The sequence below is a fragment of the Fimbriimonas sp. LA-C6 genome, assembly GCF_055398105.1.
In genome coordinates this window covers 3671133-3728803 of record NZ_AP038796.1, presented here as the reverse complement: position 1 = coordinate 3728803, position 57671 = coordinate 3671133, and the positions used below count along the sequence as shown (strand labels likewise).

The following is a 57671-nucleotide window of genomic DNA, read 5'->3' as shown; positions in this document are numbered from 1 at the left end:
GCCTCATTCGGCTGAAGATCCAAATACGTATGCCGATTCCAACAGTGAATCTGCCCATTCGTAAACCGGTTGTGCCCCATCTTCGTCCGAGAAACAATCCCATAAGGGTTCGTACTCAACAACACCCAACCCACCCAGCCTAAAAACAAAGGCTCAATCCCTTCACCCGGAATCACGTGAGGAAACCCAGTAATCACCTTGCTCCGCCGCCCAACCTCGTCAATCAAACTCCGCATAAACGGAATAAAATCCGCCTTCGGCCGAACATCCGCATCCAGAAACAGAAACCACTCGGCATCCGTATCCTCCAAAGCAATGTTCGCCAGCTGATAACAAGCATGGTTCTTCCCCGTCCACCCCTGAGGCAACTCACCTGAAGACCGAATCACCCGAGCCCCAGCCCTCGAAGCCACCGCCCCCGTCGCATCCGACGAGTCGTCGTCATAAACATAAACCCGCAAATCCGGATTCGGCCCCAACAAAGCAGGAACCAAATCCCCAAGGTTCGCTTCCTCATTTCGAGCAGGAATCAAAACACAAACCTTCGCCCCACCCTCCCCCTTCCTAGGCCGCCGCATCAAAAACGCATTCGTCCACGAGACAAACAAGAACACGCCGTAGAACACAAGAAGGAAAGCGGACACGTTAAGAAGTCTACTTCCTGTGAACAAAGCACCAAAATAAGACGTATCTTCCTAAAGAGGGACTGTGATTGTTACTGGCTGCACTGTGTCTGGGCATACTCCAAACTGAGCAACACGCACGAATCCGCGTGGTCGCATCAGAAACAAATATCCGCGCAGGTAAACCCTTCCTCGCCGCGGTCATCTTCACCATGGACCCGCACTGGCACATCTACTGGTCCAATCCAGGCGACACCGGCATCCCAACCCTCATCAAGTGGAACGTCCCCACAGGCTGGAAGGTAGAGCAACTCCCCTTCCCCAAACCCGTCGCCCTCGTCGCCGAAGGCCTCACCAGTTTCGTCTACGAAAAAGAAGCCGTCCTCCTAGCCCGAATCACCCCCAGCAAGTCGGTCATGCGTCCAGCCATCACCGCCACAGCCAAATGGCTCGTCTGCCAAGAAGCCTGCATCCCCGGCTCAGACACCCAAAAATTGACCATCGACCCCAAACTCGCTGCAAAACTCCAACAAGCCGAACAATCTCAACCAGCAAAGGCAAGTGACTGGAAATTCAGCGCCAGCAAAACGGCAAACGGCTTCAAACTAGAAGCGATCACCCCCACCCCAATCGCCCAATTGAAGTTCTTCCCGTTAGACCAGGCAGTCCTCGACAACAGCGCCCCGCAATCCCCAACACCCAACCCAACCGGCTTCACCCTCGAACTCAAACAGTCCGAGTACATGAACAAACCACCCACCCGACTCCGAGGCATCCTCACCGTCGGTTCCAAAACAATTTCAGTAGACGTCCCCATCAATAACTAGGAGAAAAACCATGCTCACATTGATCAAACCAACTCTATTCGCAGCGCTCGCAGTGGCCACCATCGCCGCCCAGGGCCCCGTCGCCAAAGTGGGCGAGGCAGCCCCAACAACCGTCGCCAAAGGCGCAGATGGCAAAACCTATAACCTCGAAAATTTCAAAGGCAAATACGTGGTTCTAGAGTGGACAAACAAAGACTGCCCCTTCGTGAAAAAGCACTACGGTAGCGGCAACATGCAAGCCACCCAGGCCAAAGCAAAACAGATGGGCGCCGTCTGGCTCAGCGTCTGCTCCTCCGCACCAGGCAAACAAGGCTACATCTCTGCCGAAGAGCAGCTAGCCAATATGAAAGCCGTCAAATCCAGCGCCGTCACAGTCCTCATGGACTCCGAAGGCAAGCTAGGCAAACTTTACGGTGCCAAAACCACCCCCCAAATCGTCATCATCAACCCCGAAGGAAAACTCATCTACAACGGCGCCATCGATGACAAAGCAAGCCCAGACCCAGAAGACGTAAAAACCGCCAAAAACTACGCCCTGACAACCCTCCAAGAGGCCATGTCCGGCAAACCCATCTCCACCCCAACCACCCGCCCCTACGGCTGTAGCGTCAAGTACTGACCTCTTTCACCCCCGCCTGTTGACGTAGCCCGTCAACAGGCGACATAATAAAAGTCCCTTCGCGGGCAGTTAGCTCAGTGGTAGAGCACTACAATGACACTGTAGGGGTCACAGGTTCAATCCCTGTACTGCCCACCATTCAAAATAACTTCACACGCTCGTGTAACCCTACGCTTTCCGCTCCTGGTCTTCATTGGTCCTTCCCTGGATCTTAACAACCAAAACTCCCTACAGTTTGCGCATCACCTGACAACGCCGTATTCATCCGGCAAACTGTTCGCCCAAGGTTCTGAACTACCAACAGTTCATAACCATCCCACAGAACACAATCTGACCAAACGGATGGTACAGATGCCGGTACTTCTGCAAGCACCACAGTGTATATTCCGTGACGGGGATTTTACATTTGATGAGGCTCACAGACCTTCGTCTTTCACTACACACCGAAAGTCAACGCGTCAGTGCGCGTCTGTACAACGAAACCAAACACCAGCTGCTGGCCCAGCAAGACTCTAAGCTGGTCGATGTAACAACCCTTCAAGATAAAGCTCTTAACGAACCCGAAAAGAACCCTGCATCCGCAAAGGCGCTACAAAACTTGGGACGCCAACTCGCCAAAATGGCAATGCCAGGGACAATCAGCCAAGCTCTCATTGCCCAATTAAGCCTCGGACACATCCGCCTTTGGATCGACGTATCCGAAAACCGACTTCTCCAAATTCCCTGGGAATACATCTGGCTCGACGAACTAGGAGCTCTTGCAAAACACCCCCTTGTCCTGCTCTTGCGTGGAACACCAAACAAAAAGCTCTTCCGGCTACATCAAGCAACAAATACAAAATTCCTCGTCGCCTTCGCCGACCCACAAACCCACCCGTTCGGTCCACTAACTTTTGCGCGGGCAGAGTTTGACAGCACCATCAACATCCTCACCAGAAGCGGATTTGAAGTTCGTCAAATCACACGGGCTCACAAAAAGGGCTTTCTAGAAGATGTTGAAACATTCCAGCCAGATGTGATCCACTTCATCGGACACGGTATCGAGACCCCCACGGGAGGAGGACTGGTCCTCGAAAGCGACAAAGAACCGGGATACTCAGTCCTTTACGGAGAAGACCTAGCAAAAACACTGAGCAAGACTCAGACACGACTAGTGGTGCTCAGTGGCTGCCTCACAAGCGGCTCAACCAGTCGAGTGAGTGCCCCACTTCGCGAACAAACATCCTGCGCCGTGGTGGCAATGCAACAGCCGATCCGGGACATCACCGCAGCGATCTTCATGCCCAACTTGTATCTAAACCTCACAGCGGGCGACCCACTCGATTTAGCAGTACACAAAGCCCGAGCATCCATCTGTGGCTGTCACCACGAGTGGGGAATCCCAGTGCTAACCACCGCCAAGTCAGAGGCTCCAACCACCCTGACAGAAGCTCCAACAACTGAAGTCGCCCAAACGAACTACGGAGCAGATCTACGAAACTTCGTAGGGCGCAAAAAGCAGCAACAAGATCTCTGGAACATGCTGCGAGATCCATCTGTGCGATTGGTGACCATCTTTGGAATGGGAGGAATGGGAAAAACCTCCCTCGCCAGACGAGTGGGCCTCGATCTCCAACTAGACTTCCAAGACGGCGTCCGACTCGTAGAATGCGACACCCTTGAAGGACCAGGAGAGATCATTTCGGCCATCGCAAGAGCAACGGCCATATACAGCTACCGAGACCTTCATGATCTGGCAACTCAACTCGAAAAAAAACGTCAGCTGCTAATTGTCGACTGCTTCGAAAAATGTGTCCAACACGCATCAATCCTACAAACAATTTTGCTCGCTGCACCGGGCATCAAAATCCTTGCGACAAGTCGAATCATCCTGGGCATAGATTCCGAATTCACCTATGAACTAGAGACCCTCGCAAAGAACAAAACCAAGGGCAGCAAATTCTCAGACAGAGTCGAACTCTTTTCAGACGCTGCTCGACAAAGCAACGCAAGCTTCGAAGTCACAACCAAAAATCGACCAATCGTCGAATCTCTCGTCGACCTCCTGCAAGGAGTACCCCTCGCACTCATCCTTGCCGCAAGTCGATTGCGCCACTTCAGCTTAGAAGACCTTCACGAACGGCTGCAAACGCGACTCCTAGACGATCTAAAACATTCATCCAAAACCAGGGACCGACACGCAAGCATACGAATCGTAATCCAGGACTCGTTCGACCTTCTAGCAGACTCAGAGAAGAAGTTGGCAATGCAGCTTTCAGTATTCTCAGGAGGCTTTACCCTCAAGGACGCAGCCGCAATCATAAGCGACAACCCCACGATCGAGGAGCAAATCGGGAGTCTCTACGATCAGAGCCTACTAGCCTCAACAATCCAAGGATCCGAAAAGCGATTTTTCAGTCTGGACACCGTACGTGAATATCTGGCCGAAGCCGCCCAAAGCACAGACCTAAACCCCGTCAAAATTCGTCACGCCATCCACTATGCAGACAAAGCAAAGCACCTAAAACACCTCTTTGATAAGGGAGAAGTAGCAGAGTCAAGCGCCAAACTCTGGCTAGAGATTGGCAATCTGCGCCTGGCTATTCGCACAGCCAAAGAGCTACAAAACCAAGAACTGATCTCCGATCTAGCCCGTTCACTCTCTCGGTCCTTTCTCGAAGCAGGCATGCAAACCGACTTCGCACTAATGATCAAAGTAGCAAACGAAACGGCATCACAAAACGACGATCTGCCCCTAAAAATCGAACTGAGAGGACTTGAAGGAACCCTCGCCAGAAGGAAGCAAGACTACTCGCAAGCCGAGATCCTATGGAAAGACCGCGCTGAGTTGTGTCTAAAACTTCAAGACACTCCCAAAGCAGCAGACACCTATTTAGACCTCGCAGATCTCTATTTGCAATGGGGAAGACTAGACCAAACAAGTGAAATGCTGAACTGCCTAGAAAGGCTAAATACTTCCCTCCTACCCATCCCCATTCTCGCCAGTGGGCTTCTCATAAAAGCCCGATTGGCCTTGCTCACAACGAACTACCCCCTCGCGATAACCAGTGCCGACCAAGCATGGGACCTCGTTTCCAACCTACCACGCCCCAATCCAGACCTACTTTTTGTCTGGATTGGACTAGGAAGAATCTATCGCACAGTGGGCCGGCACGAGGAGAGCGAGTTCTTCTTCCGCAGGATGCTAAAAGACTCCCTCGCCTGCCACTACTCACACTTCGTGGGCGTCACCCTCCTGGAACTCACCCGCCTATACGAAGCGAAATCCCTCCCTCTGGAAGCCAGTCAGTGCCTAGCACTTGTTTCAGCAGTTGCCCGCACCGAAAGCAAAGGACTACAGGACCGAGTTAGAGCCCGCTCGTTGGAGATGGAAGAGGTAGGACTCCTTATCGATCATCAGCTTGGACCAGAGAAAGACCTTACAAAGAAGTGGAAACAAAAAACCCTTGAGTATTTCGCTTCTGATATCTATTTAAGCACGAAGGAAGGAAGCAAAAGAGGAATCTAAATGTCAACACAAAGGCAAACCACAAACCCAAACCGACAAATCGACCACCTGGCCCGAATCAATCTTCAATACGAGCGGACACGAAACGAAACATCAATAATCTACCTTGCAGACGACTTCGACATACTCTATGAAATAGTAAAGGATCCGATCAAGTTCTTTGACGAAGGCAAGGAATGGGGCCACAACAATAAAATATTCTCTATACGGGAACCTGTTACCATATACATGAAGTGGGCAGGCGGGGCTCTATCCTCCTACCATAAATTCAGGAGCGCATTCTTAGCTCTTCCCAATGACTCAAAGTCAGAGAGCATTAATAAATTGGAAAAGTACAAACTTTACGATGCTGAGCAGATTGACTTTGGACTCAAAAAAGCGTTTCCTTACGGTGCAATCCTTGTCGAGTTTGCAGACTACACCGACATCATAAGTGTGCTTTACTCACCTCCCCAAGGCGCTGCTCCACAGTCCAGGTTTTCAGCGACTATCACGCCCATGACAAAGGCAATTCCTCAATTAAACCCTAACGTTCCAATAGAGATAAACGACTATGGACATCTCCATTTCGATATAGGTCAAGACCATGTACAGCGAGCTATTTTTGCTGTGGACTACATCAAAGACCGTTCAGGTTTACTGAATAGCCTCACACCAAATCAAGTCAACAATTTCAAATACTTCGAAACAACTTTCTCCTTAACTCTGCGAGGAAATACTGCACCTCTTGGACTACCGAATGGTAAACCTAGTTTCACTTTCTTTGCAACTAAAGACTGGTATCCAAGTGTCATCGTCGAGAATATTAGAGCCAATCCTGGAACCAATCCTACCGGATTGGTATGCGTTGACGTCAGCGTCGGAGTTGACAACTACCTCCATGACGTCATCATAAAAAAGTACTAAAAGCCTTACATCACAGCAAAATCGCTTCCATCTCAGGCCATAAGCAGGTGTCCCCACAAATATTGGGACACCTGTTAGATTTACGCAACCACGTCCGTTTCTCCAATCGGCTGAGTGAACAACCAGCCATTTGGAGATCATTTATATGAGTGAAAAAGCAGCGATTCTAGAGTTGAATAGTAACCCACAGCACTTAGAGCATACGGTTGTCTATTCATCGGACGACTGGTCGGATATGGTAATGATGCTATCCAGTCCGACTCAGTATTTCATCAACGTAAGAGGAAAGTGGTCTGGCACAGCACCAACTGCGCTTAAACTTCAAGACATCGTCACGGTCGTTCTACAAGGAGCCTCTGTGAGTCGACGAAGTGTCTCAATGTTCAGCAGAGTCTTTGACGTTGCTCTGCCAGAGAAAGGCAATCTTCTGGACGTGCAGAATTTCCAGGCTCTGTCGGCAGGACTCAGAAACGGTGCCTTCATCGCAGAATTCGCAATCGATACGCGAACACTATTTGTTCGATATGTTCCGCCTACACCACCTGCCAACCTCTTCGCAAACAACATTACGGGTCAAACGCTCTTGATGGCCACGCCAGAATATGGCAACTTACACTTCGATATCTACGGAGGGAATCTCTCAGTCGCTCAGTTCGCGAGTGATTACATGGTGGATAGAGCGGCACTCGTCAACAAATTGCTGAAAGGGACAACAAACTATGCACAGAATATTACGGGAACTGCCTTGGTCAATACGGGGCAACCTCTGGACATTATCAAAGGTACAAGTACTCCTATTGCACCTAACTTTGGTGGAAACGCAGATGACTGGCCTAATGTGATCATAGAACAAGTAACAGGCTCCGCCATAGCGCAAGCTCCTGGCTGCGTCTGTGTGGATACAAGTATCTTCAATGATGGCACTGGCTATCTACTTGGCACGGGAATCCTGAAAATCTACGACGGCCCATGCCCGCCACCCAACCCATAACCAGCAGCCCGAGGAACTCAATGACGAGCGATTCGGTACCGCAAACATAGCGGGACTCGTCCACTCATAAAGGGCGAGTCCGGCCAAACCATCTCAATCGTATAAACCTCTTGACCCTCCAACAACCTCACTTCGGCCAGTTTCTGGTGCTGCCCCGATTGAAGGCTAAGATAAATTTCTAACTCACAATCAACATAGGCACTTCGAAAAGAACTGGGCGCAATCATAGTTGCCTTCAGAGAACCATTCTCAAATATCGGAAAGTCAACGAGTCGAGGATGCTCAATCCCAGCCTCCTCATAGTCGATCGGCTGCATTACCAAATCGCCACTTCCTCCCCCAGACTCCGCAACCGTCAGCTCTGATGGATCGATGGGACCAATAGGTCTACCGAGAACTTGGCCCGCTTGCGGAACAACCAGTTCCAACCGCCCATTCTGCACCTTACCAACGCCCACCACCACCGGTACCTGAACCTTGAGAGAAACCTCCACCGTCCGATTCTCCCAGTCTTCCAGGCGTGCTGGACTCACCGTCAGATGAACAGCCAAGTCACCGTTCTGGTCCAAAAAAGCCTCGATATTCAGATCTGCAGGCTCCGGTCCACTTCGATAGATTGCCGGCGCTACCATCTGAGGAGGATGACAAGCCACAAACAGGTTCCGTAAATGATTCGTTAACTTAAAGTCGGCTTGAGCCAACTCTTGAAGATGTATCTTCGCCCCCGAAAGCTTGAGAGCCAAGTTCGCCCGAAACAGATCGAGCAAAACGCCCATCCAGGCTCTCGCAACCATTCCCTCAACACCCTCTTCCCTACTTCGCTGCACAACCTGAACCCAAGGAAGAGACTGTAGATGAGATAACAACCCCTGGACAGTAACCAATTCACGCCGCGACTCCGAATGACGAGTGATAGCAACCAAAAAGCCCTCCTCATCAGAAGGAGTCAGTGCATGACTCAAGTATCGAACGTGCTCCTCAACGCCAGGCACACTATCCACATAGGAACCATCAGCGATCACCGCTAAATCGAAAAAGCTCTCCGGAGAATCCGAATCAGGTTGTTTACTCATCTTCGAGTCCCATCCCCTCCAAACGCGACTGGAGTTCCATCAGAAGCCGCCTTCCAGACAGCCACATATTGAGAGAACCGACGGTCAAGTGAAACCCTGAAAATTCCGCTTGTGAAGACATCCGCTCAAAGATATCCTCAAGCTCAAGTTCGTCCTTATAACGATACTCAAACGCCAATCGACGCCATATCCCTTTATGAGACAGTACCTTTCGACAATGGGTTCCAAGAGACTCTTGAAGACATACCATGCATTCGTTAAACTCAAGTAAGGAACCACATCTAACAAAATGGGCCTCTAAAGCCTCTTCACTCATCGTGACGCCCAACCGTTGATATACCCTCTGACGCGGATAGCCAAAGCCAAACCTCCAGATAATCGCCAAGATCTCCCCCCAAGTCCAGGATCCCATTCCAGGTTCATCATGGTCCCTATCCCGTGCTTCCATAAACAGTTGAGCAAGGTCAGGCTCCTTAGCCAATTTCAAAAGGTGCTTCACCAAACGCGGACCACTCAAGTAAATCTCGTGATACGCCAAATCCTTAAGAGTTGCCTCGTCCTGCAACCATGAATCAAGCGTCTCACGGTCAATCTTCGGTTGAACGATGCTGCAAATAATCTCCCACGGCTGGTTCTCCAAATAGAAAAGCTGAGCAGCCAGAAGCCTCCGCTTCCGTTCCTTCAGAGGCATGTGTGCGGGATACCCCAGCCAAACTTCCCCAGCAGTCGCGTCAATAATGCTGTAGTTCGAGTTCAGTATCAACTCAAACGTAACGTCCTCTTCCTTCAGCTCCTGCTGGGCTTTATTCTGCCGAAACCAATCTACGCAGCAACTCAAAACAATCTTGGACACGTAAGAGATCCATTGGGGTTTGCCACGAAACCGAAACTTCCTCCGACCGTCAAGAATCTTGATCCAAACCTCTTGAATAATGTCGTCGCAGGTATCCAAACCCACCGACAGCGGGCTGCTTCTCACAATGCGCTCTACTTCCCGTTTCAGAGCATCAATGCTCCAATCACCCACAGGCTTCCCATCAACCCCGTAGAACTGGATCAGCGCGGAGTCGAGCATGAGTTCTACATCTTCTGACTTTAGATCGACGCTCACAACACCTCACAAATATCCCTTTCGCAAGCACACCAAACGAAGACTAACAGATTGGCATACTTTAAGTATTTTAGACAGGATCAGCCAAATCCATTAGGTCTCACCCCTAGAGATCACTTGATGCCACCTGGTGTTCGTCGCGATTACGCCCGGTCACTTCCCAATACGCCTTATCGCCGGAATTCAAAAATAGTCGCAACCGATAAATCGACTGTTAGTTCTGCACACCCACCACCGTTCCATCCTCGTGCGTACGGCTCTTCTTGTACGCCAAGGACTGTTGAAATGTGCAACGCAAGAAATCCAATTCACTGCATTCTCCCACCCTACGTCTTGGACCATATGGCAAATTCGGACGACGCCGAGATTCGCAAAATAGCCATCAAAAACATGAGTCCCGCAGCCACATTCCGGACCATGCGCTCAATGCTCCAGCCACAACAGAATCTGAGAAAGACGGTTCTGGGCGCTGCCCTATCCACAAAGCCACAACGAATGGTCTACACCCTACGAAATGCGCCCCTGAATCCCTACAACCTACCAGGCACCCTCGCTCGCGCAGAAGGACAAAAGCCTACGGGCGATCCCGCAGTCGATGAAGCCTACGATGGCTCGGGGAAGACTTTTGACTTCTTCAACAAGCTATTCGGACGAAATTCCCTGGACGGCAGAGGCATGCCCCTCATATCAACTGTACACGCGGATGAGAACTTCACGAACGCCTTCTGGAATGGTCAGCAAATGGTGTACGGTGACGGCGACGGCCAGGCCTTCATCCGCTTTACAGCGAGCTTAGATGTCATCGCACACGAGCTAACACATGGCGTGGTCAGCAACGAATGCGATCTCATCTACAACGGACAGCCAGGAGCCCTGAACGAGCATTTCGCAGATGCCTTCGGAACCATGGTTCGACAGTGGGTGCAAAACGAAACCTTCAACGATGCAGACTGGCTCATCGGCAAAGACATCCTCACCCAAGCACCAACCAGAAAGGCAATTCGAAGCATGGCCGCACCTGGCACGGCCTTCCAAGACGATCCGTTCCTGGGCACCGATCCACAACCAGCACACATGTCTAAACTCTATACGGAAGCAAGAGACAGAGGAGGAGTCCACATCAACTCCGGAATTCCAAACCACGCCTTCTATCTCGCCGCCAAGGAGATCGGAGGCTATTCCTGGAAAACGCTCGGCCCAATTTGGTACGCCACCATGAGAGCCCTTCACAACACAGCCGACTTCGCAGAAATGGCGTCAACCAGCCGGATGATCGCAAATTCGATGTCCCCCGGCCCGATAGCGAAGGCAGTCGATTCAGCCTGGACACAGGTAGGATTGTAACCACTGCATAGAGGCATCAAGTTGAAAATAATGTTCGAGGAAGAATTAGGATTCACTCCAGTTCTAAAACGCTCTGAAGTCGATGAAAGCGATCTGCCAACACCGCTTCAGAGCCTCCTTCCATTGGTAAAAACGACTGCAAATCGAGTCGCGCAAAACGTGCCGGATCCAACACGGGATGCCGGTACGTTCACCATAATCCTCGATGGAACTCCCTACTCATTCCAAACATGGGATACGCCCAGTGAAATCCAAGACCTCGTAACATGGCTACGCCAACGGGCAAAACCCGTTGGCTATATCTAAGACATCCCAGTTCTATCACTAGACCTGGGATCGGTAAGTCAAGCCTGAAACGCACAACCAATAAGACACGGCAGAATATCTCCAACGTGCTTGATCAACTCATCCTTCAAGCATTCCAAGAACGCCGCACCGTCTGGCAACTTCGGCACGCAGTTTGTAGCCACATCCACCAACGGCTTTGCGCAGCCCAAAATACACGAAGGAACGTTTCCTCCAACGAACGCATTCGCCCTTACTACCGATAAAGTCGAATGCCCCAACGGAATGCTCCAACTAAATGGACCGAGCTTAACAGGTTGACTAAGCTCCGCAACAATCTCAAGCATCTTCTTTTCGCTGTCATAGCTTGCGGTAATACTTCCGTCAACCTGAATCGCAGCGATGCGTCCGGCAAAGTGAATCGTAACCTTCCCATCATCAACGATCGATCTTGAGACAAATACATCCCCCGCACTAGACATGTGGAGCATCGCCTCACCCCCATTCGCAGAGGCTTTGGTATTGAGAGGAGTCTGAGCAAGCGACGAGAGCTCGCTCCAAGAGATCGAAGTGAGACTAGAGCTTCTCGATAGATTGTTAGTACAACACATAAATGGTTCCTTGGCGCCAATCGCCATCAACAGAACCCGCGGATACTTGCAGAACTAACAATTAAGGCAGTTAACTTTTTCCAAATTTCAAAAACTCATGTTAGTTTCTCCCACCGCCTCATGTTCTATATCCGACGGAGACAAAATAACATGAAGCCACGAAACTTCTATCTACTTCTTATTTTAAGTGCAGTGCTACAAGGCAACACCTACGCCCAAACAACTCAACGAGGCAATTCCCCAAAGGTAAGTCAAGATTCAAGCAACTCTAAATCTCAAGGCCTGACCGTTAGAGATATTGTGGTGGACGCAGACACCCGAGATACTTTCATCAAATCAAACGCAAGCTCCACGAATATGAGCATCGCACGAGGTTTGCCAGACGGCTCACAATTCCGCGTGGTAGTACAGAACGTGAACATCTTCTCTCTAAAAGTGGAAGTAAAAGCTGCCAGCCAAACCTACTTCGCGAACGTCCCAGCAGAATTCAAGGGATTCCAAATAGCAGCGGCCCCAACAGCAGAACCAGGGGGTGTAGGTGTGAGAAGCCTACACATAAACGAAACAAATATACCAAATATCGAATATCAACTAAAACTTCTGACTGATTATGACGATCAATTGAAGGCAATACTCTTAAGGCCAAAGAAATTTAAAGACATCGCAAAGGCTACTGAGCAAGTAGAAGCATTGCTAGATGACCTAGATAAAGACTCTTCAGGAAGACCTAACCCAGAGGACATACGCAAGAAGGCAGCATCTCTTTTCAGTAAACTTGCCACACTTGAACTTGTCACACTCAAAACTGAAACACAAACACCATTATCACCCGAGGAAAGAGCCCGCGCACTTCTACTAGATCAGGCTCATGACGCAATCATGAAGACCATCGATCACGCAGTCATGTTAGCTCGGCACGGACTAGACGGAGACTATCTAGTAGACAAGGTAGTCGGCCCCTTCACCGCATCAGGAGACGAAATGGATATCACCGTGACGTTCACAGAAGTCGACAGTGATGGCAAGACAGGAACTCCGGAAGTGCAGGTTCTCAACATACCAACCAACGGCGGTATCAAAATCGAGTTCAGCGCTGGACTAATGGTGTCCAGCCTCGTGGATTTCAAATACACCACACAGCTCAAACCAGGCACCGGCGGCAACACGAACACACCAGCAGTGTACATAGTGCAAAAGCCAACCTCAGAAGAATACAAAGTCGGACAAACAGCGTTCCTACATGTCCGAAACGTGATCGGTCGAGACCTCGGAATAACCTTCGGCATATCCGGCACTTCAGATACGGTATATGCCCTCGGCCTCAGCTACTTTGCAGGGCGAAAGCAGAGAATGGTGTTCACCGCCGGTCTCGCATTCGGCAAAGTGAGCCGGTTTGATTGGACGCCCAACGGTGAGATCGATTCAGCCACACCATCACTACGCTCCTTCTACATGGGACGCCCCTTTGTAGGAATCTCATTTAACTTCTAACACAACAACGGTCTGCAAAGCATGCTTTGCAGACCAGCATCAAGAATGTCAAACAGGCTGTATACATCACCATGGAAACAATTCAATTTCACTGGATACCAGCCAAAGACTATGCGCATGGAAGACAAGGCTATACAATCACATCCCTGATCCTTCACTCAACGGATGGACGCGTCGAAGGGGATATCGAACAACTAACGAAACACCACGGAGTTTCCGTTCACTGGTATGTCACCAGAACAGGTGAGATCTACCATTTCGTCGACGACGCCGACACAGCCTGGCACGTCGGAAAGTCGATCTCTCCAAACTTCTCAAACCCGTCCTCCATCGGTATCGAACAAGAACATTTCGATCCAGGCGATGAGCCAGGATATCACCACCCAGATGGAGAAGACTGGCCTGAAGTCCAAATCCAAGCAGTCGCAAACCTGGTAGCAGCTCTCTTCCAAAGACATGGCCCTCTACAAATCAAGGGACACAAAGATGTGGCAGTCAACGCCGCCGGAAAACTTGGCCGCAAACAAGATCCTGCCAACTACCCTTGGGAGGCATTCTATGAGAAACGCGATGCCGCACTTCGCCTCTCGTGGGAGTTCGAACAACTAAACTAATCCACATCCCCTGATGCCACTTCAGGGGACTCTGTCGAAGCCACTCCAAAGCGATGAGAGACTCTTACCGACAATAGCCGCACCCACTATTCAGTTCCCACCCCAACGCGCCGAACATTCCTAGTAGTTCTACAAGGAATCCCCGGCGCAACCATGTCACCCCAAGCCTTCACAATCACCAAATCACCCGTTCGGCTCAACCTAGGCTGCGGCTCAGACATCCGCGACGGCTACACCAACGTCGACAAATTCCCCGCGAACCCAAGCGTCATCCAAGCCGACTTCCCCCTCCTCCCCTTCGAGGACAACCATGCCGACCAAGTCGTCTTAAGCCACGTCCTCGAACACTTCGGCTACGCCGACGGAATGACCCTCTGCAAAGAAATGGTCCGCGTGCTCAAACCAGGTAGAGTCGCACTCATTGAAGTCCCCGATATCGCATGGTGCGCCGCCCAGTTCCTCGGAGCGCCAGAACCCAACTTCTACACCGACCCAACCGGCGACTACAACACCAGCCACAAATGGGGCCTCTTCGCCCAAGCCCTTTGGGGCGACCAACACAACGACGGCCTATTCCACAAGTGGGGCTATACCGGCCACCGCCTCCTCCACACCCTAAACCACGCCGGATTCGCCGTAGTCGATATCCAATTCGTCCACTCTCACGGCGTCCAATGCCTCTCCGCAACCGCGCAAAAAGCACTCGACTAAGAACGTCCAGCCCAACCAGCCAAGACTTTCCTTAACTCACCCATGGGGTGCAGTCCTAGCAAACCAAGTTAAAAGCTTCCCGCTCCAAACTCTCGCGGTGATCGGGATGAGCAATCTGAATCAAAGCATTCGTCCGCTGCCGAAGGTTCAGCCCATGCAAGTTCACAGCCCCATACTCCGTCACAATCCAGTGAACGTGCGCCCGAGTCGTCACAACCCCTGCACTCGGCTTCAAAGCAGTCACAATCCGCGACTCCCCACGCCGAGTCGTCGAAGGCAAAGCAATAATCGGCTTACCACCCTCCGAGTAAGAAGCACCCCGAATGAAGTCGACCTGACCACCCACACCTGAGTACAACTTCCGACCTATCGAGTCCGCACAAACCTGCCCCGATAGATCCACCTCAATGGCACTATTAATCGCCGTAACCCGAGGGTTCCGCCGAATCACAGCCGTATCGTTCACATAAGCTATGTCCAACATCGCCACCAGCGGGTTGTCATCCACAAAGTCATACAACCGCCGAGTCCCCAAAACAAACCCGGAAACCAGCTTGCCAGGATGCGTCCGCTTGTACTTGCCCGTAATCACACCCTTCTCAACAAGGTCAACCACCCCATCCGAGAACATCTCCGAATGAACGCCCAAATCTCGATGCCCACTCAGCGCCGCAAGAACCGCGTTAGGAATGGCACCAATCCCCACCTGAATCGTCGCCCGATCCTCCACAAGTGCCGCCACGTTCTGCCCAATCAAAGTCTCAATCTCACTAGGCGCCCGAGCCTCCATCTCAGGAATCGGCTCGTCATACTCCACCATCGAATCAATGTCCTCAATGTGAACCAGACCATCGCCATGAGTTCTCGGCATCTTAGGATTCACCTGAGCAATCACGTGCTTAGCCACCGTAATCGCAGCTTTCGTAGCCTCCACCGAAACGCCCAATGAACAGAAACCATGGCGATCAGGAGGTGATACCTGAATCAAAGCCACATCAATCGGCATCGACCCACCCCGGATCAAAGCCGGTACCTCACTCAGAAAAGTAGGTGTGTAATCAGCCCGCCCCTCCTGAACCGCCTGCCGAACATTCGCCCCAATAAACAGAGCATTCACCCGGAAGCTATCCTTCATCTCAGGAGCAGTGTAAGGAGCGGGCCCCTCCGTATGAAGCTGAACAATCTCGACATTCCGAAGCTCATCAGAACGAGCCGTCATCGCTCGAATCAGCGCCTGAGGAGCAGCAGCAATGCCATGAATATAAACCCGCTGCCCACTCTGAATCACCTTAACCGCGTTTTCGGGCGATAGAAACCTTTTCACGTTCATCATTTCACTCGATCACAGGAGCTCAGAACCAGTCACAAAATCCACGTCATGCAAAGGAACCACATGACTAGAAGTCCAGCCGCTTCATGAGTTGCCGCTTTACCAGGTCTACGAACACCAAGTACACACCAGTAGCCACCACCAAGAAAGCAAAGTAACTAGCAGGCAACGGCACAAAGCCAAACAACGCCCCAACGCTGGTAAACGGAAGCACCATCCCAGCAAGCACAATGCCAATACTCGTCGCAGCCAAAGCCCGGCTCGGCCGACTCTTCCAAGGCTGATTCCGAGTCCGGATCACAAAGATCACCAACGTCTGAGTAGCCAAAGACTCCACAAACCACCCCGTGTGAAACAGCTGCTCGTTCGCATGGAAAACCTTCAACATCACCCAAAAAGTCAGGAAGTCAAACACAGAACTGATCGGCCCAATCCAAATCATAAACTGGCTAATCAGCTTCATATCCCAGCGCTTCGGCTTATGAATAAACGAAGGATCAACAACGTCCGTCGGAATCGTCACCTGCGCCAAGTCATACATCAAGTTGTTCAGCAAAATCTGGATCGGCAGCATCGGCAAGAACGGCAAGAAAACAGCAGCCCCAGCCATGCTAAACATGTTCCCAAAGTTAGAGCTGGTCCCCATCAGCAGATACTTCATGACGTTCCCAAACGCCATCCGCCCCTCAAGCACGCCCTTGTAAATCAGGTGCAAACTCCGGTCAACCAAGATGATCTGAGCAGCGTCCTTCGCCACATCCGTCGCACTCGCAAACGAAATCCCAACATCCGCAGTGTGCAGAGAAGGCGCGTCATTAATCCCGTCGCCCATGTAACCCACCACATGGCCCCGATTCTTCAAAGCCAAAATAATCCGGTTCTTCTGAGCAGGATTCACTCGCGCAAAAACAATCGTGTCCTCCGCAGTCGCCCCAAGAGCAGAGTCGGTCATCCGCTCAATATCGCTCCCCAAAACAATCTTGCCAGGATCCAGCCCAACCGCAGTGCAAACATGGCGACTCACCACCTCACTGTCACCCGTAATAACCTTCACCCGGATCCCAGTCCCCTTCAAGTGCCGCAGAACATCCAAAGCATCCGGCAACGGAGGGTCCATAAAGATCAGGAACCCATCTAACTGCAGGTCCTTCTCATCCTCAGGACCGTAGTGAGTCTGAACCTCCACCGGGCGTGATGCAATTGCCAACACCCGAAACCCCTCCATCCCAAAGTTCTCAACCAACGTAAGATGGCTCTCATCCACGCCGTGGCAAGCAAGAAACACCCCCTCAGGAGCTCCCTTACAAATCAGACTCCGCTTCCCGCCCTGCTCCACAACAACCGAAACACGTCGCCGCTCAAAGTCAAACGGAACCTCATCAACCTTCGTAAAATCCCCAGACTCCGACCCCAGCTTAGCCAAAATCGCCGCATCCAAAGGAGTCGGAACTCCCGTTTGAAACAGCGCATTCAGCTTCGCCAACTGACGAGGCACATCAGAATCCACCCCAAGGGCATCCACCGCCCGCTCCAGGGTCATCTCCCCACTGGTAAGCGTCCCCGTCTTGTCCGAACACAAAATATCCATGCTGCCAAAGTTCTGGATAGAAGCCAGATTCTTGACAATCACCTTGTGCTGAGACATCCGCACCGCACCCTTAGAAAGAGTCAGCGTCGTAATCATCGGCAAGAACTCAGGTGTCAGCCCCACCGCCAAAGCCACACCAAACAGCAACGACTGAAACGGATCTCGGTGCAACAAGATCATGGAGGTCGTAGCGAACAACACAAGGAACACCACCAGCCGCATGATCAACATGCCAAACCGGCGAAGCCCATTCTCAAACTCCGTATGCGGAGCCTTCGTCCTCAACCGACTAACAATGTCCCCAAACCGAGTGTTAGCCCCCGTCTTCTCAACCAAAGCCACCGCAGTGCCACTCACCACCGCAGTCCCAAGAAACACCCGCTCCTCGTCCGTCCCCGTCCCAATCTCTTTCTCAACCGGAAGCGACTCCCCCGTAAGCGCCGCCTCCTGTACGTGCAAATCACGCTCCTCAATCAATCGACAGTCCGCCGGAACCAAATCCCCAGCCGCCAACTGGACAACATCCCCAGGCACCACCTCGTGCCGTAAAACCGTCTTCCACTCCCCATCCCGCAAAACCCGAGTCTTCAGCGAAATCACAGCCTGAAGCCGCTTCACCGCAGCCTGAGACCGAATGTTCTGAAGCGAGTCCAAAGCCACGCTAAAGAACACCAAAAACAAAATAATCCCCCCATTAACCCGATCCCCAAGGGCAATGGAAGCCACCGCCGCAATGATCAGAATCACCACCAACGGATTAGAAACAAAATTCAAAATCTGAAGCAACTGATGCCGATGCTCAGCCGGAGCCGGATCATTAGCCCCAAACCGCTCCAAAAGCTCCGCCGCCTCAACCGAGGTAAGCCCCCTCAATTCCTTCTCACTCATCACATCCACCGCCCACCCAGTAACCCCACCCTACCACTCACCACCCCGTTCGAAACCGTCCCCAGCCCACATCCATCAAGTTTCTCATAACACCTAAATCAACGAAAACCACCAAGAAGCCCCCAACAACGATGCCCCTAATCAGCAAAAGCAACACCAAGACCCGACAAGCCACAGCCTCATTCCGAACCAACCACCAACCTCAACATCAACGTCCGGTAGCTCTGAAGGAGCGCCCCATAAGCGAAGCACAGGCCAGGGAAAGCGCAGCTTAACACCAGGGGGCTGCGGAGAAAGAAGCACCAGGACGGGAACGAAACTGTCCCGACCTCAAAAAAATCAACCAGCCGTCTAACCGCATACTCAACAAATCACGTCCGGATAGCTCTGAAGGAGCGACCTATATAAGCCCAGGTCGGAGCAAAGCGCAGGCCTGGGAAAGCGCAGCTAAAAGCCAGGGGTGGGGTGCTGCGAATGCAGCACCAGGGCGGGAACGAAACTGTCCCTTCCTTTAAAAAGAACAACCCCCAAATCTAGGTAAACAAACAGATGAACTAACCTCCGGCCCCTTTCCTTTCGTCCCCGAGAGGAGATGAATACAGGTAGAAATACGGTTACACAGATTCCGGGTGGTTTCGCTGAGTACCGTTATATATCGCCGCATAACGGGGACAAAACGGGGACCATATTGGGGACCAATGCAGCATAAAAACTGCTTGGTCCCTTTCTTTTTGCGCGGATGGTCGAACCAACACTCACGTTAAACCGTTTAGAATGCAACCAGTAAATTTGCGTTGCATGGTGTACATCGGAAGTTACTGGATGGTACGGAGTTTCAGCATGTGTAAACCGAGGTTCAGTGTGAATCGACTGTTTGAGGCGACGCTTGGGCCTTTTGGCAGCGTGTTTCTACTAGAAATACGTAGACAAACACGCAATATTGCGGTGTCGTGCGCAATTATATATGCACTGGACTTAAATTCATGAAATCTGTTTGATACTCGAAAAACTTAAGAACTAAGTGAAACGTCAGTACAAGTGACTACGTGTTAGTTATAAGTAAGTGTCTGAATTCAAGAAGATGAGGCACAAGGAGAAAGAACATGACAATTCAGGTTATCGGCATATCTCGATATGAATTCACGGACGAAGCAAACAACAAGGTGCTCAAAGGGTGCAAGATACAAGCAATTGAACCTAGCGCACGCATCGACACCAATGAATTCAAGGGCTTCAAGGTCATCGAATACTCGGGAGATGAGTCGCTGTTGCGGACCATTCGAGCAGAGCAGATCCCTCAAGCATATGACGTCAGCTTCACTATGAAGACCGTAAAAGATGGCAAGGGAAAGAATGTTCCAACGCCTTACATTACCGTTCTGACTCCCGTGACGACGAAGCAATAGGTGATTTATGAGTGCTGAACAGGCTGCAGAACTGCTTACTAAGACCCAACTAGTAGAGGAGCATTTGCAACAGCTTAATGTGCTGGTGAAAGCATCAAATGCTGTGCTCGTATGCATAAGTATGGTGCTCCTAGTAACGCTGTTCTTCGTTGTGTTTAGCTCCGTTAAAAGGGTGCGATGAAACATGTCTACCGATGCTCTCGGACTAATCTATCTACTTCCGAAGTGCCTTATGGTGTACGTCTTCTTGATCTGGCCCATCGAATGGGTCATCGAGAGAATGAAAGGAGCGGTCAATGCTCTGTAGACCAACCGGCTCTCTTCGAAGCGGAAAAAACAAAACGCGGCAAATTGAGGTTCAAGTACCGTGATCTGGGCTAACGCCTCATGGGCCGACTCCGGGGTAGTGACGGACTACCTGCAACTTTTGCCCGTGGTCATCACTGCCGGATTCCTCGCAGCCGCCGCCTACTCGCTGCTGTTTCGAATCAAGGGAAACGAAAACTAACACACCTGACTTTTCGTTTCGCTTGGTTTGAAACAGCCACCGACCAACTAACGATTTCGGCCCGCCCCGGCTGGAAGACCCCGGACCTACGGTACGTGGGAATTATTTTTGGGGCATGAAAGGAGACAACATGAAAAACCTCATTACGAAGATTGGCGCAAAGCCAATCACGCTCGCAACCGCCTCCCTAGGCATCGTTTCCGCTGCCGTGGCAGACACCACCGCAGGTGGTGGCTCCAGCCTTGACTACACCACGTCCTTTGAAGCGTTTTCAACGCAGATGGGAACGTTCTTCAGCACCAACGGGCCGAAGGCCATTGGCGCTCTAGTCGTGATCCTTGCATTTGGCATTGCATGGAAACTCATCAAGCGCGCTGCTAAGAGCGTGTAAGGGGGCCTACTCATGACAAGGGCACTTCTCACTGTCTTCATGGCAGGGCTGGGTGCCCTGTCAATTGCTCAAAACACCACGGACGTTCAGTCCGTGGGTCCCCTAACCGCCACGGTGACGTTGATGAGGATCAATACAGATCATTGGCCGCTTGACTGCGTGATTATCCATGCGACCGGCAACTATGGATGGGGATACGACCTCATGCAGGAGAGCATCAACACACCGGGCGGTTTGGTGCCGCTCGCGGCACCTCGGGCAGCTGGACTCTCCGGTAGTGCCGGGTACGGACCAGTGCAAGCTGGAACAGAACCCAAAATTGACGTGTTCACACCGTTCTGGAACTTCGTGAACGCGCAGACTGACAACTCCAAGAAGTATGGTGGGTTCTTCTTCAGGGTTTTCACCAAGAATTCAAGTTCGGTCATCACTTCAGAGTTCCGCTGGCATTTTATGTACACGCCAGCCTACAACAGCATCGATGCTGGCTCAGTGAACTCGGGCGGCAATAACGGAGCGAACGCCAACGACATAAAGAACCAGAACGTCAACCAAGGTGGTTTCTGGTCCTCCATCTTTGTGCCTCAAGAAGAGAATGTGAATCTCCTCAAGGCTCAGATAAACCGAGCGGCTACCTGGGGACCGCTTGGAATCATCTTGGCTCTTCGTGATGAGTCGAATGCAGTCGTAGGTGAAGGTGGTCCACAAGGCTACGTTCGCTATGTTCTTGTCACGCCCGGACCCTATGGAAATTTGAACTTCGACCTGAGACCATACAGCGGTTATATCGTGCTGATGCGTGGGGTTTTTGCTGGAGGGTTGTGGCTCACAGCAACGTTCGCACTTTGGAAGCGTGTGGTACAGAGGGCCTGATGCTCGGCTGTCAGGTTCGAATTTGGCGTGTGTTTGGCTTCACGCTCTTGCTGATGCTGGCGTTTGGCTATGGATATAGAAAAGGCATGGACACCGTGAAGGTGAAGTACGTGCCAATCGTAGAGGACGAAAATGGTATTAGACGCTTTGATAGCAATCCTTACCGGACTCATTAAGGCCGCGATGGATCTGCTTCCGGACTGGAACATCGGATGGGCTGCTCCACTGAATGTTGATAACACGTTCTATGGATACGATTTCAACGGGCAAAGTTGGGGTTCAGAGACTCCAATCGTGAACATCATCAAGATCCTTAAAAGCGTGAACGATTACATTCCCATGGACCACCTGATAGCCATTCTCAGTATGGCGGTCACGTTCTGGTCGGTGATGTGGGCGTGGCGGGCCATAAAGCTGCTTGTCGGCTGGGTCCGAGGAGCTGGCACATGAACCTCTTTGAAAAGCTGGTCACGATGTCGCTCTTTGTGTTCGTCGCGGGTTACGTGACTTCCGAAGTTACGATCTGTAGCCACCAGGTCAAAGCGAGGGCCGAAAGGTCAGTTCGTGGTTACGCAAACAAACTGCTAGGTGAGCTGGGCCAATGATAACGGGGATAACGGGACTGCCGGGGAGCGGCAAGACGCTCCTGGCAGTCTCGACAATGCTCCAGCTCAAGGGCAAGAGACGCTGCCTAGCGAACTTCCATAGCCGCACTGGCTCCTGGGAGTTCGGCCTTTGGCCCGATATGGTTGAGGCAGGTAACTGCCTTGCCATCATTGATGAAGCTCAGATGTGGTTCTCGGCTCGGTCCTGGAACAAGCAAACCCAGCTGGAACTCAGTTGGTTTCAACAGTCGAGAAAGGAGGGCTTAGACCTCATATGGATAGCGCAGCATGAGGCGCGAGTTGACACAGCGATACGCGAGGTCACGGCGTTCTACAAGAAGTGCCGGAGCCTTTTCCATGGACGCCTAGTGATGGTTAAAACAGTCACCCCGGATGAGCCAAAGAAGGCTGTGAAGATTGAGTTCTTTGCTCCGACCCCCTCACTCTTTCGCCACTATTGGACTGAGCAACGCATTGGTGACCGAGAAGGTACCGGCTACGCCTTTGGCAGAGCGTCCGTGTCCGGAGGACCGGCGCTCTGGCGAAGCGGAGACGGACAACTCATCATTGCTCCTAACACCTGGCGAATTGAGTTCCCGTATGGCAAGGTGAGATACCTCAGTGAATATTTGCAGGTTCCAGGTGTGGTTTCGCTTGCTCTGGCGAGCTGGTCAAGGGCCGGGACGTCTAGAAGTTGGCGTGACATCGTATCGATGGGTTACCGTGACTCATACGGATTGCTCCACGCCGTGGATGCAGACAACATTCTTCAGCCAACCGAGGACATCGAGGCTCCCGCAAACTGGCTGCTGAGCGCATTAAAAGAAGTCGAGCACTCAGTCGCCTCGATTCCGGAGCGGGTCGGGATATTAAACGGAGTCATCCGACTGGAAAACACTCACAAACAAGGCAACCGGATCTAGTTCAAGGATCTTGGCAATATCGACAAGATCTACTAGATCTAGGTGCCGAACTCCGTGTTCAACCTTACTGATGTAGGTGTAAGAGCGACCAAGCATGAGAGAGAGCTCTCTGGTAGAGAGACCCTTCTTGACCCTTGCATTCTTGAGAACATCTCTGAGGCGGTCGTACTCGGGCCGGTTGCCCTCGCGTGGCCTATGCTCTCTCATTTCTCAAGCTGGCAGGAAAAACGTTTCCTTTTTGGTCACACTTGCTGTACAATGCCTTTTGTCACGAATATGAGAGAGGACCATAAGAATGAGGAGGAACTATGGGCAGCCGATTTGAAATTCCTGAGGTCCCACTGGCCTGAAATATCCCGCTACCCATCCGACCGATGCCGAGCCGTGCTCATAGAGGATCTTCAACCGATGCTCACAAGTGAGAAAGCGAGATCAATGAATCCATTTCGTTTACTTAGACAGTTGCACGAGTACTGGCACTAGATAACGCATATCTCTTACAGGCAGCTACGCTTACGCAATATCTAGTGGAGATAACTCAACGCCACTGGATATCAAATTCACGACTATTGTGGTCGGTTGACAAGTGCAAACTCTTGGTGCTTCCTAGTTTGATTAACTAATCAGCACGAAAACGAATTTTCTAAATAATCCCAAAAAGGGACTAACAAAAACGAAAGAGTCATTAGATACTTATGATTCCATGAGTATCATATTAACAACCCAAATACTTATGCGTTCGGCTCTAACGTCAATCGCATGCACTCTTCTCGCTATAAGCGCTATCGGGCAAGTCACGCCTCCAGGCGGACCAGGCGGAGGTACAGGTGGTTCTGGAGGTCCTGGTAGTGGAGGCGGATGGATAATAACCTACTTGATGGTCGGAAATAAGATCTCAGGTCAGTACACAACCCCGTTCACTCAAACCACGACTGATGTCGATGCCCAAAACAATTTCCGAGGTAGTTGCGGAGTCAACGGCACAGTTACTATTAAAGCGGAATGGGCGGGTGGCGGACTTGCACCGACCGGAAAGTTCATTCAGATCACTGCAAACTGCAACTCCGGTTGGATTGGAACTCAAGGTTCAGCAACTACTAACGATGGTCTGAAGGACAAATCAATTGACACTTTTTCACCCGGTGCAGACTCGCAAACTGCATCTGGCCACGTTACAGTGCCGATTAATATCGATTCAGGAAATTCAGCAACGTTCACTATCAGCTTTTCTGGCAGTGCCACTGTCACACCAATCAATGGTGGAACGAACTATACGCGTTACCACATCGGCGCAACGATCGTAGATAAGGCCGTTGTAGTCAGGAACTTATCGAACCTAGCAACCTATAAGCGTGTGTCAGGAGTAGGAGCCGTTCTCAATCGTCCCGACCCAAATCTGGGGACATTGAGGTCAGACACAGTTCTTACTGTAACTGATATTGTGAATGGACAAAGGGGGCAGCTACCCAACCAAACTTTCCAAGGAAGTACCGTGGGATCTTGGACCTATCCACTCACCAGCATGAGCTTCGCCAATGACATCCCGTCATCTGGGGCGAATACAACGGTCGCTACTTCACTTCAATCTAAGGATCTAACCACAGGCACAATTATCGAATCGTGCTATTTCAAAAAAGAACTAGGGGATTTCGCAGCCCTCTACAACGGACCGTGGCAAAGCACGATCCAGGCAACTGCGACTGATGGGGTTACCGGCTACCAGGATTCTGGCTACCTATTCCTCAACATACATTCACCTGTCGAAGCAACGTCAGACACTTGGCATTCGAGCTACTCAGGAAACCTCGACCAATGCGATGTTGATGATGTCAGATTGAATTTCCCCACAGTCGTCCTTGCTCAACTAGAGAATGCAGGTTTCCCTGACGGAATGGACGCAAAACTGAAAATTACGAACAAGTCCTCGTATACCTACGGTCTGGACGCTTCTCACGGAGGAGATGGTGGTATTGAGTACGAGATCATTAGCGCTCACTATAATCAGTCGGAGACCCTCTCAAGTGCCAGCACATATGAAGTGGGCAAAGAATACGAGATGGGTGGAAAGGTCGCTTACAAAACAGGACTCAGATTGATCTCGGTCGCAAACGGGACAGCCAACTTTCCAGTTGTAAGTCACTGGAATTCGATTGGCTTCACACGTGACGGCAACGAAATTGTGACTTCCCCTGGAACGATCATATACAAAACTCAAAGCTATCCCGTACAGTAATTCAAGGAACTATGATACACACGAGAATGGTACTAAAAGTCCAATTACTAGTCGTTCTCACTTGTGTAGCTCTGCCCTCATTTGGGCAGAGCTACACAAAACGGGTCCTGGGCGCAAAGACTAGTGCTGAGCATGAGATGATCGTCTGCGATGCTATCAATTCAGCCAGCTTAGCTGTGCATGAAAAGATATATCTTAAGGCCTTAAAAGCAAAACCAAACGACCCTCTCCTGGAATATGGCCTGGGCCTCGTCTATTTGTACGAGCGTCGTTTTGAAATTAAAGCTTCTCAAATCGGGGTTAGCGATATGAACCCTGATCCAAATCCAACAGAGAAAGTGCTTCGACAGTCGATGTTGCACGACCCGAACCACGCTTATGCAATCGCTACGCTCTGGCGGAAGATTGCACGTTTCGGAGCGGATGGCGAAGGTCCAACGGAATTTAGAAGCGCCGGAACAACCACCGTAATTGACCCAAAAACAAAAAAAGTCTTGATGAAAATTCCCCACGAGGAACTCCATCACGCAGCTTCGAGACAGCTAAAGCTAGACGCACTTCTTGCACAAGCTTTAGCATTAGAACCCAAGCGCTCTTTGGTGTTGTACATCAATGGAGTCAGCAAGTTCGGCACTAGCGAGGCAACGACACTTCTTAAATTATGTGTCGACCGGAACGATGCACCATCGCTACTTTTTGATGCCCCCTACTGGTTGGTTCTATCAGCACAGGGCAGCGGAGATGCCCGGTCAGCTGATTATGGCAAAGCCCGCTTACGAGAACTTCTCACTACTCCAGGGAATGCGGGCATGAAGAAGTTGTTCATCCACGAGCACGAAGCTGTACTCAAGCAATGGCATTTGAAAGATTAACCAGACGGCACGGGCTGATTTGGTAACGGGGCGCTAGCTTAAGTGCGGATCGAATCCGCAGCGAAGTTCTAAGTTGAGTAAGGCAGACGCGCGGCTAGTAGCCGTTCCTTTGATCGTAAGGAAGCACGCTAGGCGTAAAACGAGCCGGTGCGTTGCCTTAAACGAAACTTAGAACAGAGCAGAGCGTTCGGTCTGCGCTAAGCGGTGGAACGAATCGTCCAACCAGGCGCGGGACCATTCGCGAACGCGTCGGGCCTAGCTGGTCAAAATAGGCTTCTTTTGTAACCTGGTAATTACCAGAACGGAGATCCTTGCCAGCCTACCGACAATTCGAGACATGAGTGATCATGTCACCAAGTCGGTTGATGCCGGACTGTACGGTTTGTTCGTGGAGACGTTGAGGTATTGGCCCTACCTCCTCGGCAGTCTGGTCTTCATGATTGCCATGGCCCGCTTAGAGAAAAAGACAAAGCGTCGAAGTAGACGTCGCTAGCGTGTGTGCAGATCGAATCCGAAGCGTAGTTCTAAGTTGAGTAAGGCAGACGCGCGGCTAGTAGCCGTTCCTTTGATCGTAAGGAAGCACGCTAGGCGTCAAGCGAGCCGGTGCGTTGCCTTAAACGAAACCTAGAACAAAGCGGAGCGTTCGTTCTGCGCTTAGCGGTGAAACCAACCGATCAACCAAGCGCAGGCCCATTCGCGAACGCGTCGGGCCTAGCTGGCCGAATGTGTTCGCTACCGAAAAGAACTCGCATCTGTACAAGCACTCTTAGCAAGTAACATCTGAAACGCTAGGCGTAGCTCAACAGGTTGATCGGTCTGCGTTTGCGGGCTGCGTCGTGCGGCGTCCCTATATTCGCGCTACAAGACTGAATCCACATGCTCACGGCTCCATTTAATCACGGCATAGCTGTGTTTGATCTAATTAGGACCAAAGCATTCACTGTTGTGGGTAAATATTCGACGCTCACAATTAATCAGGATGAAGAAAACTGCCTGTAGACCCTAGACAAATGTGCATGTATTAGTACAAAGTGTTCTGGGATTGGTTGAGCGAAAGTCTATTGTAGACAATGTATGCCCTTATGGCTTTCGGCACCTGGCCAAATAACATGAGCAGAATTCAAGTCTATACAGGGAGGAATGGCGATATTGGACGGCTTGGACATCGCTTTTGAGTTATGGGCTAAAACGGATCAAGAGACCGACCGCTGGCATGCTCTCCCCTACCATTTGATAGACGTAGGATCTGCTGCCTCAGTGCTATGGGACAGGTCGCCAAATGGTTCTTTGAGCATTCCAATTCGGGCATTTGGCAGTTCGGAGTCTGCCAAGCGCTTCGTCACTTTTCTCGCTGCAATTCATGACTTAGGAAAAGTCAATCGATTCTTCCAGTGCAAAGCCCCAAAGCAATTGCAGAGATTGCTACATCTCGGCGTTGTGAAGCAAGAAGAGCGTCAGAAACATGGCCAAGCCACTTCTGCATTACTTTCACGCTGGTTGGAATCTGCATGGGGTTGGCAGAAGCCAGCCTCATCAAGCGTTGCAATTGCAGTGGGTGGGCATCACGGCGTGTTTAGGGATGATCTACGGCTAGACGAACTTGAGCTTAATCGTTCATTTGTTCCAACAGTTGCAATTGCACTACTTCAAACCTTAAGTCACTTGTACGGAGTGGATACGAAGCCTAGGGAACCAGAGAACCTCAACGAATTCCTGGGATGGCTTGCCGGTTATATATCGGTTGCGGATTGGCTTGGATCCCATGAGTCGATGACTGTCTGGCTGAACAAACCCGCCGAACTTCATGAGTATCAGACTGAATCCCTTAAAAGGGCCGAACGAATGTTCGATGATATCGAATGGAAACCCTCTACGGCGACGAGGTCTCTCAGCATTCAACAACTAATACCACAAGGCTTCACGCCAAATGATCTTCAGGCAGTTGCATCGAGCGTCTCTGGAGACGATTTTGGAATAGCCATTGTGGAAGCTCCCACGGGCGAAGGTAAGACTGAAGCAGCGTTTGCTCTATGTGAAGCAGGCCGATCAGTTGGCGAAGGTCTCTACTTTGCGCTTCCCACCATGGCCACTGCAAATGGCATCTATGATCGAGTAAACCGTTATCTAGCGAGAGCCACCGGGTCCCACGATATCAACACGCGGCTCATGCATTCTCAAGCGTGGTTGTATGGTTGTGATGTAACTACCATATCCAACCCAGACTCTAGTGAGTCGCAGGATGTAGCCGAGGACTGGTTCGCCGGTGGTAAACGCAGCTTGCTAGCACCGTATGGTGTAGGCACAATCGACCAATGCCTCATCGCAGCATTGCGAGCAAAGCATGGATTCGTTCGGCTTTTCGCCCTTGCAGGCAAGACTGTGGTAATCGATGAAGTTCACGCCTACGACGTTTATATGAGTGATCTTCTAGAACGCCTTCTCGGATGGTTGCGCATTCTAAATTGCCGTGTGATCTTGCTTTCTGCAACACTTCCAACCTCACGTAGAAAGGCACTTTTGAAGGCCTGGAATGGACATGAGTTAACGTCGAGTGCGGCGTACCCATGCATCACTTGGACAGACCGCCACGGAGAAGTCCATAGTAAGTCTTTAACAGTTGCTACCAGAAAGCCAATGAGGTTTGAACTGGTCGTCAATACTCATACAAACTCATGGCAGGCGGGTGCGGACGGTATTGCAGACCTGGTGAAGGACAAAGGCGGATTTGGGGCATTGATTCTAAACACTGTAAAGGATGCGCAGGCCGCTTTCCGCTATCTCAAAGAGACCGTGTCCAACGATCTGCACATAGACCTCTTTCACGCGAGGTTTACAATGGAAGATCGAGCTGAGAAGGAGTTGGAAGTGCTCTCATCTTACGGCAAGGCTGGTCGCCGTGGAGACGCTCGAATTCTTGTTGCGACCCAAGTTGTCGAGCAGAGTCTCGATTTGGATTTCGATCATATGGTTTCCGCTCTCGCACCAATCGACTTACTTGTGCAACGAGGTGGAAGATTACATCGACATAGCCGGACACAGTCTGGATCTCTGAATCAAGGAAATTGCAATGATGCACGTCCGGCTCCAACCCTCCACGTGATTTCACCAAAGCTAGATGACCATGACGTTCCAGACATCGAAGATTACGTCTACGCGCACGATGTTCTTATGAACACCCACGACTACTTAAAAGCTGGGTACACAATCGCGCATCCTTCGGATGTTTCGGCTGCAGTTGATTACGTGTATTCAACGTCCCAACAGCACAAGGATAGGCATGAGTGGAACGAGCGCTTCGGGCAGGTGAGTTTGAGAGCCGAAGCAAAACGAAACCGACATCATGAATCCGCCAAAGAAGTGATGATTTGCAAAGCTTCAGGTGGATCGCTGTTAACCGAGGATCTGAATCCGTTCGATGAGAACGATGACACCCCGGGTTCGCAATTGGCAGCTCGAACCCGGTTAGACGAACTTCCAAGTGTGAGCCTAGTGCTCGTTCGAACAAGTGACCCTTGGCCTCCGGCGCAATTCGACAAAGCCACCAAGCGCGATCTTGCCTTGCGCACAGTGCGTGCTCCGGCGTTTGGTCAATTTCTGGATGAACTGGCCGACCTGGAACGACCATCAAATTGGAACAAGTCAGGTGTCAGTAAGCATGCAGTCCCAATCCAGCTAGATGAATGCGGAACTTTCAAGACAAGTACGTTTGCTTTGTCTTACAGTTTAGAACTTGGATTGGTTATGGAGAAAAGAAATGCCTAGTTTCAATCTCACCTCAGAGCGGTGGATCCCAATGCTACTCACGAATGGTTCCAGTGAAGAAGTTTCGTTGCTGGATGCCATTCGACGTGCCCCTGAAATCGCTCGAATATCCGGGAACCCGCTTGAAGCTGCGGTTCTGCACAGATTGATCCTAGCGATCGCTCATCGTGTGTGCACACCGGAAGATGCAGGCGAATGGGGATCACTCTGGAAAGACCGAAGTAGTTTCTTATCCAAGATGTCGGACTATGTGGAAGCACACGCCGACCAGTTTGATCTCTACTCAAATGTCCGGCCGTTTGGTCAACATCCCGGTCTACCTGAACCTAATCGAACTCCCGCAGAAATCCTCTACGAGAGAGCGCAGGGTAACAATCCAGTCTTTCTCGATGCAAGCATTGTCTCTCAACCAAAGGCAATTAGTTCTGCACTTGCCGCCAGGTCACTGCTTGTTCTGCATGCATTTGGCGGTTCGGGCACAGGCGGATTGAATCCGCTCAATGCGAATAAGAAAGACACTATGTATGCTGGGCCGCTTTGCGCTCGGATGGTCGCCATCCTCGAAGGCCAAAACCTAGAAGAGACCATTCTGCTGAATCTCGTCGAAGGGGTAACCGCCGGACTACCCGCCTGGGAGAAGCCAGTAAAGGATCTACCGACTTTGAGCCGCTCGACTGGTGTGTGCGATCTATACACACGAACTACGAGAAATGTCCGGCTGAAACCTTCGGAAAGCGGAGACGAATGTGTAGCGACCACGCTGGCGATGGGTGAGGGCCTAGCGAGCGAGGAGGGTAGTAGCGATGACCCTTTGATTCCTGTCTACTTCGCGAAAGATAAGAAGTTCAAGGCTCTCAGGGTGGATCCGACAAAAGCCCTCTGGCGTAGCTCACATGTCTTGCTTGCTGCCGAGGGAAGTAAAGAAACGCGCCCTCTACCTCCAATTGCCATGGTTCGCAAGCAGATCAACCGAGGCCTTTTGGGCGAAGAACTTCAGATTCGCCTGCGCGCATTGGGAGTTGCCGCGAACGCCCAGGGTCCGGTAACTGAAATGTGGCAGGACGAGACAATCCCGTTCTCTCTTTCACTTTTCAAAGATGGGACAAGGTATGCGGCTGTAGCACGAGCAATTGAGGAGGCAAATAAGAACGCCGATGTCCTGCGAAAGCAGCTCTACGGATTTGCAAGCCGCTACATCGCCAATGGTGGTGGATCTCCCGATCCGAAAGATGTCGCAAAACTGATCGATGAGATGTCCCCAGATTTGAATGGTTATTGGATGGAAATCGCACCGCAAGGAGAACGCCTTGCAATAGAGAGTGTTGATACAGACACATGGTCGCACTTACTCAGTTCCGCAAAGCACAAGGCATATGAAAAAGCTATAGATCGTTTAGCTCCCGATGCTAGGCGAATGCGTGCACAGTTTGCCAAAGTCGATTCATCCACAACAACTTCATCCAGAAAAGCAGGAGTGAAAAACGCATGAGCCAAATAGTTACAGAAGATCCGCTCGTAGGCCACTTAATCAGTTTAAAGCTTCGCGATGACCGAGGAGCTCTTGCAGCCTTGCGAAGTGGACTTGGTAAAAGGCCAGGCGCTGCACCGCGTATGTTTCCTTACGTTAGCCAATACCTATCAAGTCACGACTTAGAGCGTCCAAGCGTAATCTCGGCCTTCTTGACCGCGTCACTCTTCGCAAAGCACCCGGAGCACGTTCAAGGAAGATCACTTGGCCTCGCCCTGTGGCACGCAACGAAGCGGGATGCCAACCCAAACGGCAAACATGGCGAGGCTGGTGTGGAAGCCCGTTTCGCAGCCATGCTGGATGCAGATGAGGAAGATCTTCCCAAGCACTTAGAGGGTCTCATCTCGCTTTGTGAGAGTGCTTCCGTTGGACTTGATTGGTATCAATTTCGCAGGGATGCGACTTCACTTCTTGCCGACAACGATGAGCGCAAACAGCGCACACGACTCAAATTATCTCGCGACTTCTGGCAGGGCGAATCTCATAAATCGACAGCAGAAACTAGTTCCCAAAGGACCGAATCATGACAGCAAAAACCGTTGAACTTCATCTTCTCCAAAGCTTTCCGCCATCCTGCGTCAATCGAGACGGCAACAATTCTCCAAAGGACTGCATGTTTGGAGACGTACGTCGTGCGCGCATCAGTAGCCAGTGCTTCAAACGAGCGATTCGACAGGCAGAATCGTTTGCGGAAACCATTGGTGAGGGGATTGCCAATAGGTCCAAACAAATGCGGGACCGCAAGCTGGTCCCATATCTCGAATCCCAAGGGCTGAGCAAGGAAGAGGCTGAAAAAGCGGCAGATGCCTTCAGACAGGAACTTGCCAAGGATGATAAGAAGGCAAATCAGACATCCGTTGGGCTTTATTTTGGTGACGAGGAACTGTTCAAACTTCTCGATGCACACCGAGCAGGTGACCCAAAGTGGAAGCGTAGCGCTTCTCGGGTATCTGCAGATGTCGCCTTGTTTGGGCGAATGCTTGCAGAAGCTACCGACCTCAATGTCGATGCGGCAAGTCAGGTAGCACATGCGCTGTCAACACATAGACTAAGCCAAGAGATGGACTATTGGACAGCAGCGGATGACCTCAAGGATCCAGCGGAAGAAGATGCGGGCGCCGGAATGCTTGGAACCTCTGAGTTCAACGCCTCAGTGTTTTACCGCTATGCAAGTGTGTCCATCCCGATCCTGAACAAGAACCTTGGAGACGAGGAGCTATCAAAAAAGGCAATTGAAGCTTTCCTGCTCGCTTCCTTCGAAGCGATTCCTACCGGCAAACTAAACGGACACGCGCACTTTACTCCACCCTATTTTGCTTTGGCCGTGGTTCGGCAGAAAGGTATGCCGATGAATCTCTGCAACGCATTTGTAGAGCCGGCCCGAGCTAAGAAAGATGTTGGGCTCGATACCGTTTCTGCAACAAAGCTCCTGGAGCATCTCAGCGCGTCTCGAAAAATGGTACCAATCGATGCGGCACAGTACTACGTGGCTCATCAGCTGAAATCCGAGCTTGCCTCGGAAGGAACAGAGCTATTGGAAGGTTATGGGCAACTCGTGCAGAAGGTGGTTCAATCGTTGTGAGTCAGACCGCTACCTTACTGCTACGCCTAGAGGGACCCATGCAAAGTTGGGGATATCGCTCGAAATTCAAGAACAGGGACACCGGACTTGAACCCTCCAAAAGCGGCGTGATAGGACTCTTGTGTTGTGCCTTAGGCCGGGATAGGTCTGAATCCCCTGCGGATCTCGCGCAGTTGGCGATGCACGTAAGGGTAGACCGCCCCGGATTTCTCATGACCGATTTCCACACAGCAGGAGGAGGAACCTTCAGGAGCAGAACCGATTACTATGCACCGACCAGTTCGGGAGCCAAAGGGAAAAATCCGATCATCACAGAGCGTCAGTATCTAGCAGATGCCTCTTTCATCGTCGCCTTCGAAGGAGACAGAGATCTGCTACAAAAATTAGCCGACAGCCTCGTCGATCCAGTGTGGCCACTAAGCCTTGGACGAAAGTCTTGTCCGCCTGCTGTATCCGTCTTCCTCGCCTTTGAGCATCAGGAAGCAAGAGCCGCACTGAAGTCGGTCGAGAAACCAGAGAAAGTCCAGGAATCTTACAAGCCTCGTTACATATGGGAAGTAAAACAAGCAGGTCCAGACACTGAGATGCGAAATGACGTTCCGATATCTTGGACAGATAGATTGGACCGGAACTACACCGTACGCTTCATCCAGAGTGAAATCGGGGAATGGCCACAATGAGCTTAATCCTGTCTCGATTGGTTCTCAATCCATTTTCTAAAAGTGCAATGCTCCTCGCAGCAGATCCCACTCGTCTGCACGAAGCCCTCTACGCACTTTTCGAGAAAGAAGAATCCGGGCGAATTCTCTTTCGAGTAGACACCACGGAAACCGGACCTAGCGTACTTCTACAATCTGCAGTTGAGCCCAATTGGGAAAAACTCCAACTCTCCGAAAGGGATCTTAGGGAGAAACCAGCCTCCAAAATGCTGGAAGTCAATGTGAGTGCAGGAACGGCCCTCTCGTTCCGTCTTCTTGCGAGGGCAACGAAGGTCGCGTCGAGTGGTAAGGGAAACCCGCGAGGACCTCGAAGAGATCTGCGAACCGACGAAGAACGTCTCGCTTGGCTTCATCGCAAGGCTGAAGAAAGTGGCTTCAAAGTCACCACCTGTGGCCTCACCCTCTACGCCATGCCGTCTATCAAATCGCAGAACGGCTTTCGCGCAAAGGGAGGCTCGTTCTCAGCAGTAAGGTTTGATGGTGAACTTGTGGTTACAGACCCAGAAAAATTGCGTGCAGCAGTTAAAAACGGTATCGGAACTCAAAAGGCTTTCGGCTTTGGCTTACTCAGTCTTGGTTCGACATAGAGTAATACTTAGGTAACTTTTTGGTATATGCTCCTACGATATGCCAGCAGATCTTCATCTACTTCCCAAGTTTCGCGACCAGTTGAGTTACCTATATGTCGAACACGCTGTAGTCGAACGTGAGCAAAACTCCATCGCTCTCTATATCAAAGAGGGCGAGGAGCTAACAATCACCCAAGTTCCCGTGTGCGATATAGCTCTGCTAATGCTAGGACCCGGCACAAAGCTAAGTCATGGGGCAATGGACATTCTAAGTAGGAACAACTGCCTTGTGGCCTGGACTGGGGAGGAAGGTGTTCGTATGTACGGCTTTGGAACGGGTGGCACTCACTCCTCGGAGCGCCTACTCAGGCAAGCCCGAATGGTCTGCGATCCCGACCTACGACTTCAAACAGTGCGTCAGCTGTACTGCTATCGCTTCCCCGAGGCGTTAGACCCCAATCTGACCATCGAACAACTACGCGGAAAAGAGGGCTATCGAGTCAGGAATCTCTATAAGGAGCACGCGGACAAATGCGGCATCGAATGGTCTGGCAGATCGTACGACCGAAATAAATGGGTGGGATCGGATCATCCCAATCGTGCTCTTAGTGCTGCCAATGCATGCCTTTATGGAGTCTGTCATGCGGCTGTTCTCAGCATGGGCTTCAGTCCAGCTCTAGGATTCATTCATACAGGTAAGCAGTTATCGTTCATATACGATCTCGCTGATCTATACAAGATGGAGCTGGCCGTGCCTGTTGCTTTCCGAGAGGCCTCAGAAGGTGGCGAAGATCTCGACCGCCGCGTCCGCATTGCCTTGCGAGATTCCTTCCGCGAAACCAAGTTCTTGGCGCGAGTCGCGGGGGATCTCATGCGGATCTTTGGTCCAGATGAAGACGATACGGAAGTCTTCGACGCCGACCCGTCTCTTCCAGGGCGTTTGGTGGGTGGTGTCGAAGGCGGCAAATCCTACGACGATGTGCTGGAGGAAAACTAGTTGGTCGTTCTCATCATTACCAACGCCAAGCCAGGACTGAGAGGTGAGATCACGAGGTGGATGATCGAACCACACGCAGGAGTATTTGTGGGCAACCTAGCCGCCCGCATTCGAGACAAGCTCTGGGAGAAGGTGGAACGAGACGTGCGAGATGGCTCAGCAGTAATGTTGTACTCAGCACGCACCGAACAAGGATTTGCAGTACGTTGCCACGGCGATAGATCGCGTATTCCAGTCGATTTTGAGGGTATGACTCTAATCAGGCGCACAATACCGCGCTGACTCGGATCGCACCTTGAAAGATTTATATGGATTTGTATAAGTCTAGGTCAATTCGTAGTGCAAGCCCCACACCCGTGGGGATGAACCGGCAACGTTATCCGCCACGGAATGCCCCGTTTGGCAAGCCCCACACCCGTGGGGATGAACCGCAGGTTGTCATCTGAACCTCTCGGGCCAACTGGCAAGCCCCACACCCGTGGGGATGAACCTGTGCCGTATTTGGCGCAGGAGGTGTCGCAGTGGCAAGCCCCACACCCGTGGGGATGAACCGTCAGAAGAGAACTCAGAAGTTTGTTCGACGAGGCAAGCCCCACACCCGTGGGGATGAACCGCTACTTAACGGGTTTGCGTCGGTGATGAACAAGCAAGCCCCACACCCGTGGGGATGAACCGCTCTTCGGTAGGCTTCAACTTGCAGCTGCACCGCAAGCCCCACACCCGTGGGGATGAACCGAAGCTGAGCGGCGCGTCTATGAACAAAATCCGGCAAGCCCCACACCCGTGGGGATGAACCGTTAAACCAGGGTTTGCTCAAAGACTAGGGCAAGCAAGCCCCACACCCGTGGGGATGAACCGGATACGGGGTATTTAGGTCGAAGCATTCCCCCGCAAGCCCCACACCCGTGGGGATGAACCGTAGACAGGCAGTAGACGTAGCCTGTAAGAGAAGCAAGCCCCACACCCGTGGGGATGAACCGGTACAGAGAGCAAACACGTACATGTGAGCGATGCAAGCCCCACACCCGTGGGGATGAACCGAAGAAGGGCAAGAAGAAATGAATGATGGCATCGCAAGCCCCACACCCGTGGGGATGAACCGAAAGGGCTAAGGCTTTAACCAAAGCGTATGCCGCAAGCCCCACACCCGTGGGGATGAACCGGGCCGGGAGGTTTGAAACTTGGTTCAATCCGGGCAAGCCCCACACCCGTGGGGATGAACCGCCGATGCGGGTGCGGGAATCACAGCAACACTCGCAAGCCCCACACCCGTGGGGATGAACCGGAAGTGAAGTTTATGAAAATTGATAGTAATGTGCAAGCCCCACACCCGTGGGGATGAACCGTAGATTAGCCTGTTTAGCCGTGATGTTTTGGTGCAAGCCCCACACCCGTGGGGATGAACCGGAAGGGAAAGCAGCTTCGATGCTTGCCGAGATGCAAGCCCCACACCCGTGGGGATGAACCGCTATCAGGCGCTAGCGGCTGGACAATGCCCGTGCAAGCCCCACACCCGTGGGGATGAACCGGACAACAGCAAGACGGATAGCGGACTATACATGCAAGCCCCACACCCGTGGGGATGAACCGTCTCTCATCTGGATACCTAAGAGTCAGTTGCAGCAAGCCCCACACCCGTGGGGATGAACCGTGATAGACGCTTTTACACATAGATTGTAGTTTGCAAGCCCCACACCCGTGGGGATGAACCGTAGATGGAGCTGCATCATCAGCATAACTAGTGGCAAGCCCCACACCCGTGGGGATGAACCGACGACGCACGTCTAAGAACACAGCGCCTGGCCGCAAGCCCCACACCCGTGGGGATGAACCGAGAGTTTATTAGAGCAAGGCTTCAACGAAGCGGCAAGCCCCACACCCGTGGGGATGAACCGCTAGGCTCGAATAGAAAATAGGAAAGATGAATGCAAGCCCCACACCCGTGGGGATGAACCGCTAGGCTCGAATAGAAAATAGGAAAGATGAATGCAAGCCCCACACCCGTGGGGATGAACCGCTAGGCTCGAATAGAAAATAGGAAAGATGAATGCAAGCCCCACACCCGTGGGGATGAACCGAAGGGCCTGATGTATCAGATAATTTCCTAGCGCAAGCCCCACACCCGTGGGGATGAACCGTGCATGTTTTGCACAGTGAGCGCCGCGTAACGGCAAGCCCCACACCCGTGGGGATGAACCGCCGTTGGCGATTGCGACCTGATACGCATCCTTGCAAGCCCCACACCCGTGGGGATGAACCGGCTTAGAAGAGACCAATTGTGCTGATCATCCTGCAAGCCCCACACCCGTGGGGATGAACCGGATCAAATCTCGGAGCTTGAGAAGCAGATGGAGCAAGCCCCACACCCGTGGGGATGAACCGGATCTTGCGTTGGCCTAGAAAGTCGGTGAACTGCAAGCCCCACACCCGTGGGGATGAACCGTAGTTCCGCCATCCTAGCTTTGAGTCTTTTGAGCAAGCCCCACACCCGTGGGGATGAACCGTTAATTGGACTTGGGTGAGACCCGGCCTCATGGCAAGCCCCACACCCGTGGGGATGAACCGATAACCGGGCCTCAACTTGTTATGGCTCTTGAGCAAGCCCCACACCCGTGGGGATGAACCGCACCTACCGACCTCAATCCAGAGTTCTTCAGTGCAAGCCCCACACCCGTGGGGATGAACCGATTCCAACCCTTTTGACGGACTGTTTGAGTCAGCAAGCCCCACACCCGTGGGGATGAACCGGATCGCGGCACCGGCGAACAGTGGTTCGATGAGCAAGCCCCACACCCGTGGGGATGAACCGGTAAAATTATTTTCAATACAAATACCTTCAATGCAAGCCCCACACCCGTGGGGATGAACCGTTTGAAACACTTAAACAGGGTGTATACCTGCTGCAAGCCCCACACCCGTGGGGATGAACCGCGGCTCACGACTTTCGGGCCATGGTGGCCGAAGCAAGCCCCACACCCGTGGGGATGAACCGAAGCCAAAAGCCAAGATGCCACGGCGTATGTTGCAAGCCCCACACCCGTGGGGATGAACCGGTGATCTAGTCGAATGTGTGCATGGTGCTAATACAAGCCCCACACCCGTGGGGATGAACCGGGGCGTCATATCCTCGCGCTGGTCGTTCTCAAACAAGCCCCACACCCGTGGGGATGAACCGAGTGTACGTTTCCCGTCACTTGTCTTGCGATTACAAGCCCCACACCCGTGGGGATGAACCGATGTACTGCATAGTTTCCTTACAAGGTCGCGAACAAGCCCCACACCCGTGGGGATGAACCGTTGAGCGCCTTCTCAATCAGCGCAAAGCGGATACAAGCCCCACACCCGTGGGGATGAACCGCTGTTCGTGGGACATCTGGATTCATCGGCGAAACAAGCCCCACACCCGTGGGGATGAACCGTAGTCTCCAGGGTTAAGCTGTTTCATCCACCCGCAAGCCCCACACCCGTGGGGATGAACCGACAAAACCCAAAGCCTCAGCTTTTGCCTGACTGCAAGCCCCACACCCGTGGGGATGAACCGGCCAATCGCCGGGAGCTGGAGCATTTGGCCTGGCAAGCCCCACACCTGTGGGGATGAACCGGCACGCAGGCACAACAGAGATAACCTCTTTGAGCAAGCCCCACACCCGTGGGGATGAACCGATGGTTAAGAGGGCCGCGAAGAGCGTCTAAGGGCAAGCCCCACACTCGTGGGGATGAACCACACGCCGAGAAGGTTGGTCGCGGCATGACGACGCAAGCCCCACACCTGTGGGGATGAACCGTAGAGCTGCCCGTTGGTGCTAAATGTGTAGGAGCAAGCCCCACACCAGTGGAGACGAACTCTTCAAGGGTAGAAAGACAAAACAAGGAACAGACGAGAATCCAGGATCCGGCATGGCCCCTCAAGCATCATCTAAATCGTGACAACCCCCGGTTTGTATAACGGGGGTAGAAAACGTAATGAGATAAAAAGAAGATAAAAATAATGAAAATAAGAAAAATATTGATTCTTCAATGAAACGAATCTCACTCGATCCGCGTCGTACATATCAGGACCGGGGTCGATCCAAACGTCATCTCCTAGATAACCGCCAAGTAGGTTGCTCAGCGTAGAAACTGGCATCTCGAAGACGGCAAAACGTTTTGCCCTAATACCGGAATACCCGAGTTCCTAGACCCGGCGAGGCCGTGTCTCTTTGCCACTCCACCGAGCGAGTGGGCTAAGGAGGTATCAGGATTCTAGGACTTACAGCAACCCAAAACGTCGTCCCTCTGCCCGAACCAGCAGAGCGCAAACTCGACTATCTCAGCTTCACCTTGCCTAACTGGGACGATCCAGTCAAAGCCTTCGAGAAGCTGGGCCTGAACTTCACAGAACTAGGCTACGCGCTGAACCGGTACAAACGAAGTGCAAAGGCGGATAGCGGCGATATCCGCGTGATGTGGGACGGTAACGAGATCGGTATGGGCGTCCATGTCCAGATGTCGGGCGGTGCCTGTCGCTTGGTCGAATCCCTGGAAGGCTTCACTGACTGGCGAAGCTGGTTAAGTTCCTGGCTAGAAGAAGGCGCAAGGTTCACCCGCGTCGACCTCACGGGCGATGACGTCGCCGGAACGATCCCGTTCCAACTAGTACTAGACCAGGTTAGAACCGGTGTCGCGGTGAGACGCTCGCAAAGCCATGAATACCGACAGAAGACCATTCGCGGCAATACCTATGAATCGCTGACACTAGGAAGTCGTAAGAGCGAGACCTATGTTCGCATCTATGACAAAGGCATGGAGCAGGGCGAGGCGCGCAGTTGGCTACGCTTCGAGTTCGAGTTCAAAGGAGAGCGGGCGGACGCCATGGCCCGAATGCTAGTCAATGAGGGCTGGGACGCGGCTTTCGGAGTCATCCTCTCGGTGCTCGCTTTCAAAGATGAAACACATCAAACCTCGGATAGATCCAGGCAGCGTAACGCGCCATGGTGGGAAGCCTTCGTCAACGCAAGCAAGCACGTCTTAAGAATCGAGCGTGAGGCTCATAAGTGCCTCATCAAAGCTCACGCCTGGCTCATAAAACAGGCGGCTCCCATCATAAGCACACTCGACTCTTTCGAAGGCGGAAGTATTGATTGGTTCGTTGACATCATCAAACAAGGCAAACCGCGTATGACGGCTCGTCATCGAATGATGCTTCAGGGGCTAGGAGCGCTTCCAAGTCTTCAGGTGACAGGATGAGACGTCAACCTAAGACTCCACTTGTAAGGGTGGAAAACGAAACCGTTATCCTCCCGAAACTCGCCTTCAGGGTCGAGGAGCTAGTACATGTACTAGGGCTGGGCAAGACCACTCTATGGGACCTCATCGGCTCTGGGCAACTGCCCCATATCAAGGTAGGTAAAGCGGTCTTAGTGACATCTAAACAGCTTGAAGACTTCTTAGACCGCATGGAACATCTCAAAGGCCGCGCTTAGAGCTGGCCGGTAACGATCCGCTCTAGTTCGCTGGCTAGGATTCGCCGCGCTTCGGTTAAAGTCCTCGTATAGTGGCGCTGGTTGACCCCTTGCAGTGCGTGGCCCATGTGCTCCTTCCTCGTGCTGTCTGAAACCATCGGCATGAGCTTCTCTATCCAGTTGTTATGCGAAAGTCTGCAATCTCTGATAGTCATCTCTTCGGGCAAGTTCATCCATGGCTTAATCTTTTGGAACTCTTTACGGTGGTCGCTAACATCCATGAACCCGCCTTTGCTACTGGGAAATAGCAGCGTAGAGCGTCTCTGAACGTTCCTCACCTCTCTGGTTAGCTCCATGTACTCTTTAATCCACTTGCAAAGGCTAGGGCATAGAACGGCGGTTCTGTGCTTGTTGCACTTGGGCTGACCGATGGTGTGTCCTCCCTGGTCGTCGACCACTACCGCGCGGTCAATGAGCAGCAGGCCGTTATCTAGATCGAACTGCTCTTCAGAGAGGGCGAACAGTTCACCGCGGCGCAAACCGGCTCCTAAAGCGATTGCAAAGAACATAGGCCAAGAAGCATCTAGACGCCCCTGTCTCGCTAGTACGGCAAGCCGCATAACCGCCATCCTGGCTTCAACCGGTGAGAGGGCTACGCCTGGTCGTTCTTGCACTTTAGGCAGCGTGACAACCACAAACGGGTTACCGCCATTCGTGTAGGTTCCGTACCGGATGGCATTGAGCATGTAGCCTGATAGGTCCTTGCGGATGGTGTGGAGCTGGCTTGGGGTGAGCTGGTGCCGAGAGCGCAGCTCCACAAAGAATTCTTTGGCTGTAAGCGGGTTGATATCCTCTAGGGGCATATTGCCAAGAATGGGCCCAATGAACCGCTTAAAACGGCTAGCACGCCCATTAATGGTCTTGCCTTGGTTCTTCTCGGCCCATTCGTTATTTCTGAGCCATTCCGCCCACTCTGAGAGCGTGTAGCCTTGGGACTGCTTCTTCTTGGCTCTGGCCACTTCGTCTTTAAACTCTCGTAGGGCCTTCTTGCCTTCGGCTTCAGTGGATACAAGCCGATCCAGTTCGTGAGGTAGATTCCACTTATCTCGGCATACAATGCGAACCCGCCACTTGCCTTTGTGCCTACCGCTCTCGATCTTCTTAACTGACCCTTCTCCCTTCACGGCTCTAGGTCTTTCGGCTGTTTTTCTCATATCTGAATTGAACCAGACGGTTTTTGAGCATTCCGGGGTTTAGAACGGTGACAAAACGGGGACTTTCTCCCTAAGAAAAAAGACTAATGCGCATACTTTGACCAAATTAGGTTCAAAACGCGGTGTCACTCTAAACAGATAGATAGGTACACCGTCTCCCCCGAGAGGAAAGGTGGGGATAGGAGAGTCCGGCTGCTCACCAAATCACAGCATTCATCCAGCGACCCGTTCGGCAATTTAACTTCATACGGGCGTGGAAAGAGAGGACAATCCTCATCCACATCCAAAGCGAACATCGGCAAACATAAGCCTGGACAAAAACGCAATGCCAACGGCGTGCTCCGACCGCAGCCCGTGGACGGTAACCGTCACGATCCCTACCACCTACCAAACCAACCACCATCCGCACAATCAACGTCCGAAAAGCTCTGAAGGAGCGACCTATATCAGACGCTGTCTTAGCTTGTCAATGGTATGAACTTCCTTTGCTTTCCAAAGAGTGTGGTGTACCGCTGTTTTGTTCCTGAGTAGGTGGGTGGTATTCCTTTCTGGTGCCGCTTCAAGATGCCGTAGCAGAGCATGATGAGCTTGCGGCAGCAAGCCGTAATGGCTGCAAGTTTGGGAAGACCTCTGCTGATGAGTCTTTCGTAGAAAGCTCCAAGAACCGCATTGTGCTTCACTCCCGCAAGAGCAGACATATGCAGGTTGCCTCTTACGCTACTTGGACCTTGTTTTGAGATCTTGGTTCTTCCTTTCCAGGTGCCAGATTCCTTCTTCACTGGGTTCAGTCCAGCTGCGGCGCTTGCTTGTTGAGCGCTCTGGTAGGTCTTGTAGTTCCAGCGCAGATGGCTCAGGATCCGTATGGCAGTCAGCTCTCCAACTCCTGGTTCTGCAACAAGAGCCACCACCATGGCTTGCATGCCTGCATCCGCAGCGATGAGGTCCTCAATATCGGTCAAGACTCTGAACCTCTCTTCTTCTAAAACCTGAACCATGCGCTTGATGGAATCCTTGATAGCCCCGCGAACGGCGTCACTCTCAAGTCTGTTCCTCTCTTGCAAAGCAAGCTTCTCCAGGTCATCTGCACGCCGAAGAAGCATCGTCATCGTGTCGTACACCTCTGGATCTGGATCCCAGAGCTTTGGCTTCATCATCTGAGCGTAGCGAGCAATCGCTCTTGAGTCGGATCGATCCGTCTTGTTTTGAATCCTCGCTCCAATCGCAAAGTGCTGAATGACCCTTGGGTTCTCACAGCTCACGCAAAGACCCGCTTCAGACAAAAAACGGGCAAGACCCAGTCCATACGTTCCTGTCGATTCCATACAGAAATGAATCTGTGAAGCTTCCGCTTTCTCTAAGCACCAGCCAAGAAGCTCTCGAAACCCTTGCACACTGTTCAAGAACTTGCGAGTCGCCATCCTGCCACTAGTACCACTCAAAAACGCGGCGTCCAAACTCTTCTTAGAAACATCAATCCCAACAAACCCTTCCACTTCAGCCCTCTTCCAGATGTATTCTTAGACGGTCGCCGGACCTCTGGCTTGTAAATGCGATGAAGTTCCCTTCGTGGATATCTTCGAGACGCTGTTCGAGGACCCTGGCGACCTATTGACCGAGCGCTCCCTATTATCCGAGGACAACGCCTCAAGCCCAGGTCCGCGCATTGAGCCGGTCAAATAAGTCTCTATCTAAGATACAAGCCCAGGTCGAAGCGAAGCGCAGGCCTGGGAAAGCGCAGCTTTAGAAAAAGGGGTGGGGTGCGGCGAATGCAGCACCAGGGCGGGAACGAAACTGTCCCTTCCTTATAAAATCAACCTACCGAACCAACCACCAACCCCACAGCCCACGTCCGACAAGCTCTGAAGGAGCGCCCAATATCACCCCAGGTCGGAGCGAAGCACAGGCCTGGGAAAGCGCAGCTTTAACCCAGGGGTGGGGTGCGGCGAACGCAGCACCGGGGTGGGAACGAAACTGTCCCTTCCTTATAAAGACAACACACCATTCCAATCAGCAACTCTACAAACAACGTCCGACAGCCTATACTGATAAACATGCGAGCCAAATTTGCTACGTTACTGTCCGTCCTCTGCGTCACCGCATTCGCCAGCACTTACACCTCTAGCACAGATGGATTCTCCGCCAACTTCCCAACAACTCCACAGTTGCAAAGCATGAATTTCAACCAATCAGGCTTCGCGCTGAAACTCAACAACTACCAGTCCACCACCAAAGACATCGTCTCGATTGTCTCCATCGTCAATTTCAACAAACCGATGGACCCAACAACTAAGAGCCAGTTCGAAAAGGGCTTCATCAGCAGTTTCCTCAAAACTTCGGGATGCACAGTCACTTCCCAAACTTCCGCAAAATATGCAGGAAAGACCGGTAAGCGACTTGGCCTCAAAAAGGGCACCGCAACCGGAATGACCTGGTACACATTCCTCCCCAGAAAGATGATTGTCGTCACAGCTGTCCGCTCTTCCGGCAGCAGCAAGGCCAACATCTACACCCTCGCCAACTCCCTCAAACTCAAATAACTTACACTTCCAAACAAATTCCAAACGAATAGCGGCTAGTCTATGGTGTCGGGCACCTGTGACACCCTAGGCAGCCCGTTTGGAAGATGCGCTTATTAATTGTTGAAGACGACGAGGTGATCGCAGATCGCCTCAAGTACACCCTCACCAAAGAGGGCTACCAAGTCGATGTCGCACGAGACGGCGAACAAGGCCTCGAAATGGCCGAGTTCGGAAACTACTCGCTCGTGGTCCTAGATCTCATGCTCCCCGGCCGAGACGGCCTCAGCATCTGCACCGAACTCCGACGCGGACGCCACGAAGTCCCCATCCTCATGGTCACCGCCCGAGACCAAATCGAAGACCGAGTCAAAGGTCTCGACACAGGCGCCGACGACTACCTACCCAAACCTTTCGACTTCAACGAACTCCTAGCCCGTATCCGAGCACTCCTCCGACGAGACAAAGTCCAACGCTCCACCCTCATGCAAGTCGCGGACCTCCTGATAGATCCCGCCCACCACGCCGTCAAACGAGGAGACGAAGAGATCCACCTCACCCCCAGAGAGTTCTCACTCCTAGAAGCCCTCGCCCGAAACCAAGGCCGGGTCCTCACGCGAGAAATCATCATCGAAGAGATCTGGGGAGACGACCAGAGCCTCTCAAACACCGTCAACTTCCACATCACTGCCCTAAGAAAGAAGATCGACGCCAACCGCCCCACCAGCATCATCGAAACCGTCCACGGAGTAGGCTACCGACTCCGAATCACCGGCGAGGACCCGCGGTGAAACCCTGGTCGTTCCGAACCAAACTCACACTCCTAAATGGCGCATCAGTGCTCATCATGGTCTGCTCCGTAGGCTGGCTCCTCACCTACACCACCCAACGCCTCGCCTTCACTTCAGTAGACCGAGACCTCCTCATGAGAGCCGACGTGTTCGCAATCCACGGCGATGACGGAAGCAGAGAACCTCGTAGAGATGGCCCCGGCAGACCAGACAGACCCGGCCCTCCCCCACCACCCCAAAACGACTCCCAAGGCCTGAGCCGCCCACGTTTCTACAACCCAGAAGGAACCCGACTCGATCACAACGACGGCGATACTCTAGATGCGGAAGCCATCAAGACAATCACCCCAACCCAAACCCGTCTCTCAACAATTTCGATCGAAGGAGCACGCGTCCGAGTCGTCACCATCCGATACAACAGCCGAACCGACGACCCCATAGTCGTCCAATTCGGCCACGGACTCGCCGACTACGACAGGCTCGTAGCCACCCAGACCCAACTGCTTCTCATTCTACTGCCCATCGCAGTCCTCGTAGCCTGCGGCGCTGGCTGGTTCCTCACCAACCGTGCCCTCGGCCCCGTGGAAGCACTCGCACTCACCGCCTCCAAAATCACCGACCAAAATCTCGACACACGCCTCCAAGTCACAGGCCAAGACGAACTAGCCAAACTCGCTCAAACCTTCAACCAAATGATCGAGCGACTCGAAGGCTCTTTCGAACAAAAAGAAGCACTCCTTCACCAAATCCAAGAAGCTCTCATCCGGGAAAAACAGTTCGTCGGAGACGCCTCCCATGAGCTCAGAACCCCACTCGCGCGACTCATGCTCACCACAAGCTCCGCCCTCTCGCAAGCCAGCGACGAACAAGAGCTCCGAGAAGCCCTCAAAATAGCCGACCAAGCAGGCGAATCCATGAACCGCCTAGTCCAGCAACTCCTAACCCTCGCAAGGACAGATGGATACCAGGAAGAAAAGGCCTTCCAAGACGTCAACCTTGCGAACCTAGCCAAAGAGGTCATCGAGAACTTCACGCGCCCCGTCACCCTAGAAATCACCGAGAACTCAACCGTCCAAGGAGACGCCTCCGACCTCCGACGGGCAATGACCAATCTCGTAGAAAACGCCCTCCGCTACACCCCCGAATCCGGCACAGTAAAAGTCGTGATCGGACACAACCTCTTCCGAGTCGAAGACACCGGCGCCGGCATAGACCCCAAACACCTCCCTCACGTAACCGAACGCTTCTACAGAGCCGACGCCGCCAGAAGCCGCAAAGACGGAGGCTGTGGCCTCGGACTGTCCATCGTCAAAGCCATAGCGGAACAACATGGCGGTGAACTCCGCATCGAAAGTGAACTAGGAAAAGGCACTACCGCCATAGTTCTACTCGGAAATCAAAAAAAGTCAAAAAAAGTGTTGGATATTTGAAATCCAAATAACTTCCAAATAACGAACCGCTAAATTAGAACATGTAAAGGGCAGTAAAGCCCCAAAAGAGGTGAACCATGTTCAAACAAACTTTAAAGGTAGCAGCACTCGGAATTGCTACTGTTTCCGCGATGGCTGCGGTTGCACAAGTAAAGGTTTCGGCCACCACAGCAGATAACAACCTGCTGGCATTCCACCAAGACGGTCCTCCACAAGGCGGCCGACCAGGTGGACAACGAGGCCCAGGCGGACCCGGTGGCCCAATGCTTTTGTTGAATCCAACCGTCGGACAAGACCTAGGTCTCACCGACGATCAAAGAGAGAAGATCCAAACCTACCTGGAGGAAAATCGCCCCAAGCCGCCACAACAAGGCGCTCAAGGCGACCCTCAGAAGGATGAAGAAGCTCGACGCACCAAGTTCATGGCCGCCCTCAAAGGCATCCTGTCCGACACTCAGTTCACTCGATTCCAACAGATCGAGCTTCAAGCCCAAGGACCACGTGCCCTAGGCCGAAACGACGTAGCTGAGAAACTCGGCCTAAGCAGCGACCAAAAAGCAAAAATCAAGAGCATCCTAAAGTCAGCCCGCCCACCCCGCGGTAACCAAAGCGGACCTGGCGGCCCTCCTCCAGGCGGCCCCGGCGGAGAGGGTGGCCCAGGTGGCCCTCCTCCTGGTGGCCCAGGCGGTGAAGGTGGCCCAGGAGGCCCACCCCCAGGCGGACCTGACGGACAAGGCGGCCCAGGAGGTCCTGGCGGCCCCGGTGGCCCCGGTGGACCGGGTGGCGGACGAGGACAAAATCCTCAAATGAAGAAGCTAGATGCAGACCTGCTAGCGGTCCTAACATCAGACCAAAAAGCAACCTGGAAATCGATGCTCGGCAAGATTATTGACCTAAAACCACCTCGCAGAGGTGGCGGTGGCGGGGGAGAGGACTAGCCACTCATCTCATGCAATCGGCCGCTCGGAGAAAACCTCCGGCGGCCATTTTTATTTATATAAGTGCAGCCCCTAACACAATCCCCGCATTTCTAAACAATTAGTAAGCATCTTCATCAACGCAGTATTCTCCCCCAAATTCCCCAGTAGGAAGCCCAACCAAAACCAACTCGGCAGCACCAACGGCGCGACCTTATCCAAACCTCGGTCGGAGCAACGCCCTAATCCAATTCCAAAACGTCTAAACAATTAGTAATCCCCCTAATCAACGCAGGATTCTCCCCAAAATCTCCAAATAGGAAGCTCTACCAAAGCCAACTCCGGCAGCGCCAACGGCGCGACATCATACAAGCCCAGGTCGAAGCGAAGCGCAGGCCTGGGAAAGCGCAGCTTAACACCAGGGGGGCTGCTGCGAATGCAGCACCAGGGCGGGGACCATCACTGTCCCTTCCTTTAAAAAGAACAACCCCCAAATCTAGGTAAACAAACAGATGAACTAACCTCCGGCCCCTTTCCTTTCGTCCCCGAGAGGAAAGGTGGGGATAGGAGAGTCCGGCTGCTCACCAAATCACAGCATTCATCCAGCGACCCGTTCGGCAATTTAACTTCATACGGGCGTGGAAAGAGAGGACAATCCTCATCCACATCCAAAGCGAACATCGGCAAACATAAGCCTGGACAAAAACGCAATGCCAACGGCGTGCTCCGACCGCAGCCCGTGGACGGTAACCGTCACGATCCCGACCTCACAAAATCAACCTACCGAACCAACCACCAACCGCACAATCAACGTCCGAAAAGCTCTGAAGGAGCGACCTATACAAGCCCAGGTCGAAGCGAAGCGCAGGCCTGGGAAAGCGCAGCTTAACACCAGGCGGCTGCGGCGAACGCAGCACCAGGACGCGAACGAAACCGTCCCTTCCATACCCCCGTGTCCTTCAAATCAATACAGATATCACTTGGCCCGCCGATACACCTTGCCACTCAGGATCTGACCATTCAAGTACCCACTCGCCGATGCATCCCGACCCAGATAAGCAAAGCTTGGGTTAAGGTCTCCAACCTCAACAGACGCCAAACCACTCAACCCACAGTCGCGTCCATCAAGAAACACCGTCACTCGGTTCCCCTGAACAACCAACTTCACCGCCGTCACCACCCCTACCGAAACCGCACTCTTCCCCTCAAATTCCACCTCTTTGCCAGGCGTCCGCACAACAACCGAAACGCGCCCATTCCGATTCGAAGGAGTCAGCATCACCGACGACTTACCGTTCCCAAGAGCAAGAATCGCTTGGCCAGCACCGCCGCCTCGCCAATTCAACTTGGCTTCAAAAGTCCAAGACGACGCATCAAACACACTGCCTTCAAGGGCAACATAACCAGAAGAACCATCCAGATCAAGGGCGTTGCCAACAAACTTCGCGCCACCCCGGAGCACCCCATCATTGTCCGTACACTGATCAATCAAGATCGACGACCTAGGTTGAGACATGTCCCAAGAGGCCGCTAGGTAATCGTTATCAACCAGATCAGTCCTAAGCTGATCGTCCGCCATGAACCCATACAACGTCCCAAACTCAATCGGCTTCGGCCAGTTATCGAGGTGCAACTCAGCGTCCTGACCGAGAATCGCCCCACCAATAATCGGCGCACGTGTCCCCGTGTAGGTATCCGCAAACCCCTTCACAAGCACATCTCCCCCAACCAGACCGTTCCCCGAAACCGACATGAACTCACGCACCCGAGCCCGGTCCGTAACTGTGACGTTGTCATGCACCACCGCAAACTCGCGTACCCGAGCACTCCCTTTAATCTGCGCTCGATCACGAATCAACGCAAACCCGCCCACACGGGCCTGATCCTGCACAACCGCATCGCCCGTCACCACAGCGTAGTCTTCAATCCGGGCATTACCCTTCACCAGAGCATTCCCCAGAACCTGGGCATTAGGTCCAACATAAGCGGTCGAATCAACACGAGCCGAAACAGCCACAAACCCACCACCATTCGGATGAGCCGCCCCCTCAATACCGTCGTGAGTCAGAGTTCCAACGGGCTTAGCACCAGGAGAACAATTCGTCAGCCGAACCTCGTAAGGAAAATGACGCTTCTGCTTGTTGTAACCAGGTCGAAACTCGGTCCGAACCACCGCATTCGGACAAGCCGCAACCACCAGCGCAACGCGCGATTCCCCAGGACGCAGCTCCAATTCAGCTTTCCCAGTCCGCCACATTCGCCCATACCGAGCTTGCCCATTCTTCCCAATAGCCACCAAAACACAGCGCCAGTCGCTCTTCAGCGTCTCGTCCACAATCCCAGACACATCAACAGCCACCTGCTTCGCCCCATCCACTGGCTTCAAATCGATCACATTAAAACCAAACTGACGCGGCGTTTGGGAGTACCAAGGCGCAAACCAACCCGGACGATCCGCCACCGGACGCAACATCGTCTTCCCGCGATACGGCGCCCCATTGCTCTGGAGCCACTGCAGATCGGCATTGTAAGCGTCTTGGTAAAGGTAGTCCCAAGTCGCGTTGTGAGCAGCCATCTGCCCCACCAAGTCACCAAAGTCGCCAATTCCATCGCCCTTAAACTGATGCTGCTCAACGCCCAACCGGATCATCGTCTCAATCGGAGTCTCCGTCGCAGCCCCATTGGCATCACGCTTCGCCTGCTTCCAAATATCGAAGGCAAAAGAAGGCTTGAAGCGAGGATGTTCGACGATATATTGCAAGATAGGCCAGGAACCATAGTTCATTCGCGACGAATCAAGCTCGTAGTGACATCGCTCTGCATAAACTCCCAACGCCGATGACGTACCAGGAATGAACAACCCAGAACAGAAATTGCCATGGTTCTCCCAGAACCAACCCACAAACGGACTATCCCGATAACCGCCCGAAGCAAGCTGCATCGTATGCCCAAATTCATGAGGCACAACGCTCGAACCCTCTAACATCGCCCCCGGGTGAATAATGATGCTCTCCCCACCAAAGGCAAACCCTTCAGGAAACTTAGAGAGCCCCGTCCGTGTGACATAAACGTTGGTCTTGTACTTAATCGAACTGTTCCAACCAGGAACCGACGCACCGATCCCCTCGAAATATCGGAATACCCGCTCAAAATACTCAAAGTTCATTTGACGAAACTTCGGATCCTGCCACTGCTTGGCATCATCCTCAATCTTCTTCCCCCAAAAGAACACAAAGTGATCCGTCGCGTGATACTCAAAAGGCTCCGGACTCTTAGAAGGGCTGTACTCACCCCACCGCACCTGGTACGCAGAAGAAGGCTTGGGCGCCGGTGACACTGGATTTTTCAGAAACGGTGCCAAATACGCCTGGTCGTCCTTGCCCAAGCTACCAACGGCGTATCCCTTCTCCTTACCATCGTCGAATCGAACCAACACAGCCTGTCGCTTCGAGCGTTCGCTATCGAACCCTTCCAATCGCAAGAACGAGGCAGACACGCTCTGCCCACCAATCGTCCAGTTGCGATACGGCCGCGATACCTTGGCCACAGCCCTCAAATACCGCAGGTCCTCATCGTCAAGCGAGCTACGAGAAATGGACACGGTCTTTCCATCGGGCGTCTTGACCACAACGAGCTTCTCGTCCTGCCGAACCAAAGCACCCTCAATATCCCCAGGGCTAGCCCCGCCGGAAGGATGCCAAACCCGTGAAGGAAGAGACTGTGCCCGACATGTCGCAGCACTAACGATGGCTAGAGTTACAAGAGAAAGTACGTGTCGCATTTTTTCCTCATAGACGGGCTCAATCGCCCCAATGATCGAAAGACATTCAAATTTAAACGATTCAATTCTGAATAAATTTTCCAGATGCAAATTAGCTGCAACTCACATGAGCGATATCACCCGTTGCATCACCACCCCATCACTCCCCGGTAACATCCAAACCCCGCCATGGAACGCCACCTCGTAGGACCCAACTGCCGCGAACAATACCTAAACGACACCCCACCAGCACGCCGCGCCCTACAAAACCACGGCATCTACAGCGCAGGAATCAGCGACCTCCGCCCCCCATACTCCATCGAACGCGCACCCTCCAGCGAGCACGTCTTCCTCATGACGACAAGCGGACAAGGCACCCTCCGCATCGCAGACGAAACCCACAGCCTCACCCCAGGCTCCCTCTGCTTCCTCCCCGCCGGCCTCACCTATGCCTACCACACCGACGGCCACTGGGAAAAATCCTGGTTCCACCTCCAACCCATCGACCGCTGGCAAGGTCCCACCCGCATCCAAAACGGCATGGAATGGGACGAAATAGTAAGCCTCATGCAGATCTTCGCCCACGAGCGCGTCCGCAACACCAAACACTCACCGGCCATGCTCGACTCCCTAGCAAGGTCCCTGTCCATCCTCATCGAACGAACACTCGACACCTCGGAAACCACCCTCACAGCAGAATCCAGACGACGAGTAGAAAGACTCAGGCAGCTCCTCTACGCCGATCCCGGACAAGACTGGTCAGTCACCGGCCTTGCCCGAGAGTTCGGCGCATCCCCACGCCACCTCCAATCCGTCGTCAAACAGTTCTATGGGTGTGGTGTCATGGAAATGGTCACCCAAATCCGGCTCGAAAGAGCCATCGCGCTCCTCACCACCACCCACTGGAAGGTCGAAGACATCGCGCAAAAAGTCGGATACCAAAACCCCTTCGCCTTCTCGCGCGTCTTCAAACGACACACAGGCCTAAGCCCGCGCCACTACCGAGACAACTACTGATTCCCCACACGCCACCGCAAAACGCCCGATGACTTGCCCTCGCGCAACTTCACCTCAATCCGTAAAGCCCGCGTCGTAACAGCCTTAAACCGAACCCGGTTGTACACATCAACCTCCGTCCCAAACTCAGACACTCCTTCAACAGGCTTCCATAGCTCGCCATCCTTATACAAAAGCCGCCAAGAAGCAGGCACCGCGCAACCCTGCCCGTCCTCAAACCAATAAACGTCAGCCAAAGACACTGCCTTCTCAGACTTAAAGTCCAACTGAACCCACTCGGTAGTCCCCTTGTGATCCCACCAAGTCAACCGACGAACGCTCTCATCCGCAGACTCCCGAGGCTCGCCATCGGCCGCCAAGTCAGAAACCGTATCGCTCACAAAGCAGTGCGAGGCCGAAGGAACCAACTCAGAGCTAGCCAAGAACGTCCCCGTCCGAACCACCGGACTCCCCTGACTCAATACCGCCTCAGCCTCAGCCGACACAGTCGGCAGCAACTCCAAAGCATCATTCCCAACTCGAACCGCAAACAGCCCCGCCGTCCCATCCGGCTTCAACTGAGCCACCACACGCAACGCAGTAGCCTTCACCTTCTTAAAACTCACCCGGTTATAGCCATCCACCGCCGTCCCATAAGGTCCCGCCGCCTCAACCGGCTTCCACCCCGTCCCATCCTGGTACTCCACATGCCACTTCTCAGGAACCTGGAACGTCCCCATGCCAGGGTAAGGAACGTAAGACTTGTGCAGATGATCGTCAAACCAATACACCGAAACCTTCGACACATCCACCGCACCTTTAAACGCAATCTGGAGCCACTCCAAACTTCCGCGATGGTCAAACCAAGCCAACCGAGGAACGTCCAAATCATGTGAACTCTTCGGCTCAACCCCGTAGAAAAACGCCCCCGTGTTATAAGGCCAAGCTCTACTCGACATCCGAACCCGAACCAGCGGCTTAGGAGCAGGAACCCACTGTGAAGCCTTCGCATCCCCGGTCGCCACAGGGAAAGAAGTAATCCGCAACCGCGCCGCAGCCATCGGAATCAACTGAATCTTCTCAGTCGGCGCAGCCGTAAACACCGGACTAGGCTGCAACGGCCCCACCGTGTTGTCACTATCCGCGCGCCAATTCGGCACCCGACGCCCCTCCGCCACAATCGAAAGCGGAGCACCCTCCTTGGTAAATGGGTTCGCGGCAAGTTCGCCGGGCTTGCGCACCACCTTCAAGTTCGCCGCTGGGTTCTTCCCACCCAAAACCAACCCATAATTCCAAGCGCTCGCAGCAGTCGCCGCATGCCCCTTCCAGTTGGGAGCATCAAACCGCTCAGGCTCATACTCAGACCACTTCTCCTGAATATCCAACGAGAAAGTCAGCGGACCATACTCCACCGAAGCCGCACCATTATTCGTATCCCACCGCCGAACCTTTGTCTCCATCGGCAGCCGAAGCGAGATCACATCCGAGTTCTTCCAAGTCCGATCAATCCGAACATAACTCCCAGGAACCGCTCCCTTCACCGCAACAGATACCCCGTTCAACTTAAACTCAGGAGCCTTGCACCAACCCGGCACCCGGAAATACAGCGGAAACGCAACACTCTTCGCGGTCCGAATCTTAAAGCTCAGGGTCTCCTTAAAAGGATAATCCGTGACCTCATCCACAGAAACACTCGTCCCATCCCCAACCTTCGCAGTCACGCTAGAAGCCGAATACATCCCCGCGCAAAGCCCGCGGTCACTCGTCGCAAGCCACAAAGTCTCTGCAAAGTACGGCCACCCCATCCCGTAGTTGTGAGGACAGCACCGATACCCATGAGGCGAAGGCTCAAACCCAAGCATCGGCCACTCATTCGTAAACTGACTCAACTGCTTCGGCGCCTGCAAAGTATCAATCACATTCGCAGGAGTGATGTAATGCAACGCCCGGTGGTCAGGCGTCAAAGTCGCAGTCAAGGAATTGAAAGCAATGTCCTCACACCGATCCGCCCAAACAGACTTGCCAGTAATCCGCTGAAGCATCTCAAAGCTCAGCATGTACTCCACATACCCACAAGTCTCAAACCCGTTCCGCGGATCGCGATACCCAGACCGCCACAGCTCGTCCCCGTTCACTCCCCCACCCGGAAACTGACCGTAAACATCCATCACCTGGCGGTAGTTCTCTTCAGTCGCCTTCAAGTGCTTGGGGTCGTGCGTCTGTTGCCAAAACTCCGCAGGCTGCCGAAACCCCTGAGCCCAGTTCACGTTGTGAGCATTCGTCAGGTTCGTCTCATAATTCAAACTCTTCGCATAGATCTGCTCCGTCATCGTCAACAGAGCCTTGTCACCCGTGATGTTGTAAAGCCAATACATATTGGCCATCTGGTCAGCCCACCGCAAAGCACCCCACCCGCTTCCAAAATAGCGAGTCGGCTGATGGCTCATCCAAGTAAAGAAGTTGGAGATCACCGTCAGCACCTTCGGGTCGTGCGAGTAGTCGTAATAAGACCGCAAACAAGAAATCGCCAACATATGCGCCCAAGGATCCTTCGCATCATAACGATCCCCTTCCCCAGTTGGCTTCTGCTCCAAAGGCCCAAAGTAACCATCAGGCTGGGCCGTAGCCATCATCGCATCAATCCACTTCTTCGTCGTCGCCAAAATCCGCTCGTCCTGAAGCACGTACCCCAGGTCCCCGTACCCTCTCAGCCAGTAAGGAAGCTCCTCCCAACCGCTCTTCTTCGGATCCACCCAACCACAGTTCCTGAAATCCAAGAAGTGACTGATCTCATCCAACCGCCCCGGAATCCCCTCCGCATCAAGCCGCAACTGCTCCCGCAACCACCCCTTCGGAACAACCGCCCCAGGAGGCAGCTTCAAAAACGCCGAAGGCTGAAGAGGAGCACGATTCGGGGAATAGAACCCACCCGAAGTTGGCTGAATCGAACTGAGAACCCGAACCGAGTCTTCACCACAAGCCGAAGCCGCCATCAATCCAAGTCCGACCGAGAACACACTACTGATACGAGAAGAGAACATTGCCATGAGATGATTTCAAAGCGAAAACCGCTCCTCCCACCTTAACTCATAACTCGCCAATTCCAAATATCCAACCACGCAAGAAACATTGCCGTTTGTGCAATCCCGCCACCATGGATCTGTCAACAAACCTTAACACTTGGAACCTATTTCTAACGTTTTCCATCCACAAGCCCAACGGTATGATTTCTCACAAACGCTCATGCCAGATCAGACCGAACCATCCGTCAGCCGTCGCCAACTACTCCAAGCCGCAGGCGGCGTCACATTCTCTGCCCTCCTCCCCCTAAACACAGGCCTCTTCAAGGCAGCGTTCGACCAAGCACAACAGGCAACCGCCCCACTACTCCCCCTGTTCTCGGCCATGCCCTACCTTCAGCCAGGCACCGCTAACAGCAAACTCGTCCCAGGCCAAGAGTCCATCGTCGTCGCCTGGCAAACCAACGGAACCACGGCAAAGTTCGAACTCACCTACGGCGTTCACGACCTCTCAAACCACGCGGAGATCACCACCACACACCGACAAACCGGTGACTCTGCCGACGCCCAACGCATCAACTACGTAGCCACCCTCGCTGGTCTTGAACTGAACAAGCGATACCAATATCAAGTTCAAATGAACGGCAAGAAGCTCCTAGAGGGCTACTTCACCACCCGAAAACCACGCGGCACAAAGGTTCGCTTCGTAGCCTTCGGCGACAACTCCTGCGGCGAAATGAGCGACCACGCCATCGCCTACTACGCCTATCAAGCACGTCCGGATTTCGTCATGAACACCGGAGACAACGTATACAACCACGGCCTCGATAGCGAGTATGCACACCACTTCTTCCCCGTCTACAACGCCGACGCCGCCGGTCCAAGAATCGGTGCCCCACTCCTAAGATCCGTCCCGTTCTACACCGTGATAGCCAATCACGACCTCACCGGAAACGACCCACGCCACCAACCCGTCGCCGACTTCTCCAAACACCCAGACGGCCTCGGCTACTTCACCAACATGCACCTCCCGCTCAACGGTCCAAAACCCAAGCACCCGTTAGAAGCAGTCGGAGATGAAACAGCCGTCAAGCGCTTCGCCAACTGCGCTGGCTCACGCTATCCAAACATGGCGAACTACTCCTACGACTACGGAGACATCCACTTCCTCTGCCTAGACTCCAACGTCTACATCGATCCCACCAACGAAGAGCTGCAAACCTGGATCGCAAACGATCTAGACGCAACCGATGCCACCTGGAAGATCGTCGTCTACCACCACCCAGCCTTCAACGTAGGCGGAGAACACTACACCGAGCAACACATGCGCGTCTTGTGCCCGCTCATGGAGAAACACGGCGTCGATGTCGTCCTCAACGGCCACGAACACAACTACCAACGAACCCGTCCCCTCCGCTTCGTACCAACCGATGAGTCGGGTGCCAAAAAACTCAACAGCGGCGAGCGACTCGTGCCAGGCAAATTCACCGTGGACGAGAACTTCGATGGACAACACCACACCAAACCAGACGGCATCATCCACATCATCACTGGAGCCGGTGGCAACGACCTCTACGATCCAGAAAGCAACGAAAACCCAGCCAAGTGGCTCCATCCTGAAGACAACAACGTCGCCTACGTCGCACGCATGATCTCAGACCGACACTCACTCACCGTGGTCGATGCAGACTCGCATAAACTCAGTTTCACTCAAGTAGATGAGTGGGGCCGAGAGATCGACCGCTTCCAAATCACCAAAGCATAAAGGTCCTAGGACCAGGGGGCGAGCACGAATCATTTCGCCCCCCACTCCGTCCCTTCGACGTGCTACTTCTTGCTACCTGCCTGCTGCTCGCTCCAAAGCCCATCCCAAACGGAGCATATGGCGTCCCCGAACTCTGTAAGCTGCTCACAGAGAGCACAGGAGTCAGCCACGCCTCCGGCCCGCTTCACGACTACTCCGTGATGATCTCCACCAAATCCGGAGACCCCAAACGAATCGAAAGCCTCCTGGCACGAGCCATGAACGCCGACTGGGTAACAGAAAGCGGCAAACTCAGACTCGCCTGGAAACCCGTCGACCATAAAGCCGCATTCG

Annotated in this window: 47 protein-coding genes, 1 tRNA gene, 1 pseudogene and 1 CRISPR repeat array (2 of these 50 cut by a window edge); of the genes and pseudogenes, 38 read left to right on the top strand and 11 right to left on the bottom strand. The window is 52.7% G+C overall.

Annotated features, from left to right (window positions below; all coding sequences use genetic code 11):
• A protein-coding gene (locus ACZ51B_RS17115; protein WP_464294556.1) for a glycosyltransferase family 2 protein crosses the window boundary here: on the bottom strand, positions 1 to 644 show its 5' portion. Its footprint begins 448 nt before the window's first position; only the first 644 of its 1092 coding nucleotides appear in the window; it begins with the start codon at positions 642 to 644; its stop codon lies beyond the left edge, outside the window.
• Between the two features lie 128 nt (positions 645 to 772).
• On the opposite strand from ACZ51B_RS17115, the gene ACZ51B_RS17110 reads away from it, so the two are divergent.
• From ACZ51B_RS17110 to ACZ51B_RS17085, 6 genes are all read left to right on the top strand, one after another.
• Positions 773 to 1450: a protein-disulfide reductase DsbD domain-containing protein gene (locus ACZ51B_RS17110; protein WP_464294555.1), complete on the top strand. Its 678-nt coding sequence runs from the start codon at positions 773 to 775 to the stop codon at positions 1448 to 1450.
• A gap of 10 nt (positions 1451 to 1460) precedes the next feature.
• Positions 1461 to 2069 carry a redoxin domain-containing protein gene (locus ACZ51B_RS17105; RefSeq protein WP_464294554.1) on the top strand — a complete coding sequence of 203 codons (609 nt, stop codon included), beginning with the start codon at positions 1461 to 1463 and terminating at the stop codon, positions 2067 to 2069.
• Positions 2070 to 2132: 63 nt separating this feature from the next.
• A tRNA-Val gene (locus ACZ51B_RS17100) sits at positions 2133 to 2207 on the top strand.
• A 271-nt stretch (positions 2208 to 2478) separates the two neighbouring features.
• The gene (locus ACZ51B_RS17095; RefSeq protein WP_464294553.1) at positions 2479 to 5577 is read left to right on the top strand and encodes a CHAT domain-containing protein; all 3099 of its coding nucleotides are present in this window, start codon (positions 2479 to 2481) and stop codon (positions 5575 to 5577) included.
• Complete coding sequence (locus ACZ51B_RS17090) at positions 5578 to 6483, top strand: hypothetical protein (RefSeq protein WP_464294552.1); 906 nt, start codon at positions 5578 to 5580, stop codon at positions 6481 to 6483. It abuts the gene before it with no gap.
• Between the two features lie 145 nt (positions 6484 to 6628).
• Positions 6629 to 7474: a hypothetical protein gene (locus ACZ51B_RS17085; RefSeq protein ID WP_464294551.1), complete on the top strand. Its 846-nt coding sequence runs from the start codon at positions 6629 to 6631 to the stop codon at positions 7472 to 7474.
• A gap of 17 nt (positions 7475 to 7491) precedes the next feature.
• Here the strand turns inward: ACZ51B_RS17085 and ACZ51B_RS17080 are convergent, their stop codons facing one another.
• The gene (locus ACZ51B_RS17080) at positions 7492 to 8547 is read right to left on the bottom strand and encodes a hypothetical protein (RefSeq protein WP_464294550.1); all 1056 of its coding nucleotides are present in this window, start codon (positions 8545 to 8547) and stop codon (positions 7492 to 7494) included.
• Complete coding sequence (locus ACZ51B_RS17075; RefSeq protein ID WP_464294549.1) at positions 8540 to 9658, bottom strand: RNA polymerase sigma factor; 1119 nt, start codon at positions 9656 to 9658, stop codon at positions 8540 to 8542. The genes ACZ51B_RS17080 and ACZ51B_RS17075 overlap by 8 nt, the downstream gene beginning before the upstream one ends.
• A gap of 285 nt (positions 9659 to 9943) precedes the next feature.
• Here ACZ51B_RS17075 and ACZ51B_RS17070 point away from each other — a divergent pair, with 285 nt between their 5' ends.
• Positions 9944 to 11002, top strand: a complete 1059-nt coding sequence (locus tag ACZ51B_RS17070) for a M4 family metallopeptidase (RefSeq protein ID WP_464294548.1) — start codon at positions 9944 to 9946, stop codon at positions 11000 to 11002.
• A gap of 344 nt (positions 11003 to 11346) precedes the next feature.
• Here the strand turns inward: ACZ51B_RS17070 and ACZ51B_RS17065 are convergent, their stop codons facing one another.
• On the bottom strand, positions 11347 to 11898 hold the full coding sequence (locus tag ACZ51B_RS17065; RefSeq protein ID WP_464294547.1) for a hypothetical protein: 552 nt from the start codon (positions 11896 to 11898) through the stop codon (positions 11347 to 11349).
• A 414-nt stretch (positions 11899 to 12312) separates the two neighbouring features.
• On the opposite strand from ACZ51B_RS17065, the gene ACZ51B_RS17060 reads away from it, so the two are divergent.
• The 3 genes from ACZ51B_RS17060 (at position 12313) to ACZ51B_RS17050 (ending at position 14714) form a co-directional block, all read left to right on the top strand.
• Positions 12313 to 13389: a hypothetical protein gene (locus ACZ51B_RS17060; protein WP_464294546.1), complete on the top strand. Its 1077-nt coding sequence runs from the start codon at positions 12313 to 12315 to the stop codon at positions 13387 to 13389.
• A 71-nt stretch (positions 13390 to 13460) separates the two neighbouring features.
• The gene (locus ACZ51B_RS17055; RefSeq protein WP_464294545.1) at positions 13461 to 14003 is read left to right on the top strand and encodes an N-acetylmuramoyl-L-alanine amidase; all 543 of its coding nucleotides are present in this window, start codon (positions 13461 to 13463) and stop codon (positions 14001 to 14003) included.
• A 153-nt stretch (positions 14004 to 14156) separates the two neighbouring features.
• Complete coding sequence (locus ACZ51B_RS17050) at positions 14157 to 14714, top strand: class I SAM-dependent methyltransferase (RefSeq protein ID WP_464294544.1); 558 nt, start codon at positions 14157 to 14159, stop codon at positions 14712 to 14714.
• 55 nt (positions 14715 to 14769) lie between these two features.
• Here ACZ51B_RS17050 and ACZ51B_RS17045 read toward each other — a convergent pair whose 3' ends face one another.
• Both ACZ51B_RS17045 and mgtA read right to left on the bottom strand, forming a co-directional pair.
• Positions 14770 to 16044: an acetyl-CoA hydrolase/transferase family protein gene (locus tag ACZ51B_RS17045; RefSeq protein WP_464297197.1), complete on the bottom strand. Its 1275-nt coding sequence runs from the start codon at positions 16042 to 16044 to the stop codon at positions 14770 to 14772.
• 67 nt (positions 16045 to 16111) lie between these two features.
• Entirely contained in the window at positions 16112 to 18520 is a 2409-nt protein-coding gene (gene mgtA / locus ACZ51B_RS17040) for a magnesium-translocating P-type ATPase (protein WP_464294543.1), read from the bottom strand.
• A gap of 1103 nt (positions 18521 to 19623) precedes the next feature.
• On the opposite strand from mgtA, the gene ACZ51B_RS17035 reads away from it, so the two are divergent.
• The 7 genes from ACZ51B_RS17035 to ACZ51B_RS17005 all read left to right on the top strand — a co-directional run bounded on the left by ACZ51B_RS17035 (position 19624) and on the right by ACZ51B_RS17005 (position 23226).
• The gene (locus ACZ51B_RS17035) at positions 19624 to 19926 is read left to right on the top strand and encodes a hypothetical protein (protein WP_464294542.1); all 303 of its coding nucleotides are present in this window, start codon (positions 19624 to 19626) and stop codon (positions 19924 to 19926) included.
• Positions 19927 to 20293: 367 nt separating this feature from the next.
• On the top strand, positions 20294 to 20434 hold the full coding sequence (locus tag ACZ51B_RS17030; protein WP_464294541.1) for a hypothetical protein: 141 nt from the start codon (positions 20294 to 20296) through the stop codon (positions 20432 to 20434).
• Positions 20435 to 20564: 130 nt separating this feature from the next.
• Positions 20565 to 20825, top strand: coding sequence for a hypothetical protein (locus tag ACZ51B_RS17025; RefSeq protein ID WP_464294540.1), 261 nt, complete (start codon positions 20565 to 20567; stop codon positions 20823 to 20825).
• Positions 20826 to 20837: 12 nt separating this feature from the next.
• Positions 20838 to 21698 carry a hypothetical protein gene (locus ACZ51B_RS17020; protein WP_464294539.1) on the top strand — a complete coding sequence of 287 codons (861 nt, stop codon included), beginning with the start codon at positions 20838 to 20840 and terminating at the stop codon, positions 21696 to 21698.
• 132 nt (positions 21699 to 21830) lie between these two features.
• On the top strand, positions 21831 to 22148 hold the full coding sequence (locus tag ACZ51B_RS17015; RefSeq protein ID WP_464294538.1) for a hypothetical protein: 318 nt from the start codon (positions 21831 to 21833) through the stop codon (positions 22146 to 22148).
• Positions 22145 to 22303, top strand: a complete 159-nt coding sequence (locus ACZ51B_RS17010; protein WP_464294537.1) for a hypothetical protein — start codon at positions 22145 to 22147, stop codon at positions 22301 to 22303. Before ACZ51B_RS17015 ends, ACZ51B_RS17010 begins: the two co-directional genes overlap by 4 nt.
• Positions 22300 to 23226: a zonular occludens toxin domain-containing protein gene (locus ACZ51B_RS17005; protein WP_464294536.1), complete on the top strand. Its 927-nt coding sequence runs from the start codon at positions 22300 to 22302 to the stop codon at positions 23224 to 23226. Before ACZ51B_RS17010 ends, ACZ51B_RS17005 begins: the two co-directional genes overlap by 4 nt.
• Here ACZ51B_RS17005 and ACZ51B_RS17000 read toward each other — a convergent pair.
• Complete coding sequence (locus ACZ51B_RS17000; RefSeq protein ID WP_464294535.1) at positions 23173 to 23433, bottom strand: helix-turn-helix domain-containing protein; 261 nt, start codon at positions 23431 to 23433, stop codon at positions 23173 to 23175. The genes ACZ51B_RS17005 and ACZ51B_RS17000 overlap by 54 nt on opposite strands.
• A 670-nt stretch (positions 23434 to 24103) precedes the next feature.
• Between ACZ51B_RS17000 and ACZ51B_RS16995 the strand changes: the two genes are divergently transcribed.
• From ACZ51B_RS16995 to ACZ51B_RS16930, 14 genes and pseudogenes are all read left to right on the top strand, one after another.
• Positions 24104 to 25459, top strand: coding sequence for a hypothetical protein (locus ACZ51B_RS16995; RefSeq protein WP_464294534.1), 1356 nt, complete (start codon positions 24104 to 24106; stop codon positions 25457 to 25459).
• A 137-nt stretch (positions 25460 to 25596) separates the two neighbouring features.
• Positions 25597 to 26331 carry a hypothetical protein gene (locus ACZ51B_RS16990; protein WP_464294533.1) on the top strand — a complete coding sequence of 245 codons (735 nt, stop codon included), beginning with the start codon at positions 25597 to 25599 and terminating at the stop codon, positions 26329 to 26331.
• Between the two features lie 337 nt (positions 26332 to 26668).
• Positions 26669 to 26824 (top strand): hypothetical protein, encoded by a 156-nt coding sequence (locus ACZ51B_RS16985; RefSeq protein ID WP_464294532.1) that lies wholly within the window; start codon positions 26669 to 26671, stop codon positions 26822 to 26824.
• Positions 26825 to 27471: 647 nt separating this feature from the next.
• Positions 27472 to 28089, top strand: a pseudogene (locus ACZ51B_RS16980) (CRISPR-associated endonuclease Cas3''); the annotation flags it as partial.
• Positions 28090 to 28101: 12 nt separating this feature from the next.
• Positions 28102 to 30093 (top strand): CRISPR-associated helicase Cas3', encoded by a 1992-nt coding sequence (gene cas3, locus ACZ51B_RS16975; RefSeq protein ID WP_464297196.1) that lies wholly within the window; start codon positions 28102 to 28104, stop codon positions 30091 to 30093.
• Positions 30086 to 31582 carry a type I-E CRISPR-associated protein Cse1/CasA gene (casA, locus tag ACZ51B_RS16970; protein WP_464294531.1) on the top strand — a complete coding sequence of 499 codons (1497 nt, stop codon included), beginning with the start codon at positions 30086 to 30088 and terminating at the stop codon, positions 31580 to 31582. The genes cas3 and casA overlap by 8 nt, the downstream gene beginning before the upstream one ends.
• Complete coding sequence (gene casB / locus ACZ51B_RS16965; protein WP_464294530.1) at positions 31579 to 32148, top strand: type I-E CRISPR-associated protein Cse2/CasB; 570 nt, start codon at positions 31579 to 31581, stop codon at positions 32146 to 32148. The genes casA and casB overlap by 4 nt, the downstream gene beginning before the upstream one ends.
• Positions 32145 to 33203: a type I-E CRISPR-associated protein Cas7/Cse4/CasC gene (gene cas7e / locus ACZ51B_RS16960; RefSeq protein ID WP_464294529.1), complete on the top strand. Its 1059-nt coding sequence runs from the start codon at positions 32145 to 32147 to the stop codon at positions 33201 to 33203. The genes casB and cas7e overlap by 4 nt, the downstream gene beginning before the upstream one ends.
• Before the next feature lie 38 nt (positions 33204 to 33241).
• Complete coding sequence (gene cas5e / locus ACZ51B_RS16955; RefSeq protein ID WP_464294528.1) at positions 33242 to 33883, top strand: type I-E CRISPR-associated protein Cas5/CasD; 642 nt, start codon at positions 33242 to 33244, stop codon at positions 33881 to 33883.
• On the top strand, positions 33880 to 34509 hold the full coding sequence (cas6e, locus tag ACZ51B_RS16950) for a type I-E CRISPR-associated protein Cas6/Cse3/CasE (RefSeq protein ID WP_464294527.1): 630 nt from the start codon (positions 33880 to 33882) through the stop codon (positions 34507 to 34509). The genes cas5e and cas6e overlap by 4 nt, the downstream gene beginning before the upstream one ends.
• Positions 34510 to 34549: 40 nt before the next feature.
• Positions 34550 to 35488 carry a type I-E CRISPR-associated endonuclease Cas1e gene (gene cas1e, locus ACZ51B_RS16945; RefSeq protein ID WP_464294526.1) on the top strand — a complete coding sequence of 313 codons (939 nt, stop codon included), beginning with the start codon at positions 34550 to 34552 and terminating at the stop codon, positions 35486 to 35488.
• Positions 35489 to 35770 (top strand): type I-E CRISPR-associated endoribonuclease Cas2e, encoded by a 282-nt coding sequence (cas2e, locus tag ACZ51B_RS16940; protein ID WP_464294525.1) that lies wholly within the window; start codon positions 35489 to 35491, stop codon positions 35768 to 35770.
• A gap of 59 nt (positions 35771 to 35829) precedes the next feature.
• A CRISPR array of direct repeats spans positions 35830 to 39334; the repeat unit is 29 nt; unit sequence GCAAGCCCCACACCCGTGGGGATGAACCG.
• A gap of 387 nt (positions 39335 to 39721) precedes the next feature.
• The gene (locus tag ACZ51B_RS16935; protein WP_464297195.1) at positions 39722 to 40714 is read left to right on the top strand and encodes a replication initiation factor domain-containing protein; all 993 of its coding nucleotides are present in this window, start codon (positions 39722 to 39724) and stop codon (positions 40712 to 40714) included.
• Positions 40711 to 40950 carry a helix-turn-helix domain-containing protein gene (locus ACZ51B_RS16930; RefSeq protein WP_464294524.1) on the top strand — a complete coding sequence of 80 codons (240 nt, stop codon included), beginning with the start codon at positions 40711 to 40713 and terminating at the stop codon, positions 40948 to 40950. The genes ACZ51B_RS16935 and ACZ51B_RS16930 overlap by 4 nt, the downstream gene beginning before the upstream one ends.
• Here the strand turns inward: ACZ51B_RS16930 and ACZ51B_RS16925 are convergent.
• Together ACZ51B_RS16925 and ACZ51B_RS16920 are read right to left on the bottom strand one after the other, a co-directional pair.
• The gene (locus tag ACZ51B_RS16925; RefSeq protein WP_464294523.1) at positions 40947 to 42143 is read right to left on the bottom strand and encodes a tyrosine-type recombinase/integrase; all 1197 of its coding nucleotides are present in this window, start codon (positions 42141 to 42143) and stop codon (positions 40947 to 40949) included. The genes ACZ51B_RS16930 and ACZ51B_RS16925 overlap by 4 nt on opposite strands.
• Before the next feature lie 458 nt (positions 42144 to 42601).
• Positions 42602 to 43636, bottom strand: coding sequence for an IS110 family RNA-guided transposase (locus ACZ51B_RS16920; RefSeq protein WP_464294522.1), 1035 nt, complete (start codon positions 43634 to 43636; stop codon positions 42602 to 42604).
• Positions 43637 to 44194: 558 nt separating this feature from the next.
• Between ACZ51B_RS16920 and ACZ51B_RS16915 the strand changes: the two genes are divergently transcribed.
• The 4 genes from ACZ51B_RS16915 to ACZ51B_RS16900 all read left to right on the top strand — a co-directional run bounded on the left by ACZ51B_RS16915 (position 44195) and on the right by ACZ51B_RS16900 (position 47818).
• Positions 44195 to 44680, top strand: coding sequence for a hypothetical protein (locus ACZ51B_RS16915; RefSeq protein ID WP_464294521.1), 486 nt, complete (start codon positions 44195 to 44197; stop codon positions 44678 to 44680).
• An 86-nt stretch (positions 44681 to 44766) separates the two neighbouring features.
• Positions 44767 to 45450 (top strand): response regulator transcription factor, encoded by a 684-nt coding sequence (locus tag ACZ51B_RS16910; RefSeq protein WP_464294520.1) that lies wholly within the window; start codon positions 44767 to 44769, stop codon positions 45448 to 45450.
• Entirely contained in the window at positions 45447 to 46880 is a 1434-nt protein-coding gene (locus ACZ51B_RS16905) for a sensor histidine kinase (RefSeq protein WP_464294519.1), read from the top strand. Before ACZ51B_RS16910 ends, ACZ51B_RS16905 begins: the two co-directional genes overlap by 4 nt.
• A 77-nt stretch (positions 46881 to 46957) precedes the next feature.
• Entirely contained in the window at positions 46958 to 47818 is an 861-nt protein-coding gene (locus tag ACZ51B_RS16900) for a hypothetical protein (protein ID WP_464294518.1), read from the top strand.
• Positions 47819 to 48773: 955 nt separating this feature from the next.
• Here the strand turns inward: ACZ51B_RS16900 and ACZ51B_RS16895 are convergent.
• Positions 48774 to 51578 carry a DUF6055 domain-containing protein gene (locus ACZ51B_RS16895; RefSeq protein ID WP_464294517.1) on the bottom strand — a complete coding sequence of 935 codons (2805 nt, stop codon included), beginning with the start codon at positions 51576 to 51578 and terminating at the stop codon, positions 48774 to 48776.
• A 168-nt stretch (positions 51579 to 51746) separates the two neighbouring features.
• Between ACZ51B_RS16895 and ACZ51B_RS16890 the strand changes: the two genes are divergently transcribed.
• On the top strand, positions 51747 to 52574 hold the full coding sequence (locus tag ACZ51B_RS16890; RefSeq protein WP_464294516.1) for a helix-turn-helix transcriptional regulator: 828 nt from the start codon (positions 51747 to 51749) through the stop codon (positions 52572 to 52574).
• Here ACZ51B_RS16890 and ACZ51B_RS16885 read toward each other — a convergent pair.
• On the bottom strand, positions 52568 to 55600 hold the full coding sequence (locus tag ACZ51B_RS16885) for a beta-L-arabinofuranosidase domain-containing protein (protein WP_464294515.1): 3033 nt from the start codon (positions 55598 to 55600) through the stop codon (positions 52568 to 52570). The two genes, ACZ51B_RS16890 and ACZ51B_RS16885, sit on opposite strands and share 7 nt — an antisense overlap.
• A gap of 196 nt (positions 55601 to 55796) precedes the next feature.
• On the opposite strand from ACZ51B_RS16885, the gene ACZ51B_RS16880 reads away from it, so the two are divergent.
• Together ACZ51B_RS16880 and ACZ51B_RS16875 are read left to right on the top strand one after the other, a co-directional pair.
• Positions 55797 to 57338, top strand: coding sequence for a purple acid phosphatase family protein (locus ACZ51B_RS16880; RefSeq protein ID WP_464294514.1), 1542 nt, complete (start codon positions 55797 to 55799; stop codon positions 57336 to 57338).
• Between the two features lie 59 nt (positions 57339 to 57397).
• Positions 57398 to 57671: the start of a hypothetical protein gene (locus tag ACZ51B_RS16875; protein ID WP_464294513.1), read on the top strand. It continues 1397 nt past the right edge of the window; the window shows 274 of its 1671 coding nt (coding positions 1-274); its start codon is at positions 57398 to 57400; its stop codon lies beyond the right edge, outside the window.

Bases quoted from the DNA above. Each gene is read 5' to 3' on its own strand.
- ACZ51B_RS17095 (WP_464294553.1), top strand. From the start codon at position 2,479: ATGAGGCTCACAGACCTTCGTCTTTCACTACACACCGAAAGTCAACGC.
- ACZ51B_RS17080 (WP_464294550.1), bottom strand. From the start codon at position 8,547: ATGAGTAAACAACCTGATTCGGATTCTCCGGAGAGCTTTTTCGATTTA.
- ACZ51B_RS17050 (WP_464294544.1), top strand. From the start codon at position 14,157: ATGTCACCCCAAGCCTTCACAATCACCAAATCACCCGTTCGGCTCAAC.
- ACZ51B_RS16890 (WP_464294516.1), top strand. From the start codon at position 51,747: ATGGAACGCCACCTCGTAGGACCCAACTGCCGCGAACAATACCTAAAC.
- ACZ51B_RS16985 (WP_464294532.1), top strand. From the start codon at position 26,669: ATGAGTGATCATGTCACCAAGTCGGTTGATGCCGGACTGTACGGTTTG.
- ACZ51B_RS17010 (WP_464294537.1), top strand. From the start codon at position 22,145: ATGAACCTCTTTGAAAAGCTGGTCACGATGTCGCTCTTTGTGTTCGTC.
- ACZ51B_RS16910 (WP_464294520.1), top strand. From the start codon at position 44,767: ATGCGCTTATTAATTGTTGAAGACGACGAGGTGATCGCAGATCGCCTC.
- ACZ51B_RS16895 (WP_464294517.1), bottom strand. From the start codon at position 51,578: ATGCGACACGTACTTTCTCTTGTAACTCTAGCCATCGTTAGTGCTGCG.
- ACZ51B_RS17105 (WP_464294554.1), top strand. From the start codon at position 1,461: ATGCTCACATTGATCAAACCAACTCTATTCGCAGCGCTCGCAGTGGCC.
- cas1e (WP_464294526.1), top strand. From the start codon at position 34,550: ATGCCAGCAGATCTTCATCTACTTCCCAAGTTTCGCGACCAGTTGAGT.
- ACZ51B_RS16990 (WP_464294533.1), top strand. From the start codon at position 25,597: ATGATCGTCTGCGATGCTATCAATTCAGCCAGCTTAGCTGTGCATGAA.
- casB (WP_464294530.1), top strand. From the start codon at position 31,579: ATGAGCCAAATAGTTACAGAAGATCCGCTCGTAGGCCACTTAATCAGT.
- ACZ51B_RS16885 (WP_464294515.1), bottom strand. From the start codon at position 55,600: ATGGCAATGTTCTCTTCTCGTATCAGTAGTGTGTTCTCGGTCGGACTT.
- ACZ51B_RS17020 (WP_464294539.1), top strand. From the start codon at position 20,838: ATGACAAGGGCACTTCTCACTGTCTTCATGGCAGGGCTGGGTGCCCTG.
- ACZ51B_RS17035 (WP_464294542.1), top strand. From the start codon at position 19,624: ATGACAATTCAGGTTATCGGCATATCTCGATATGAATTCACGGACGAA.
- ACZ51B_RS17015 (WP_464294538.1), top strand. From the start codon at position 21,831: ATGGTATTAGACGCTTTGATAGCAATCCTTACCGGACTCATTAAGGCC.
- casA (WP_464294531.1), top strand. From the start codon at position 30,086: ATGCCTAGTTTCAATCTCACCTCAGAGCGGTGGATCCCAATGCTACTC.
- ACZ51B_RS17045 (WP_464297197.1), bottom strand. From the start codon at position 16,044: ATGAACGTGAAAAGGTTTCTATCGCCCGAAAACGCGGTTAAGGTGATT.
- ACZ51B_RS17085 (WP_464294551.1), top strand. From the start codon at position 6,629: ATGAGTGAAAAAGCAGCGATTCTAGAGTTGAATAGTAACCCACAGCAC.
- ACZ51B_RS17025 (WP_464294540.1), top strand. From the start codon at position 20,565: ATGAAAAACCTCATTACGAAGATTGGCGCAAAGCCAATCACGCTCGCA.
- mgtA (WP_464294543.1), bottom strand. From the start codon at position 18,520: ATGAGTGAGAAGGAATTGAGGGGGCTTACCTCGGTTGAGGCGGCGGAG.
- cas6e (WP_464294527.1), top strand. From the start codon at position 33,880: ATGAGCTTAATCCTGTCTCGATTGGTTCTCAATCCATTTTCTAAAAGT.
- ACZ51B_RS16900 (WP_464294518.1), top strand. From the start codon at position 46,958: ATGTTCAAACAAACTTTAAAGGTAGCAGCACTCGGAATTGCTACTGTT.
- ACZ51B_RS17000 (WP_464294535.1), bottom strand. From the start codon at position 23,433: ATGAGAGAGCATAGGCCACGCGAGGGCAACCGGCCCGAGTACGACCGC.
- cas5e (WP_464294528.1), top strand. From the start codon at position 33,242: ATGCAAAGTTGGGGATATCGCTCGAAATTCAAGAACAGGGACACCGGA.
- ACZ51B_RS16880 (WP_464294514.1), top strand. From the start codon at position 55,797: ATGCCAGATCAGACCGAACCATCCGTCAGCCGTCGCCAACTACTCCAA.
- cas3 (WP_464297196.1), top strand. From the start codon at position 28,102: ATGACTGTCTGGCTGAACAAACCCGCCGAACTTCATGAGTATCAGACT.
- ACZ51B_RS17005 (WP_464294536.1), top strand. From the start codon at position 22,300: ATGATAACGGGGATAACGGGACTGCCGGGGAGCGGCAAGACGCTCCTG.
- ACZ51B_RS16925 (WP_464294523.1), bottom strand. From the start codon at position 42,143: ATGAGAAAAACAGCCGAAAGACCTAGAGCCGTGAAGGGAGAAGGGTCA.
- ACZ51B_RS17055 (WP_464294545.1), top strand. From the start codon at position 13,461: ATGGAAACAATTCAATTTCACTGGATACCAGCCAAAGACTATGCGCAT.
- ACZ51B_RS17065 (WP_464294547.1), bottom strand. From the start codon at position 11,898: ATGTGTTGTACTAACAATCTATCGAGAAGCTCTAGTCTCACTTCGATC.
- ACZ51B_RS16930 (WP_464294524.1), top strand. From the start codon at position 40,711: ATGAGACGTCAACCTAAGACTCCACTTGTAAGGGTGGAAAACGAAACC.
- ACZ51B_RS17070 (WP_464294548.1), top strand. From the start codon at position 9,944: ATGTGCAACGCAAGAAATCCAATTCACTGCATTCTCCCACCCTACGTC.
- ACZ51B_RS17090 (WP_464294552.1), top strand. From the start codon at position 5,578: ATGTCAACACAAAGGCAAACCACAAACCCAAACCGACAAATCGACCAC.
- ACZ51B_RS16995 (WP_464294534.1), top strand. From the start codon at position 24,104: ATGGTCGGAAATAAGATCTCAGGTCAGTACACAACCCCGTTCACTCAA.
- ACZ51B_RS16915 (WP_464294521.1), top strand. From the start codon at position 44,195: ATGCGAGCCAAATTTGCTACGTTACTGTCCGTCCTCTGCGTCACCGCA.
- cas7e (WP_464294529.1), top strand. From the start codon at position 32,145: ATGACAGCAAAAACCGTTGAACTTCATCTTCTCCAAAGCTTTCCGCCA.